At 59.5% G+C, this 57,107-nt stretch carries 52 protein-coding genes (2 of these 52 only partly in view); 28 read left to right on the forward strand and 24 right to left on the reverse strand.

Annotated elements, in window-relative coordinates; translation table 11 throughout:
* From bioF to KI617_RS06755, 5 genes are all read right to left on the reverse strand, one after another.
* Positions 1-102, reverse strand: partial view of an 8-amino-7-oxononanoate synthase gene (gene bioF, locus KI617_RS06735; RefSeq protein ID WP_226451241.1) — the 5' end (the start) only. The gene continues 1,065 nt to the left of window position 1, outside the view; 102 of the gene's 1,167 nt are visible here — the first part of the coding sequence; it begins with the start codon at positions 100-102; the stop codon falls past the left edge of the window.
* 3 nt (positions 103-105) lie between these two features.
* Positions 106-510, reverse strand: coding sequence for a type II toxin-antitoxin system VapC family toxin (locus KI617_RS06740; RefSeq protein WP_226451242.1), 405 nt, complete (start codon positions 508-510; stop codon positions 106-108).
* Complete coding sequence (locus tag KI617_RS06745) at positions 510-773, reverse strand: hypothetical protein (RefSeq protein ID WP_226451243.1); 264 nt, start codon at positions 771-773, stop codon at positions 510-512. Before KI617_RS06745 ends, KI617_RS06740 begins: the two co-directional genes overlap by 1 nt.
* A 64-nt stretch (positions 774-837) precedes the next feature.
* A complete protein-coding gene (bioA, locus tag KI617_RS06750; RefSeq protein ID WP_226451244.1) occupies positions 838-2,178 on the reverse strand; it encodes an adenosylmethionine--8-amino-7-oxononanoate transaminase in 1,341 nt (446 codons plus the stop codon).
* Positions 2,179-2,286: 108 nt separating this feature from the next.
* A complete protein-coding gene (locus KI617_RS06755) occupies positions 2,287-3,459 on the reverse strand; it encodes a DUF2863 family protein (RefSeq protein WP_226451245.1) in 1,173 nt (390 codons plus the stop codon).
* An 87-nt stretch (positions 3,460-3,546) separates the two neighbouring features.
* Between KI617_RS06755 and yaaA the strand changes: the two genes are divergently transcribed.
* Positions 3,547-4,320, forward strand: coding sequence for a peroxide stress protein YaaA (yaaA, locus tag KI617_RS06760; protein WP_226451246.1), 774 nt, complete (start codon positions 3,547-3,549; stop codon positions 4,318-4,320).
* 27 nt (positions 4,321-4,347) lie between these two features.
* A complete protein-coding gene (locus tag KI617_RS06765; protein WP_226451247.1) occupies positions 4,348-5,142 on the forward strand; it encodes a rhodanese-like domain-containing protein in 795 nt (264 codons plus the stop codon).
* Here KI617_RS06765 and KI617_RS06770 read toward each other — a convergent pair.
* The 5 genes from KI617_RS06770 to KI617_RS06790 all read right to left on the reverse strand — a co-directional run bounded on the left by KI617_RS06770 (position 5,131) and on the right by KI617_RS06790 (position 14,145).
* A complete protein-coding gene (locus KI617_RS06770; RefSeq protein WP_226451248.1) occupies positions 5,131-7,764 on the reverse strand; it encodes a hybrid sensor histidine kinase/response regulator in 2,634 nt (877 codons plus the stop codon). The two genes, KI617_RS06765 and KI617_RS06770, sit on opposite strands and share 12 nt — an antisense overlap.
* A 218-nt stretch (positions 7,765-7,982) precedes the next feature.
* Positions 7,983-11,141 (reverse strand): hydrogenase maturation protease, encoded by a 3,159-nt coding sequence (locus KI617_RS06775; RefSeq protein WP_226451249.1) that lies wholly within the window; start codon positions 11,139-11,141, stop codon positions 7,983-7,985.
* Positions 11,134-12,651 carry a nickel-dependent hydrogenase large subunit gene (locus KI617_RS06780; protein WP_226451250.1) on the reverse strand — a complete coding sequence of 506 codons (1,518 nt, stop codon included), beginning with the start codon at positions 12,649-12,651 and terminating at the stop codon, positions 11,134-11,136. The genes KI617_RS06775 and KI617_RS06780 overlap by 8 nt, the downstream gene beginning before the upstream one ends.
* A complete protein-coding gene (locus tag KI617_RS06785) occupies positions 12,648-13,586 on the reverse strand; it encodes an NADH-quinone oxidoreductase subunit B family protein (protein WP_226451251.1) in 939 nt (312 codons plus the stop codon). Before KI617_RS06785 ends, KI617_RS06780 begins: the two co-directional genes overlap by 4 nt.
* 130 nt (positions 13,587-13,716) lie before the next feature.
* Positions 13,717-14,145 carry a putative toxin-antitoxin system toxin component, PIN family gene (locus KI617_RS06790; protein ID WP_226451252.1) on the reverse strand — a complete coding sequence of 143 codons (429 nt, stop codon included), beginning with the start codon at positions 14,143-14,145 and terminating at the stop codon, positions 13,717-13,719.
* Between the two features lie 50 nt (positions 14,146-14,195).
* On the opposite strand from KI617_RS06790, the gene KI617_RS06795 reads away from it, so the two are divergent.
* Genes KI617_RS06795 through KI617_RS06805 form a run of 3 tightly spaced genes read left to right on the forward strand, consistent with a single transcriptional unit; the run spans position 14,196 to position 16,182 of the window.
* The gene (locus KI617_RS06795; protein WP_226451253.1) at positions 14,196-15,155 is read left to right on the forward strand and encodes a tRNA dihydrouridine synthase; all 960 of its coding nucleotides are present in this window, start codon (positions 14,196-14,198) and stop codon (positions 15,153-15,155) included.
* Positions 15,152-15,832, forward strand: a complete 681-nt coding sequence (gene trmB, locus KI617_RS06800; RefSeq protein WP_226451254.1) for a tRNA (guanine(46)-N(7))-methyltransferase TrmB — start codon at positions 15,152-15,154, stop codon at positions 15,830-15,832. The genes KI617_RS06795 and trmB overlap by 4 nt, the downstream gene beginning before the upstream one ends.
* Positions 15,829-16,182: a YkgJ family cysteine cluster protein gene (locus KI617_RS06805; RefSeq protein WP_226451255.1), complete on the forward strand. Its 354-nt coding sequence runs from the start codon at positions 15,829-15,831 to the stop codon at positions 16,180-16,182. Before trmB ends, KI617_RS06805 begins: the two co-directional genes overlap by 4 nt.
* Here KI617_RS06805 and KI617_RS06810 read toward each other — a convergent pair.
* A complete protein-coding gene (locus tag KI617_RS06810) occupies positions 16,179-17,804 on the reverse strand; it encodes a methyl-accepting chemotaxis protein (RefSeq protein ID WP_226451256.1) in 1,626 nt (541 codons plus the stop codon). The two genes, KI617_RS06805 and KI617_RS06810, sit on opposite strands and share 4 nt — an antisense overlap.
* 442 nt (positions 17,805-18,246) lie before the next feature.
* Between KI617_RS06810 and acnB the strand changes: the two genes are divergently transcribed.
* The 3 genes from acnB to KI617_RS06825 all read left to right on the forward strand — a co-directional run bounded on the left by acnB (position 18,247) and on the right by KI617_RS06825 (position 23,380).
* Positions 18,247-20,835, forward strand: a complete 2,589-nt coding sequence (acnB, locus tag KI617_RS06815; protein ID WP_226451257.1) for a bifunctional aconitate hydratase 2/2-methylisocitrate dehydratase — start codon at positions 18,247-18,249, stop codon at positions 20,833-20,835.
* 194 nt (positions 20,836-21,029) lie between these two features.
* Positions 21,030-22,133, forward strand: a complete 1,104-nt coding sequence (locus tag KI617_RS06820; RefSeq protein ID WP_226451258.1) for an ABC transporter substrate-binding protein — start codon at positions 21,030-21,032, stop codon at positions 22,131-22,133.
* A 14-nt stretch (positions 22,134-22,147) separates the two neighbouring features.
* Entirely contained in the window at positions 22,148-23,380 is a 1,233-nt protein-coding gene (locus tag KI617_RS06825; RefSeq protein WP_226451259.1) for a sensor domain-containing diguanylate cyclase, read from the forward strand.
* A gap of 87 nt (positions 23,381-23,467) precedes the next feature.
* Here the strand turns inward: KI617_RS06825 and KI617_RS06830 are convergent, their stop codons facing one another.
* Positions 23,468-23,920, reverse strand: a complete 453-nt coding sequence (locus tag KI617_RS06830; RefSeq protein WP_226451260.1) for a YaiI/YqxD family protein — start codon at positions 23,918-23,920, stop codon at positions 23,468-23,470.
* A gap of 1 nt (position 23,921) precedes the next feature.
* Positions 23,922-24,905, reverse strand: a complete 984-nt coding sequence (locus KI617_RS06835) for an MBL fold metallo-hydrolase (RefSeq protein ID WP_226451261.1) — start codon at positions 24,903-24,905, stop codon at positions 23,922-23,924.
* Positions 24,906-25,120: 215 nt separating this feature from the next.
* On the opposite strand from KI617_RS06835, the gene KI617_RS06840 reads away from it, so the two are divergent.
* On the forward strand, positions 25,121-26,407 hold the full coding sequence (locus KI617_RS06840) for a right-handed parallel beta-helix repeat-containing protein (RefSeq protein WP_226451262.1): 1,287 nt from the start codon (positions 25,121-25,123) through the stop codon (positions 26,405-26,407).
* Positions 26,408-26,423: 16 nt separating this feature from the next.
* Here KI617_RS06840 and asd read toward each other — a convergent pair whose 3' ends face one another.
* Genes asd through KI617_RS06855 form a run of 3 tightly spaced genes read right to left on the reverse strand, consistent with a single transcriptional unit; the run spans position 26,424 to position 29,527 of the window.
* Positions 26,424-27,275 (reverse strand): archaetidylserine decarboxylase, encoded by an 852-nt coding sequence (gene asd / locus KI617_RS06845; RefSeq protein ID WP_226451263.1) that lies wholly within the window; start codon positions 27,273-27,275, stop codon positions 26,424-26,426.
* A 29-nt stretch (positions 27,276-27,304) separates the two neighbouring features.
* Positions 27,305-28,324, reverse strand: coding sequence for a 23S rRNA (adenine(1618)-N(6))-methyltransferase RlmF (rlmF, locus tag KI617_RS06850; RefSeq protein WP_226451264.1), 1,020 nt, complete (start codon positions 28,322-28,324; stop codon positions 27,305-27,307).
* 42 nt (positions 28,325-28,366) lie between these two features.
* Entirely contained in the window at positions 28,367-29,527 is a 1,161-nt protein-coding gene (locus KI617_RS06855) for an NnrS family protein (RefSeq protein WP_226451265.1), read from the reverse strand.
* 168 nt (positions 29,528-29,695) lie between these two features.
* On the opposite strand from KI617_RS06855, the gene KI617_RS06860 reads away from it, so the two are divergent.
* The 4 genes from KI617_RS06860 to KI617_RS06875 all read left to right on the forward strand — a co-directional run bounded on the left by KI617_RS06860 (position 29,696) and on the right by KI617_RS06875 (position 33,268).
* Entirely contained in the window at positions 29,696-30,952 is a 1,257-nt protein-coding gene (locus KI617_RS06860) for a nitronate monooxygenase (protein ID WP_226451852.1), read from the forward strand.
* A complete protein-coding gene (locus tag KI617_RS06865; protein ID WP_226451266.1) occupies positions 30,849-32,225 on the forward strand; it encodes a hypothetical protein in 1,377 nt (458 codons plus the stop codon). Before KI617_RS06860 ends, KI617_RS06865 begins: the two co-directional genes overlap by 104 nt.
* A gap of 37 nt (positions 32,226-32,262) precedes the next feature.
* A complete protein-coding gene (locus KI617_RS06870) occupies positions 32,263-32,667 on the forward strand; it encodes a hypothetical protein (RefSeq protein WP_226451267.1) in 405 nt (134 codons plus the stop codon).
* A gap of 160 nt (positions 32,668-32,827) precedes the next feature.
* Positions 32,828-33,268 carry a CBS domain-containing protein gene (locus KI617_RS06875; protein WP_226451268.1) on the forward strand — a complete coding sequence of 147 codons (441 nt, stop codon included), beginning with the start codon at positions 32,828-32,830 and terminating at the stop codon, positions 33,266-33,268.
* Here KI617_RS06875 and KI617_RS06880 read toward each other — a convergent pair.
* The 3 genes from KI617_RS06880 to KI617_RS06890 form a co-directional block, all read right to left on the reverse strand.
* Entirely contained in the window at positions 33,265-33,993 is a 729-nt protein-coding gene (locus KI617_RS06880) for a tRNA pseudouridine(65) synthase TruC (RefSeq protein ID WP_226451269.1), read from the reverse strand. The genes KI617_RS06875 and KI617_RS06880 overlap by 4 nt on opposite strands.
* Positions 33,986-34,969, reverse strand: a complete 984-nt coding sequence (locus KI617_RS06885) for an HpcH/HpaI aldolase/citrate lyase family protein (RefSeq protein ID WP_226451270.1) — start codon at positions 34,967-34,969, stop codon at positions 33,986-33,988. Before KI617_RS06885 ends, KI617_RS06880 begins: the two co-directional genes overlap by 8 nt.
* A gap of 112 nt (positions 34,970-35,081) precedes the next feature.
* The gene (locus tag KI617_RS06890; protein ID WP_226451271.1) at positions 35,082-36,068 is read right to left on the reverse strand and encodes a malate dehydrogenase; all 987 of its coding nucleotides are present in this window, start codon (positions 36,066-36,068) and stop codon (positions 35,082-35,084) included.
* Between the two features lie 200 nt (positions 36,069-36,268).
* On the opposite strand from KI617_RS06890, the gene KI617_RS06895 reads away from it, so the two are divergent.
* The 14 genes from KI617_RS06895 to KI617_RS06960 all read left to right on the forward strand — a co-directional run bounded on the left by KI617_RS06895 (position 36,269) and on the right by KI617_RS06960 (position 50,443).
* Positions 36,269-37,024: a GntR family transcriptional regulator gene (locus KI617_RS06895; RefSeq protein ID WP_226451272.1), complete on the forward strand. Its 756-nt coding sequence runs from the start codon at positions 36,269-36,271 to the stop codon at positions 37,022-37,024.
* A 134-nt stretch (positions 37,025-37,158) separates the two neighbouring features.
* Entirely contained in the window at positions 37,159-37,548 is a 390-nt protein-coding gene (gene sdhC / locus KI617_RS06900; protein ID WP_226451273.1) for a succinate dehydrogenase, cytochrome b556 subunit, read from the forward strand.
* Positions 37,545-37,892: a succinate dehydrogenase, hydrophobic membrane anchor protein gene (gene sdhD, locus KI617_RS06905; protein ID WP_226451274.1), complete on the forward strand. Its 348-nt coding sequence runs from the start codon at positions 37,545-37,547 to the stop codon at positions 37,890-37,892. The genes sdhC and sdhD overlap by 4 nt, the downstream gene beginning before the upstream one ends.
* Positions 37,893-37,894: 2 nt before the next feature.
* Positions 37,895-39,679, forward strand: a complete 1,785-nt coding sequence (gene sdhA / locus KI617_RS06910) for a succinate dehydrogenase flavoprotein subunit (protein WP_226451275.1) — start codon at positions 37,895-37,897, stop codon at positions 39,677-39,679.
* A 12-nt stretch (positions 39,680-39,691) separates the two neighbouring features.
* The gene (locus KI617_RS06915) at positions 39,692-40,402 is read left to right on the forward strand and encodes a succinate dehydrogenase iron-sulfur subunit (protein WP_066882612.1); all 711 of its coding nucleotides are present in this window, start codon (positions 39,692-39,694) and stop codon (positions 40,400-40,402) included.
* Positions 40,402-40,647 carry an FAD assembly factor SdhE gene (locus KI617_RS06920; protein ID WP_226451276.1) on the forward strand — a complete coding sequence of 82 codons (246 nt, stop codon included), beginning with the start codon at positions 40,402-40,404 and terminating at the stop codon, positions 40,645-40,647. Before KI617_RS06915 ends, KI617_RS06920 begins: the two co-directional genes overlap by 1 nt.
* A gap of 84 nt (positions 40,648-40,731) precedes the next feature.
* Positions 40,732-42,030, forward strand: a complete 1,299-nt coding sequence (gene gltA, locus KI617_RS06925; RefSeq protein ID WP_226451277.1) for a citrate synthase — start codon at positions 40,732-40,734, stop codon at positions 42,028-42,030.
* A 99-nt stretch (positions 42,031-42,129) separates the two neighbouring features.
* On the forward strand, positions 42,130-44,973 hold the full coding sequence (locus KI617_RS06930) for a 2-oxoglutarate dehydrogenase E1 component (RefSeq protein WP_404826797.1): 2,844 nt from the start codon (positions 42,130-42,132) through the stop codon (positions 44,971-44,973).
* Between the two features lie 24 nt (positions 44,974-44,997).
* Entirely contained in the window at positions 44,998-46,224 is a 1,227-nt protein-coding gene (gene odhB, locus KI617_RS06935) for a 2-oxoglutarate dehydrogenase complex dihydrolipoyllysine-residue succinyltransferase (protein ID WP_226451279.1), read from the forward strand.
* Positions 46,225-46,299: 75 nt separating this feature from the next.
* Complete coding sequence (gene lpdA / locus KI617_RS06940; protein WP_226451280.1) at positions 46,300-47,724, forward strand: dihydrolipoyl dehydrogenase; 1,425 nt, start codon at positions 46,300-46,302, stop codon at positions 47,722-47,724.
* Positions 47,725-47,817: 93 nt separating this feature from the next.
* On the forward strand, positions 47,818-48,936 hold the full coding sequence (gene zapE / locus KI617_RS06945; RefSeq protein ID WP_226451281.1) for a cell division protein ZapE: 1,119 nt from the start codon (positions 47,818-47,820) through the stop codon (positions 48,934-48,936).
* A gap of 17 nt (positions 48,937-48,953) precedes the next feature.
* A complete protein-coding gene (locus KI617_RS06950; protein ID WP_226451282.1) occupies positions 48,954-49,355 on the forward strand; it encodes a GNAT family N-acetyltransferase in 402 nt (133 codons plus the stop codon).
* Positions 49,356-49,394: 39 nt separating this feature from the next.
* Entirely contained in the window at positions 49,395-50,201 is an 807-nt protein-coding gene (locus KI617_RS06955) for a hypothetical protein (protein WP_226451283.1), read from the forward strand.
* Positions 50,198-50,443, forward strand: coding sequence for a hypothetical protein (locus tag KI617_RS06960; protein ID WP_226451284.1), 246 nt, complete (start codon positions 50,198-50,200; stop codon positions 50,441-50,443). Before KI617_RS06955 ends, KI617_RS06960 begins: the two co-directional genes overlap by 4 nt.
* Before the next feature lie 8 nt (positions 50,444-50,451).
* Here the strand turns inward: KI617_RS06960 and KI617_RS06965 are convergent, their stop codons facing one another.
* The 5 genes from KI617_RS06965 to lysS all read right to left on the reverse strand — a co-directional run bounded on the left by KI617_RS06965 (position 50,452) and on the right by lysS (position 56,884).
* Positions 50,452-51,384: a chitosanase gene (locus tag KI617_RS06965; protein ID WP_226451285.1), complete on the reverse strand. Its 933-nt coding sequence runs from the start codon at positions 51,382-51,384 to the stop codon at positions 50,452-50,454.
* Positions 51,385-51,530: 146 nt separating this feature from the next.
* Positions 51,531-52,802 (reverse strand): O-acetylhomoserine aminocarboxypropyltransferase/cysteine synthase family protein, encoded by a 1,272-nt coding sequence (locus KI617_RS06970; RefSeq protein WP_226451286.1) that lies wholly within the window; start codon positions 52,800-52,802, stop codon positions 51,531-51,533.
* 115 nt (positions 52,803-52,917) lie between these two features.
* The gene (gene mnmC / locus KI617_RS06975; protein ID WP_226451287.1) at positions 52,918-54,852 is read right to left on the reverse strand and encodes a bifunctional tRNA (5-methylaminomethyl-2-thiouridine)(34)-methyltransferase MnmD/FAD-dependent 5-carboxymethylaminomethyl-2-thiouridine(34) oxidoreductase MnmC; all 1,935 of its coding nucleotides are present in this window, start codon (positions 54,850-54,852) and stop codon (positions 52,918-52,920) included.
* Entirely contained in the window at positions 54,852-55,349 is a 498-nt protein-coding gene (locus KI617_RS06980; protein WP_226451288.1) for a hypothetical protein, read from the reverse strand. Before KI617_RS06980 ends, mnmC begins: the two co-directional genes overlap by 1 nt.
* A gap of 29 nt (positions 55,350-55,378) precedes the next feature.
* Positions 55,379-56,884, reverse strand: a complete 1,506-nt coding sequence (gene lysS / locus KI617_RS06985; protein WP_226451289.1) for a lysine--tRNA ligase — start codon at positions 56,882-56,884, stop codon at positions 55,379-55,381.
* A gap of 164 nt (positions 56,885-57,048) precedes the next feature.
* Here lysS and KI617_RS06990 point away from each other — a divergent pair, with 164 nt between their 5' ends.
* A protein-coding gene (locus tag KI617_RS06990) for a response regulator (RefSeq protein ID WP_226451290.1) crosses the window boundary here: on the forward strand, positions 57,049-57,107 show its beginning. 2,227 nt of this gene lie beyond the right edge of the window; 59 of the gene's 2,286 nt are visible here — the first part of the coding sequence; its start codon is at positions 57,049-57,051; its stop codon lies off the right edge, out of view.

The following is a 57,107-nucleotide window of genomic DNA, read 5'->3' on the forward strand; positions in this document are numbered from 1 at the left end:
GGCCATCCGGCCGCAAGGTGTATCCAGCACGCGGCGGCGGCGGGTCAGGCCGGCGGCGGCGATGTCGGCGAGTTCGGCAGTCAGGCGGGTTTCAATGCTCATCGGTCAAACCAGGGTGAAATGTTTGCGCCCGGGGAGGCGGTAGGTTTCAAAATCGGCGCGATCCAGCGTCCAGACTTTGGCGCAGCCGGTTTTGAGGGCGGCGACGACGAGAGAAGCATCGGCCAGATCCATCGGTCGGTCGGCGTAACGTTCGATCCAGTCGATGGCCGAAACCAACTCGTCACGGCCCAGCGGCATCAGTTCAAGTCCGCCGCGTTCGATCCAGTGATAGAGCGGCAAGGTGGCATTGATTGAATCTGCCAAGTGGGCAAACTCGGTGAGCACGGCCCAGGTGGTGAGCAGGCGGCCCCGATAGTTTTTGAGGTATTCCGAGCAGCTGCTGTGAAATTTGTCGCGTTTATTGGCGATGGCCACCAAGGGGCCGGTGTCGACGAGCAAAATTTCCATTATTCGGGCTGGCGTCCGTGTTTTTTGGCGATGGCGGCGCGGACGGTGTTACGGCTGTTTTCGGCCGAATCTTCATCCAGCGCGAGGACACCGACGAACCCCGCTTCGCAAGCTAGTTCATAGGGGGTTTTGAGCGGAGCCTCTGCGGTAAAGCGCTTCTCCAAAAGCTCTATGATTACCTCGGACTTGCTGCGACGGGTTTCCACGCAATAGCGGGCCAGTGCCTGCTCGAGACGCCGGGGAATGCGAACGGTAGTCGTCATGGCATGGCTCCGGGATGGGGTGTATTAACGGTAATACAAAGCCGGGGATTGTGCAAGTTGCCGCTTAAAGTGCTGCCGCTAGTGCGCCATTGATGGCGCGGGCCAGGTGGTCGATTTCCTCGTCGCCGATGATGTAAGGCGGCATCAGGTAGACGGTGTTGCCGATCGGGCGGATCAGCGCCTCACGATCCAGTGCGGCGCGGTAGAACTTGCGGGAGAAGTGCGGGTCGTCGGTGGCCACGTCGAAGGCGGCGATCATGCCGCGCTGGCGCAGGTGTCTGACTTGCGGGTGGTTGGCCAAGGGGGCAAGGGCGGCGCTGATTTTGGCTGATTTCTGGCGGTTGGCGGCCAGAACATCATCGGATTCGAAGATGTCGAGCGTCGCCAGTGCGGCACGGCAGGCCAGTGGGTTGCCGGTGTAGCTGTGCGAGTGCAGGAAGGCGCGGGCGACGGAGTCGTCGAGGAAGGCGTTGTAGATCGTGTCGCTGGACAGGACGATGGACAGCGGCAGGTAGCCGCCGGAGATGCCTTTCGACAGGCACATCAGGTCGGGGCGAATGCCGGCCTGCTCGTGGGCGAAGAAGGTGCCGGTGCGGCCACAGCCGACGGCGATTTCGTCGCAGATCAGGTGAACTTCGTAGCGGTCGCACAGTTGGCGGGCGAGGCGCAGGTATTCCGGGTCGTACATCGCCATGCCGGCGGCGCCTTGGACCAGGGGTTCGACGATCAGGGCGGCGATGTGTTCGCCGTGCTTTTCGAGGTGAGCCTCAAGTCCGGCCGCCGCGCGGCGGGCTACGTCGGCCGGTGATTCGCCGGTTTCGGCCAGGCGGAAATCGGGCGAGGGAATGACTGTTGCAGCGCGCACCAGCGGCGCGTAGGCATCCTTGAAAATGGCAACGTCGGTGACGGCCAGCGCGCCGACTGTTTCACCGTGGTAGCTGCCTTGCAGGCAAAGGAATCGAGCCTTGCCGGGCCGGCCGACATTGCGCCAGTAGTGGAAGCTCATTTTCAGCGCAATCTCGGTGGCCGAGGCGCCGTCCGAGGCGTAGAAGGCGTGGCCGAGGGCGCCGCCGGTCAAGGCCGATAAACGCTCGGAAAGCTCGACCACCGGCTGGTGCGTGAAACCGGCCAGCATGACGTGTTCGAGGGTTTCGAGTTGGTCTTTCAGTGCCGCGTTGATGCGCGGATTGGCGTGGCCGAACAGGTTGGTCCACCATGAGCTGATGCCGTCGAGGTAGCGCTTGCCGTCGAAATCGTAGAGCCAGGCGCCCTTGCCGCTGGCAATGGGAATCAGCGGCAGATGGCCGGGCGAGGCCGTCTGGGCATGGTGCTGCATCTGCGTGCACGGGTGCCAGACGGCGGCCTGGCTGCGGGCCAGCCAGTCGGCGTTGGAGGATTGGGTCATGGTTTCAATTCGTCATGCCCGCGACGGCAGGAATCCAGTCGTCCGGAATCCCTGGATTCCCGCCTGCGCGGGAATGACGGAGCCGTGGGAATGACGGGGTTGGAGCCATCAATGCAGGACTTGCGAGTTGGCGGTGGGCTGTTCCGGCATTTCGGCGTGCACCAGTTCGGCTTCGCGGTTGGGGAAGAGCGGGGCGCCACAGTCGTCGCAGAATTCCATCGGGAAATGATGGTCGAGGAAGAGCACTTCCTTGACACCGGTTTCGCGCAGCACGGCTTCGATCTCGCCGGCCGCATCGGTGGCTTCGTCTTCGGCGCCGAGCAGCGGCCAGACGATGCCGTGGTAGATCTCGTCGCCGGTCGTCGGGCCGAGGCTGACGCGGTATTCCTCCATCCGGCGGTCGTAGCAGGGGCCGACGACAGCGCGGATGTCGGCTGGCATCAGGCCGAGCATGGTCTGCAGGAAGGCGACCGAGGCCTTCAGCGAATAGGGGCGGGACAGGCGGTCGGCATTGCGGCAGGCGGCGTGGTAGGAGTCTGCGAGCAGCGGTTGCCAGGCGCAGCCGGTGAGCAGCGGTTCGAGGTTCGGGCTGCCTTGCTTGATCCAATCCTTGAGCGAGGCTTCGCGGTTGCCATCTGCCTCGTTCCAGCGGAATAGCGGCTTGCCGTGAGGCACGGCGATGGCGCCGACGATGTAGCGGACATCGGACAGGAAACGGTTGGTTTCGGCCATGCCGGCCGTGTCGACGGCCAGATGGTTGCCGGCCAGCGCGGCTTCGCCCAGTTCGCGGGTCAGTTGCCAGGTGTCGCAGAAGCTGCGCGGCAACTGGTCGGGGCTGAACAGGAAATCGGCGATTGCCAGTCGGGCATCGCCGCCGAAAACATGGGCGCCGAGTTGCACGGCCAGCGCCTGCAGCGTGCTCTTGGGCAGCGGGCAGGCGGGGATGGAAAAGCGCGACCAGGCCAGCACCGGCGCGGCGAAGAGCTGGATGTCGAAGGTTTGGCCCAGGGCCTCCAGGCGATTGGTTTCAGCCCGCGATTCGACCATGTCGGCCAGTTCGTCATGGCCGCGCGGGTTGGCCTCGAACAGGCGGTCGAGGGCGGTATTGATGTCATCTTCGGCACCATTTTTCAACAGGCTGTCGACGACTTCGGCCAGTTGCGCTTCCCAGTAGGCGTCTTCCAGCTTGCCGCCGGATTCGGAAAGGCCGGCGGCCAGACGTTGCAGTTCGGCTGCGTCGCGGGAAAGACGGTCGCGTGAGCCAAAGCGGGTGCGTTTCATCGGTGTTCCAGAAAATTCAAAGATGAGATTTTACCAGCCGCTAAAATGGCGCACAGCACAAACCTCAGTTTCCCAAGAGTCACGACCATGCTTATTTTTCTCTCCCCCGCCAAATCGCTGGATTTCAAGACAGCACCGCATGTCGCCACCTTCACGCAGCCGGCGTATCTGAAGCAGTCGGAAACGCTGATCAAGCAATTGCGCAAGCTGTCGCCGGGCGACATCGCCAATTTGATGGACTTGTCCGATCCCTTGGCCTTGCTCAATTTCAACCGCTATGCCGACTGGTCGCTACCGTTTACGCCGGAAAACGCCAAGCAGGCCGTGCTCGCCTTCGACGGCGACGTGTACGACGGGCTGGCCGCGAAAACGCTATCGGCCGAAGACCTCGATTTCGCCCAGCAGCACGTCCGCATCCTCTCCGGGCTCTACGGCATCCTCAAACCGCTCGATCTGATGCAGCCTTACCGCCTTGAAATGGGCACCAAGTTTGCCAACAAGGCGGGCAAGGATCTCTATGCCTTCTGGGGCGAGCGTCTGCTTGATGCAATCAATGCCGAGTTGGCCGAGATGTCCCGACCGGTCGTGATCAACCTCGCTTCCGAGGAGTATTTCAAGGCTGCGGTCGGGCGCAAGATCAATGGCGAGGTGATTCAGCCGGTGTTCGAGGACTGGAAGAACGGCAAATACAAGATCATCAGCTTCTACGCCAAGCGGGCGCGGGGCTTGATGGCTCGCTACGTGGTGGACAACCGGCTGACCGAGCCGGATGGCTTGAAGGAATTCGACTACGATGGCTATGCTTTCGTGCCGGACGTTTCCGATGACAAAAGCTGGGTCTTCCGGCGCCGGGAAAACTGAGTCAGGGTGATCATTCAAGGGGCGAACATGAAGCTTTATCCAAATCTGCTTTGCATGGGTCTGCTTGCAGCTCTGGCGGCGGCACCTGGCGAGATCATCGTTGGCGCAGCCTGTGCCGACGAGGCTACGACCCTCGACGTCAAGGACGGCTGGTTCGAGCAGTTGGTCGATACTGATTTCGTGGCCCAATATGCCGTGCTGCCCAAGCCGGATGGCGTCCAGATCATCGATGCCCGTGCGACAGCGCGTCGCTTCGCTCCGGGGCACATCCCGACCGCGATGAATTTGCCGGAAAGGGAATTCGACAAGCTGGTCGATCGCTTGCCCGGGGATAAGGGAATCTTGCTGATTTTTTATTGCGACGGCGTCGAGTGCATGCTGAGTCACAACGCAGCCTTCAAGGCCGAAGAGCGCGGCTACACCAACATCAAGGTCTATGCTGCCGGCTATCCGGGCTGGATCAAGAGCGGCCACATGGGTAGCGTATCGATTCCATTCCTGAAAAAACAACTCGACGAAGGCCTGCCGTTGACGCTGATCGATTCGCGTCCGAAAGAGCGCCAATACGACAAGGGCCATATTCCGGGCGCCATCAGTCTGCCGGATGCAGATTTCGAGAAGATGCGCGATCGCTTGCCGGCCGACAAGGACAGACCTTTGTATTTCTACTGCGAGGGTTCGGCTTCCAGCTTGAGTTTCGATTCGGCCGAAAAGGCCGTCAAGCTCGGCTACAAGCAGGTCAAGCTTGTCTCGGACGGCTACCCGGGCTGGGTCAAACTTTATGGACCCGGGCCGGGCGTGGTAGCCGGGTCAAACCGATGATCCAGACCTCGGCTGAGTAGGGGGCAATGGTCCCGTATTTCCGGTTGATGTTTTTCCAGGCGCCAGCCATTTCAGCAGGGTCGAAAAGAACATGTGTGGCTCGACGGGCTTGCTCATGAAGTCGTTCATGCCGGCAAGCTGGCATTGGGCGCGGTCTTCGGAGAAGGCGTTGGCGGTCATGGCGATGATCGGGACTGCCGAATAGGCGGGTAGCGCACGAATCAGGCGGGTGGCCTGCAGGCCGTCCATGACCGGCATTTGCATATCCATCAGGATGAGGTCGAATGCTCCGCTTTCGGCCATTTCAAGCGCTTCCTTGCCATCATTGGCTACTTTGACGTCGAGTCCCGCCTCTTCAAGAAATTCCCGGGCAATGGCCTGATTGATCGGCTCGTCCTCGACGAGCAGGATTTTTGCGCCAGCGTGTTCCCAGCGCAGGATTTGCTCCGGGCCTGCCTTTTTCCGGTTGGCCGGGGTGGGGGACAAGGCGAAATGCGCCGATAGCGCGTTCTTGAGAATCGAGTGATTGATCGGTTTGACCAGCACATCGGCAAATCCGGCAGCGCGCGCCGAAATGGCGATGCCGGTATCGCCGGAGGCGGTTACAAGCAGGCAGATCGGCGGGTGTTTCAGTGGCAGCTTCTGGATCTTGGCCAGGGTATCCATGCCGCCCTGGCCCGGCATCAGCAGGTCGAGCAGCAAAATGGAAAACGGGTCATTCTCGGCGTCGGCTTTCTCGATGGCGGCAATTGCCGCCGGTCCCGATACCACGGCTTCCGGCGACAGGCCTAGTTGGCGGAGTAGGTGGCAATGCACCATCTGCGTGATTTGCAGGTCGTCTGCCACCAGGGCGCGCAGTCCGGCCAATTCGGTCGATAGCGGGCTAGGCTCCTGATGGGCCTTGCCCAGGCGGGCAGTCAGCCAGAAGGTGCTGCCTTTGCCCGGTGTGCTGCTGGCTCCTGCTTCACCACCCATCAAGGTGGCGATATGTCTCGAAATTGCCAAGCCCAGACCAGTGCCACTAAAGCCCCGCGTGCTTGATGTGTCGACCTGCTCGAAGGCGGAGAACAGGCGACCGAGGTGCTCGGGGGGGATGCCGATACCGGAATCCTCGACTTCAAAGCGGACAAGCACATCCGTGGCAGTCTCTTCGGCGATTTTGCCGCGCAGTACGATCGAACCTCTTTCGGTAAATTTGACGGCATTGCCGAGGTAATTCAACAACGCCTGACCCAGCCGGGTTACGTCACCATTCAGCAGTGGCGGCAGGTCGCCGGCATCGACGACGAGTTCGATGCCTTTGGCCTGGGCGCGGAGTACCACGATGTTGCAAATGCGCTGCAGCATTTCCTCCGGCGAGAAATTTTCGTTTTCCAGTTCCACCTTGCCGGCTTCAATCTTGGAAAGGTCGAGAATGTCGTTGATTACCGATAGCAGATGATCGGCAGCACCGGCAATGCGGGCCAGTTTTTCACCCTGGGCCGGTGTCACCTTGTCGCGCCTGAGAATGTGGGTCAGGCCGATGATGGCATTCATCGGCGTTCGTATTTCGTGGCTCATGTTGGCCAGGAAATTACTTTTCGCCTGACTGGCGGCTTCGGAACGATCGGCTTGTTCAGCCAACCGGCCGTTCAACTTCTCGATTTCCCAGGATCGCCGCTCGGCAAGGCGGATCAGCACGATGAGTGCGACGCCGAAGGCCAGCCAGCTGATGCCATAGATCCAGGCCTTGCGCTCCCAGTCCTTGAGAAAATCTTTCGGGGCAACGCCCAGCGAGATGACCAGAGGCAAGGTCTCCAGCCGGCGATAGCCATACAGCCGTTCCATTCCGTCGGCACGGGAGACCGCCTGGTATGAACCGATGCTTTCCCCTTTGTCGAATCCGGCCTTGATCTCCGTCAGGTCGAAAGGCTTGCCGAGCAGTGCATCCAGGATGGGGTAGCGTGCAACCAGGCGAAAATCGTTGGAAAACATGGCAATCGAACCGTTTTCGCCGATGTCGATCGATTTGAAGGCGTTCTGGAAATAGTCGGCGCGCATCGCCGTCTGGACGATGCCGGCAAAGCGGCCATCCGGGTGGTTGATGCGACGGCTCAGCGTGAATAGCCATTTACCCGTGAATCTGGACAGTATCGGCTCCGAAATGACTAGGCCTGCCGTTGGATTGGCTTTCTGTTTCAGGAAGTAGGCGCGGTCACCCACGTTCACTTCGGGCAGTGTCGCCGAATCGGCGGCGCTGAAAATGACTCGCCCCTTGGCATCAATGACGCGAAGGCTTTCATCCTGTGTTTCGGGAACAACCGCCTCGCGCCGCAGCAGATCCCGGTTGGCCTTCAAAACATCACGCCACGCCGCGCCGGTGACAATGGGCGTGTATTCATGGACCGCCTCGCGCAGCACGATGTCGATTTTTTCACCGCTTGCCGTGAACTGCCTTTCCAGCACGCCGGTCAGGTTCTCGGAGTCGCGTTGAACGCTGGCGTATTCGCGCTTGTACGAGTTGTACAGGTCGTATCCCAACAGCGCGGTCAGACTGGAAAACACCAGCATTGCAGCAAGCCAGACGGTGGAAACCGCGGCCGGTTTTCTGTTGCTTCGGTGCAATTCTGATTGCTTGGCCATGATGTAGCTGCTGCGTTGAAATAGTGTCAAAACGGGGGGCAGTGTCTGGCGACAAAAAGCGCTAAATGTGAGCTAAATGCCATTAGTGTATGCCGGTGACTGACGATAACATACCATCCGCATTATGCTGATTACTTGTTCAGGGATTGTTATTGATTTGTCTGTCACCCGGTTTGGGGTGCAGCAAGCCGGCGACTCAAGGGCCGACTGGCGCGCTGTCAGCCCAGCGCCTGCAAGACCTGGCGGATTTTGGCCAGTTCGCTGAGCAATAGCTCGACCTCGGCTGAAACGTCGGTGGCCGTTGGGTCTTTAAGTTTCATTTCGAGGTTCAAGGCACGTTCGCCAAGCCCGTCAATACCAAGACTGAGGGCGATGCCCTTGACCGAGTGCGCCAGGCGAATGGCTTCCGGGCGATTGCCGTCGTCCAGGGCCGCCCGAAGCTCGGCCGACAGGGCGGCACCATGGGTATCGCGGAACTTGATGAGCATCCGGCAGTAAAAATCGGCCTTGTTGCGAACTCGCATCAGCCCGCCGGCGACATCGATGCCGGGCAGTTCCGGCAATTTGGTGGTTTCGGGGCGTGGTGCCGGCGTGGCCGCGTTGGGGGGCGGCGGCAATGGTGCGGGCCGCTCCGGCATGGGCGGTACGGCGCCCAGTGAAAGCTGGTCGGCGATGACGCGGAGCAGCTTTTCGAGATTGACCGGCTTCGTGACGTAAGCGTTCATGCCGGCGGCGAGGCATTGCTCGCGATCGTGATCGAGCGCACCGGCGGTCAGGGCAATGATCGGCAGCGTGGCGTATTGCGGCTGGGCGCGAAGCTGGCGGGTCGCGGTGAAGCCGTCCATGATCGGCATCTGGCAGTCCATCAGAACCAGGTCGGGCTTTTTCTGGTGGATCGCGACGATCGCCTCTCGGCCATTGCTGGCGAGGCGGATATTGAGGCCGGCGGTGGCGAATAGTTCGCGCATCAGGTCTCGATTGAGCTCGATATCGTCGACCACCAGAATATCGGTGTTGCTGAGCAGCGCGATGCCGGAGAGATCAAGGGCCGGTGCCGCCAAAGCCTGCATGGCAATTTCCGGCAGGTTTAGTGGACGGGCGATGGCGGCGTAAAGGTGGCGCACGCTGGATGGCTTGAGCAGCAGTGCATCGGCTGGCTGGTCGCGGAGGATGCTGGCGTCTGACGTTTTCTGGGCGCTCATCAGAATCAGCGGCGGTGCCTGCGTGCCCAACATGCTGCGGATGGCCTTGACGGTTTCCAAGCCATCCATGCCAACGGGCAGGTGCCAGTCGACCAGTACCGCGAGGTAGTGGGTGCCCGGTCGAGTCAGTGCGGTCAGTGCAGACTCGCCCGATGGGCAGGTTTCGGTTTGCAGGCCGAGTTGGCGGCACTGGGTGGCCAGAGTCCTGGCCGCGACCGGGTTGTCGTCGACGATGAGCAGGGTGCGTCCGGCATGTGGGGCCAGATGGCTGCGCAGCTGGTCCAGCAGCAAGGGCGCATCGGGGGCGTTGTCGAGACGGACCGTGAAGTGGAAGGTGCTGCCTTTGCCGGCCTCGCTCTCCAGCCAGATGCGGCCGTCCATCAGTTCGACCAAGCGCTTGGAAATCACCAGCCCCAGGCCGGATCCGCCAAAGCGCCGGGTGGTGGAGGTATCCGCCTGGCTGAAGGCAGAAAAGAGCATGTCCTGCTGGGCCTGCGAAATGCCGATGCCCTCGTCGGTGACCGAGAAGTGCAGCAAGCTGCCGCTGCGCTCGGTGCTTTCGAGCGAGCAGCCAAGAAGGATGCTGCCCTTGTCCGAGAACTTGATGGCGTTGCCGAGCAGATTGATGATTATCTGCTTGAGGCGCAGCGGGTCGCCGACGAAACTGCGGGTGGCCTCGGCGGCAATATCGACGCAGAGTTCCAGGTTTTTTTCTTCGATCCGGCCGATCAAAAGGTCGCTGATTTCTTCCAGTAGGACTGGCAGCTCGAAGCTTAGTTTTTCGATACTGAGCTTGCCGGCCTCGATACGCGAGAAGTCGAGAATGTCATTGATGATGCCGAGCAGATGGTCGGCCGCCAGCCGGATCTTGCTCAGATACTGATTTTGCTGAGGGTTGAGCGGCGTCAGCAGGCAGATGTCGGAAAGCCCGAGAATGGCGTTGAGCGGGGTGCGCACTTCGTGCGACATGTTGGACAGGAAATCGCTCTTGGCGCGACTGGCGTCTTCTGCCTGCTCCTTGGCTAGGCGCAGGTCGCGGGTCTGTTCTTCGACCATCGCGGCGAGGTTGTCGCGGTGATTGCGCAGCTCTTCGGCCGTTTCGTGCAACTGACGTTCGTTGTTGCGCAAGGCTTTTTCGCGCGCCTTGAGCACCGAGATGTTGGTCGAAATGACAATGGCGCCTTCCAGTTTGCCGGCTTGGCTATGGATCAGGCTGGCGTGGACCAGGTAGGGCACGCTGCCTTCGGTGTCATGGTCCGATGTCGCATCGGCGCGTCGGAAGTTGAGCTCGGCGACGAAGTGTCCGCCCGCGGCGCGGATGGCATTGAGCAGTAGCGGCGGTTTTGCGCCGGCCGGCAACAAGGCGCGCAGGGCGTTCTGGCTGGCGAGCAGGAGGCAATCTTCAAAATATCCTTTGACCAGGGATTCCGGGGTGTAGCCGAGTTCGATTTCAAGCAGTCGGTTAACCCGGGTGACTCGTCCGTCCGGCCCGAGCATGACGATGATTTCGGCCATCGTGTCGATGGCACGATCAACCGTGCCTTGCAGTCGGGCGAGTTCCTGAGAGCGGTAGCGCAGTTCGTCCTTCTGGTTTTCCTGCTCGCTGATCAGCTGGTCGAGTGCCTCGGTGCATTTGGTCAGTTCTGCTTCCAGCGCCTGGTTGGCCTGCCGCAACATGTCCAGTTCGTTAACCAGTTCATCGGGATCATGTCCGGCCATCGCGGCACAACAGTTCTGGATGAGCTCGATAGCCTCGCTCACTGCGGCGGCAACTTCCAGCGAGAGCCCCGGGGAAAAGCTTTTAACCGCGCCGATTTCGACCGCGATGATCTTGATGAGCGGCGGTTTGGTGATCATCTCGCGCACGGCTGCCAACAGATAACCCACCCCGGCACCATGTCCGCCGCTGCCCGCATTTTCAACCGGCACCTGATGTGGGCTGAGTTCGTGCAGCGTGCCTGGGCGCTCTCCGGCCATCGCGTCGATGATGATGAGATTGGTGCAGTCTTCGAACAGGTGCAAGGCATCGAGGCCGCGGGTGCCGCAGTCGACGACCTCTACGCCAGGCGGCAGCGCCTTCCGCCGCAATGCCAGGCCGACGGTCGGGCCGAAGCCGTCGTCGCCGTGCAAGGGGTTGCCGAAGCAGAGGATGCGCAGCCGCTTTTGTTCAGACATTGAAATGCGTTTTTTTCTGGCTGCCGATGAAATGGACGGTGCACACCAGGCACGGGTCATGGGAGCGGACGATATGGCCGATCTCGACCGGGTTTTCCGGGTCGGGTACCTTCAGGCCGATGATGCTGCTTTCCCAGTGGCCATGCTGGCCGCTGCTGTCGCGTGGTGAGGCATTCCAGGCGGTGGGGGTGACGATCTGATACCTTTCGATGACACCGTTCCGGATTCTCACCCAATGGCCCAGCGCACCGCGTGCCGCTTCGACCATGCCGTAGCTTTCGCCATCCGGCCAGACATCGATCCCGGGATCGATAAAATGCGGCTCGTTGATCAGGGGCTTCAGCGATTTGAGCGTCCCGTCCATCGAGTTCAGCAGCCAGCCGGCTCGGCGCAGGCGGGCGAACTGGCGTAGCCAGGTATTGTCGCCTTCACTGGCCAGCAGGTCGGTAATCAGCGGGTCGCCGGCGATGCGCAACTCGGCCAGCGGGCCAGTCTGCACCACCTTGTCACCGTAGCGCGGGGCCTTGGCCCAGGTGTAGCGGTCGGTGCCCGGCTGGTGATCGGGGATGGTTTCGCCTTGCCACGGATGCTTGCCGCCGGGGTAGTCGAGGAACCAGCTGTGGCGCACATGCTCGTTGATCTGCAGGTGGTCGAGAGGCTCGATCTGCCGGGTGTCGGCATTGAAGAAGCCGGCCGGCAATTCGCTGCCGCTGCCATCGGGCCGGTGATTGACGCCGTAGCTGAGCAGGTGGCCAGTGCCGCGGCCCAGCTGGTGCAGGCCGATGTCGCGGGCAAAGCGGGTAAACAGGCCGGACGCACTGCGTTCGCGGGCCGGGCTGGCGGCCAGCCAGCGGAAGAGGGCGGCGCCGCTGTCGAGAGCCAGCCATTCATCGAGATCGCCACCGATCACCGTTTGCTCGAACCACTCGCGCACCGTCGCCAGCGTATCGCGGGAATCGAGCAGCCGACGGTTGTTGGCCGGCTGGGTGATGCCGCCCGGCAACATGTAGGTCGAATGGGGCCATTGCCCGCCAAAAATGGCGACGATGCCAACCAGTTCGCGCGTGCTTTTCAGGCAACCGCGCACCACACTGCCCTTGAGTGGCGCAAAGGCCTCACTCAGTTCGCCAGCCAGCGGATGGCTGCCATAGATCGGGTTGCAGAAGTCCGGCGTAAAAAACAGGAAGGTCTGACGCAGATCGCTTTGCAGCGTTTCCGCCATCAGGCACAGGTTGCGCACATGCACGGCATGGGCCGGCGGGGTAATGCCGGCGATCTGTTCCAGTGCCAGGGTGGCGGCGTAGAGATGGGCGGTGCCGCAGATGCCGCAGATCCGTGGTGTGATGACCAGCGAATCGCGTGGCGCACGGCCGATCATGATCTGCTCGAAGCCGCGATACAGGGTGCCGATGCACCGGGCATCGACGACGATGCCGTCTTCGAGATCAAGCTGGAATTCGAGATCGCCCTCGACGCGGTTGAGGTCGATGTCGACAGTAACGCGGCTCATGGTTCCATCTCACGCTTGACGACCCGCTCCGGCGCGGCAGCGCGGGCCAGATTCTTGTAGGCCATGTATTTGGCGCGGGCGACCCCGAGGGGCAGGAATTTGGGAACGACCCCGATCTTGGGCGTGACGAACAAATCGCGGTCGGATGGAAAATCGGGCGAGGTACAACCGAAGCAGGGGACGCCGGCGCGGGTCTTGCTGCTACGGCCGTTCCACAGTTCGGTATTGCACGGCGCTTCGGTCTGCGGGCCACGGCAGCCGAGGCTGAAGAACATGCAGGCGCGGCCGCCGAGGACGTCATCCTCGATGTCGTATTCGTGGTACTCGTTGCGCGTACAGCCCTGGTGCACGAGGCTGGCGAAGAAGGCAGATGGGCGATTGAGCGCATCCAGTTTCAGCGGCTCGTTCTCGGCCAGCATGGCGAGCACCTTGGTGATGGTGTTCGGGTGGGCCGGGCAGCCCGCAACGTTGATCACCGGCAGGCCGCTGCGCGAACGCCAGTCTGGCCCAAGCAGCCCGCCCGGTTCGTCTTTCATGAATTGCAGGCCGGTGCAATCTGTCGGGTTCGGGCCGGCGGCATGAACGCCACCAAAGGCAGCACAGGTGCCCATCGCCACGACGTGCGTGGCCAGTGGGGCGAGTTGCCGGACGATGTCGATTTTGGCCTGGCCCTTCCAGGTGTCGTAGAGGCCGCTGCCGTTCGGGCCGATCATCAAACTGCCTTCGATACACAGGATGTCGAGCTTTTCCCGGCCGCTGGTAACGGCCTCAAGGACATCACCGAATCGTCGTTCGGCCGTCAGCGACGGGTGCCAGAGAAAATTGATGCCATATTGCTGGGTCAGGTTTTCGACGCTGGGTCGGTCGGCGCACAGCAAGGCCATCGTATCGCCGCTGCAGGCGCCGGTTTGCATCCAGACGATATTGGCCATCATCTCTCCTGAGCCCTGCAAGTGCTGAGGGGCTGTGTCCTGAAAATGGGCGCTTACATTTATTAGCAAGCGTTGTTATTGTTGTTAATTTTAGCAAATAAAGTTTTGGTGCAACAGTGCTTTTTTCTCCTGGCTATTCCATCTCACCGGCAATCAACTTTGCCGCAACCGCCGGAAGAACAATCTGGAAAGCCAGTGTAGTCCGGCCACGCAACTTTAGTAGTGCTTTGTCCTTGCTGACAAGGACATGGGCCTTGCAGCGGGCGGAAAGTTCGAGAAATTTCTGATCGTCGCGATCCTTGCAGCGGGGCAGGGGCGGGGCTTCGCCTTCGGGAACGATTTGGACTAGGCTGCTGTAGTGGGCATAGCGCTCACGGATCATTTCCGGCGTCTGCTTGAGCTGCGGATAGGTCAGCACCCGTTGCAGTTCATCGAGCGTTCGCAGATCGGCAAAGCACTCGATTTGTCCGGCCTCCAGTGCAGCCATGATCGGCACGGCATCGGTATTGCCCCAGTGGAAGAGATCAAGGACGACGTTGGTATCGAGAACGAAGCGCAGCATGAGGCGGATTATAATGCGCGCCTCTCCAGCACAGCCTCGAAAGCAACACGATGTCCCGCATTCTTCTTGCCCCGATGGAAGGGCTCGCCGACGATTTGTTGCGCGGCGTGCTAACCGACATCGGCGGTTACGACTGGGGCATTTGCGAGTTTGTCCGGGTTTCCAACACGCTTCTGCCAACCAAGACCTACGAGCGGATTTGTCCGGAACTGCTGAATGGTGGCAAGACCCGAACGGGCACGCCGATGCGCGTGCAACTGCTCGGTTCCGACCCGCATTTCATGGCTGAAAACGCTCGCCGGCTGGTGACGCTCAATCCGGCTGGTATCGACATCAATTTTGGTTGTCCGGCACCCACCGTGTTTCGTCATCGTGGTGGTTCGGCCCTGCTCGGTGAGCCGGAACTGTTGAATGAAATTACCAGTGCAGTGCGTGCCGTGGTGCCGGCCCACATTCCTTTCACCGCCAAGATGCGTCTTGGCATCGACGACACCAGCCGGGCCATCGATTGCGCCCAGGCGCTGCAAGCCGCCGGCATCAATGAACTGATCGTGCATGGCCGGACGAAAACGGACGGCTACCGTCCGCCGGCACGCTGGGAGTGGATCGACAAGGTTCGCGACGCCATCCACATTCCGCTGATTGCCAATGGTGAGGTGTGGACCCTTGAGGATTTCCGCAATTGTCAGCAGGCAACCGGCTGCGCCGACATCATGGTTGGCCGCGGTGCCGTGGCCGACCCGCTGTTGGCCCGGCGGGTGCGCGGCGAGGCTACCGGCGGTTGGCAGGAAATACTTCCCTCCGTGGCCACCTACTGGCTGGGCGTGCGCAAGAAAGTGGTACCGGTGCATGCCGGCGGCCGGCTCAAGCAGTGGCTGGCGATGATGCGGCGAAATTACCCCGAGGCCGAGGTGCTATACCAGCGTTTGCGGCCGATAAAGGGGGCGGCCGACATTGATGCGGCAATGATCGAAGAGGGCCTCGTGACCCAAGAGCAACTGGCGGCATGATGGACAGCCTGAACGAAGGAAACTCCCGCTTCATTTCCAGCGCCCAGGACGGTCCGCACCGCGATCTGGAAGCGCTCGTGCTGAAGCATATGGCGCATCCGTTTCAGAAACCGATCGCCGATTACAACCGCGACGCCTTGGCCGTGGCGCAGGCTGCCCGCGAGGCCTGGAATCCGCAGGCGCCACTGATTCTCGATGCCGGCTGCGGTGTCGGCTGGAGCACGCAGCGCATCGCCGAAACCTATCCCGATCATTTCGTGCTGGGTGTCGATCAATCGCTAGATCGCATCAGCCGCGGCAAGCCACTGCCCATGCCAGCCAATGCTCTGCTGCTGCGGGCCGATCTGGTTGATTTCTGGCGACTGCTGGCGGAAAGCGGGGTTCGTCTGGCCCGGCATTACAACCTCTACCCGAACCCGTGGCCAAAGATCGGCCATCTCGCCCGGCGCTGGCATGGCCATGCCGTATTCCCGGTCTGGCGCGAACTGGGCGGCGAACTGGAATGCCGCAGCAACTGGCGCATTTACATCGAGGAAATGGCCCTGGCGCTGAGCCTGCTTGCCGCTCAGCCGGTGGCTGCGGAATCGTATGCCACCGATGATCCGATGACACCCTTTGAAAAAAAATATCTCGCCTCCAGCCATGAGCTCTGGCGTTGCCGGATCAATCTGGGATGAGCGTGTGCCAGACCTGCGGCGCCTGCTGCGCCAGCTTTCGTGTCGACTTTCACCCGGTCGAACTGGCGGGTGGCCGCTTTGCCTGGGGGCAGGGCGTTCCCGTTGAAATGACGGTGCCGGTCACGCCAACCATCGTTCGTCTGTGTGGTACCGATGCCGCATCGCCGCGTTGCATCGCCCTCAACGGTGAAGTCGGGAAAAACGTCGGATGTGGGATCTATTATTCCCGGCCATCGCCATGCCGGGAATTCGATACCGAACATGCGGCGTGTACCAAGGCGCGTCAGCGTTTCGGTTTGCCGCCCCTGCCGGGTCAGCTGCCGGCAGAGGCGGGTACCTACAAGCCTTAGACGCGGAAGCGGCGGACGCTTTCCTTAAGGCCGTGCGACAGGCTGACCAGCATGTTCGAGCGCCTGCTTGATTCGGTAGATGCCCCATGTGTCTGGTCAATGCCCTGAGCGATCAACTCGATGCGTTGGGCGATGTCGGTGCTGGCCGCCGTTTGTTCGCGCAGCGCTTCGGCGATCAGCTCGACGGCCTTGCCAACGCGAATCGATGAGTCGTCCATCGTGCTCACCGCGTCACGCAGATCCTGGGTTCGGTTGGCGCTTTCGAGTGCGCCTTCCTTGGCCTTGTTCATCATGGCAAAGGCGGTATCGGTCGACTGCCGGACGCCACTGACGATACTGGAAATCTGTTCGGTCGATTTGGTAGTCAATTCCGCCAGCTTGCGGACCTCGTCGGCGACGACGGCAAAGCCGCGGCCCTGCTCGCCGGCGCGGGCAGCTTCGATAGCGGCATTGAGGGCGAGGAGATTGGTCTGGTCGGCAATCTCGCGGATGGTCTGCACGATACCGGTGATGTTGGTGACCTTGCCGGAGAGTTCCTCCATCGTCGTCGCCGCATCGGACATGCCGGAGGCAACCTGCTGAATGAGTGTTGTCGCCTGACCTACAACCGCCAGGCTTTCGTGCGCCTGCTTTTCAGAACGTTCGGAAAGGTCGCCGGCCTCGTTGGCGTTCTGTGACATGGCACTGATGCTGACGGTCAGCTCCTCAACCGCGGCAGCGATCGCCGACGTGGCGGCGCTTTGTTCCTCGGCTGTCTGTGCAAGGCGGGTCGCGTCAGCGCTCATGGCTTCGCTCTCGGTGACCACTGTGTCTGCGTTCGAGACCGTTTGCGAAATGAGTTGATGAATCTGCGCCTGCATGCTGCGCATGGCGGCCAGAATGCTGTTCTGGTCGCCCGGTTGAACATTCGGTACCTCGCTCAGGTCGCCCTCTGCGAAACGCTGCAGCATTGCCGCCGCATAACTTGGTTCGCCACCCACCTGGCGGAAAATGCCACGTCCGACCAGTGCCGTCATCAAGGCAACCAGCAAGAGACTGGCTACGCTGAGAACAATGGCGAAGGTGCGTGATTTGTTCAGTCCGTCGAGAAGTTCGGTCCGATCCCTGGTTGCAGCCTCTTCAGAGGTTTTGACCAAGTCAAGCAGGTTTTCGCGGACGGCGCGCCAGGCTGGCGTTTCCTTGCTGACCAGCAGGGCCTGAGCCTCTTCACGGTTGCCGGCCTTGATCAGATCGATGATCTGGGCTTGCAATGGTAGCCAGGTTTCGATCTCACTCTTCATTTTGTCGGCCTTGCCCGATGCGCCGGTGGCGGTGGAAATTAGCTGGATCAGCTTGCCGGATTCGGACTTGAATAGCTCATCGGCCTTGGCAAAGTTGTCGTAACCCTTCTTGTTGCTCGGGTCGAGCAGGACGTTGCGCAGAGCCTGGCCTTTTTGCAGGCCGTTGGCGTAGGCGGTGACCGCTGAATGCCGCACGGCGATCCGGTTATCGACAAAATCGTGCAGCAGCTTTTCGCTGCTGAACGCAAACCAGATGGATGAAAGCGCCAGAATTCCAACGCTCAAGGCACTGACGATACCGAGCAACCAGAGTCGCCCTTTGAGTGACAGTTTATTAAACACAAGATTCTCCGTGGTACGTGCTTGATTTTATGGGGCTTGACGCGCTGATCTTACAGGAAAATAGCTAGTGTTATTCACAATATCGCCATTTTTAAGCAATAAAAATGCCAGAAATGAATTATGTGACATCGATTTTTGAGCTTATTGCCGTTTGTTTGCTTGTTCCCATTACGGTCGCGTAAGTCTGTTGAGAATCTTCGGATAACGCATGGAAGTTATTGCCGGGAAATGTGCTTTTCTGTGTTGCCTAAGTTTTGTGCAACTGTCGGTTTTTGCTTTGTGCTTTGCAGCAACAGCTCTAGTCATTCAGGTGATATAACATATAAAATATATAAGACCCGCAAGTCACGGTGGCGAGCCGGTGTTTTTCGAACCAACAAGCCGTCGCCGTTGTCGTAAAATATTCGTTTCCCAGAGCAACCCTTTACGAAAGGAAGTCGCCGTGCTTGAAGCCTATCGCGCCCACGTAGCAGAGCGTGCAGCCCTCGGTATCCCGCCGCTGCCCCTGTCCAAGCAACAGACCACCGAACTGGTGGCCCTGCTGAAAAATCCCCCCGCTGGCGAAGAAGCCGCTCTGGTCGAGCTGATCACTTACCGCGTTCCGGCCGGCGTCGATGATGCCGCCAAGGTCAAGGCCGAATTCCTGGCCAAGGTTGCCAAGGGCGAAGAAGCCTGCGCCCTGATTTCCAAGGAAAAAGCCACCGAACTGCTCGGCACCATGCTCGGCGGTTACAACGTTAAGCCGCTGATCGATCTGCTCGGCTGCGCCACCTGCGGTAGCGTTGCCGCCGAAGGCCTGAAGAAGACCCTGCTGGTTTTCGACTTCTTCCACGATGTCGCCGAACTGGCCAAGGCTGGCAATCCCAACGCCAAGTCCGTGATGCAATCCTGGGCCGACGGCGAGTGGTTCACCTCGCGTCCGGAAGTCCCGGCCTCGCAAAAGCTGACCGTCTTCAAGGTTACTGGCGAAACCAACACCGACGACCTGTCGCCGGCACCGGATGCCTGGTCGCGTCCTGACATCCCGCTGCACGCCCTGGCCATGCTGAAGAACCCGCGTCCGGGTATCGAAGCCGACGAGCCGGGCACCCGTGGTCCGCTCAAGCAACTGGAAAAGCTGGCTGCCAAGGGCAACCTGATCGCCTACGTCGGTGACGTGGTTGGTACCGGTTCTTCCCGCAAGTCCGCCACCAACTCTGTGCTGTGGTTCACCGGTGAAGATATTCCGTTCGTCCCGAACAAGCGTTTCGGTGGCGTCTGCCTCGGTTCCAAGATCGCTCCGATCTTCTTCAACACGATGGAAGATGCTGGCGCCCTGCCGATCGAACTCGATTGCGGCCAGATGGACATGGGCGACGAGATCGAACTGCGTGTCGATGCCGCCACCGCCAAGGTCACCGCATTGAAGAACGGCACCGTCATCGCTGAATCGCAGCTGAAGACCGCCGTGATCATGGACGAAGTCCGTGCCGGCGGCCGTATCCCCCTGATCATCGGTCGCGGCCTGACCACCAAGGCCCGTGAATTCCTCGGCCTGCCGCAATCCACGCTGTTCCGCCTGCCGCAAAACCCGGCCGACGACGGCAAGGGCTACTCGCTGGCCCAGAAGATGGTCGGCAAGGCCTGCGGCGTGACCGGCATCCTGCCCGGCACCTACTGTGAGCCGAAGATGACCACCGTCGGTTCGCAAGACACCACCGGCCCGATGACGCGCGACGAACTGAAAGACCTGGCCTGCCTCGGCTTCTCCGCCGATCTGGTCATGCAGTCCTTCTGCCACACCGCCGCCTATCCGAAGCTGGTTGACGTCAAGATGCACCGCGAACTGCCGTCCTTCATCAGCACCCGCGGTGGCGTTGCGCTGCGTCCGGGCGACGGCGTCATCCATTCCTGGCTGAACCGCCTGCTGCTGCCGGATACCGTTGGTACCGGCGGCGACTCGCACACCCGTTTCCCGATCGGCATCTCCTTCCCGGCCGGTTCCGGCCTGGTCGCCTTCGCCGCCGCCACCGGCGTCATGCCGCTGGACATGCCGGAATCGGTGCTGGTCCGCTTCAAGGGCGAAATGCAGCCGGGCATCACGCTGCGTGACCTGGTCAACGCCATTCCGCTGTACGCCATCAAGGCTGGCCTGCTGACCGTCGAGAAGAAGGGCAAGAAGAACGTCTTCTCCGGCCGCATCCTCGAAATCGAAGGTCTGCCGAACCTCAAGGTCGAACAGGCTTTCGAACTGTCCGATGCTGCTGCCGAGCGTTCCGCTGCCGCCTGTGCCGTCGCCCTGAACAAGGAACCGATGGTCGAGTACATGCGTTCGAACATCACCCTGATGAAGTGGATGATCGCCGAAGGCTACCAGGATGCCCGCACCCTGAAGCGCCGCATCAACGCCATGGAAGACTGGATCGCCAACGGCACGTTGCTCAAGGCTGACGCCAACGCCCAGTACGCCGCTGTCATCGAAATTGATCTGGCCGAAGTCACCGAGCCGATCCTGGCCTGCCCGAACGATCCGGACGACGTCAAGATCCTGTCCGAAGTCGCCGGCGCCAAGATCGACGAAGTCTTCATCGGTTCCTGCATGACCAACATCGGCCACTTCCGTGCCGCCGGCAAGGTCCTCGAAGGCAAGTCGGACATCCCGACCCGCCTGTGGATTGCCCCGCCGACCAAGATGGATGCGCTGATTCTGACCGAAGAAGGCTACTACGGCGTCCTCGGCAAGTCCGGTGCGCGCATGGAAATGCCGGGCTGCTCGCTGTGCATGGGCAATCAGGCACAGATCCGCAAGGGCTCGACGGCGATCTCCACCTCCACCCGCAACTTCCCGAACCGCCTCGGCATCGACACCCAGGTCTACCTCGGTTCCGCCGAACTGGCCGCCATGTGCGCCCTGGCCGGCCGCATCGTGACGGTTCCGGAGTACATGGAGCAGATCAAGCTGGTCAACGCCAAGGCGGCCGAAGTCTACCGCTACATGAACTTCGACCAGATTCCTGAGTTTGTGGAACAGGCGGCTACGGTCGAGATGTAATTCGCGAACATCGGCGCTTCTAGAGCTTCGATGTCAGCAAGAACCCTCGTCGGGAAACCGGCGAGGGTTTTTATTTCGTGCTTGTCGTACTCTGCCTTTTGCAGGCATTTTGTGGCGCCAACTTAGGCGGTGTTTTCTGTTGCGTAGCCCCCCATCTGCGCTAGACTTCCTGCCCCGCCGTCCATGTGAGTCTGATGAAACGTCTTGCCGGTGTCCTTGTCCTGCTGTTGCTGGTTCTCCCGAATCTGGTTTGGGCCATGTCGGTGGCTTTCATCAATCCGGGAAAACCGGATGAGACGTACTGGCTGACAGTCACCAAAGCAATGGAAGCGGCAGCGCAAGACCTCGATATACGCTTCGAAGTCTATTACGCTGAGCGGCAGCATCCCAAGGTGTTCGAGTTTGCCCGCCAGATCGTTGCCCGTCCCGTTGCGGACCGACCGGATTACGTGGTGATCACCAATGATTATGCGACCGGGCCGGAGTTGTTGCGGCTGTTCGACGCTGCCGGGATCAAGACTTTTCTGGCCTTCAGCGGCATTTCCGAGGCAGTCGAGCGAGCGGTGACCGGTCGGCCACGGGAACATTTCAAGGGGTGGCTGGGCTCTCTCGAACCGCGGGCTCAGGACGCGGGTTATCTCACCGCCAAGGCACTGATCGAGCAGGGGCGCCGGGCTCAAGCTCAGGCGCCTGATGGCCGCTTGCACCTGTTGGCGATCAGCGGAGATCGATCGACGCCGACCTCGAATCGGCGGGGCGAGGGAATGCGCCGGGCGGTGGCCGAGGCCGGTGATGTCGTGCTCGACCAGGAGATTTTCTCCGGCTGGAACATGGCCAAGGCGGCCGAACAGAGTGAATGGCTGTTTCAGCGCTATCCGCTGGCCAGGCTGGTTTGGGCGGGAAATGACCAGATGGCTTTTGGCGCCATGCAGATATGGGAGAAACGCGGCGGCAAGCCGGGTAAGGATGCCTGGTTCAGTGCAGTGAATGCGTCTCCCGAAGCGATGGCTACCCTCAAGTCCGGCCGCCTGGCGGCGCTGGCTGGCGGACATTTCATTTGCGGGGCCTGGTCGCTGGTCATGCTTTATGACTACGATCATGGCCGGGACTTTGCAGAGGCCGAGGGTGTCGAGCTGAATCAGTCTATGTTCGCGCTGTTTACCCAGAAAGATGCGGATCGTTTTGTGGCGCGTTTTGGTCAGTTGCGCTTTGATCAGGTGAATTTTCGCCGCTTCAGCAAGGTGCTGAATCCGAAGTTGAAACGTTACGATTTCAATTTCCGGCAGCTGCTGGATTAAGGGCAAGGATTCGTGTGAGCCCGTCCCTGTTTCGACCGATCGCCACGACCCTGATCCGCACGGTATTTTTGTGGGCAACCTTGTGCGCCCTGGCCATTGGGTCTATCCAGGCGGCTTACTCCTACATTCATGTACAGGATCGCTTCGAGTTGGCCGTTCGGGAGATCGGCCAGACCAATGTGCCGCTGTTATCGGTCAGCATCTGGGACATTGAGCCTGAAGCGATTCGAAGGCAGCTCGAAGTGATCGCTGCCCGGCCGGAGATAGGCTACGTCAGTCTGACGGTGACCACGGGGCAGGTTTTTTCGGCCGGAGACAAAGGACTGGCGAAGAATCAGCCCCGGCGCTTTGATATTCCGCCGCCAGCCCGGCCGGTTGGCGTAATCGGCAATCTGGAGATATTCGAGAACCCCGCTGCGTTTTACCGAGAGCTTATTTACACGCTCGGTGTCGCTTCGCTAGGTTATGGGGTGCTGACGCTGCTGATCTGCATACTGATTGCCTACCTGCTGAAGCGCGATCTTGAACGTCCATTGCGCCAGGTCGCGCAGTTCGCCAGCGAACTGACCCCAAATCGTCTGACGATTCCGCTGGAATTGGCGCGTTCGCCTGGACATGGTCGGGATGAGATTGATCTGGTTGTCGAAGGTTTTTCCGTGCTGCAGTCCGGGATCAACAGCCACATCGCGAACCTGGACGAACAGGTCGCCCAGCGAACCGCCGAACTGGAAGCGGCACTGGCGTCCATCCATCGATTGTCGACGATTGACCCCTTGACCGGTTGCTTCAACCGTCGCCTCTTCAACGAGAGAATTCAGCAGGAACTTGATCGGGCGGTCCGCTATCAGCGCTCTCTGGCGGTGATTTTCTGCGATATCGATCACTTCAAACAGATTAATGACACTTGCGGGCATCTGCTCGGCGATCAGGTTCTTCAGGAAACTGCCGAGTGCTTCCGTCGGGAATTGCGAGGACATATCGACTGGGTGGCGCGCTACGGTGGCGAGGAGTTCGTCATCGTTCTTCCGGAAACCTCGCTGCCTGCCGCAGTTGCGACTGCCGAGCGCCTGCGTCTGGCCCTCTCTCCAAGCATGGTGATGCTGGTTCCGACCTTGACGGTGACGGCGAGCTTCGGTGTAACGCAGCACGTACCTGGCGAAACCGTCCAGGAACTGCTTCAGCGGGCCGACAAGCTGCTCTATGCGGCCAAGGCGGCCGGGCGAAATCAGACCTTGCCGAAGCTATGAATTGGTGCTTCCTCAGTGCCAAGGCCGATACTTTTTGAATTTCAATGAGCCCAATGATCATCGGGCGAACCGAAAATTTCCGGGGTTTCAGGCAACCGGGATTTTGGCCAGAAAGCTATCCAGTTGGTTAGCAAAGGCCTGTCGGTCGGCCTGACTGAAGGCATTGGGGCCGCCAGTTTGAACGCCGGCACTACGCAGATCTTCCATGAAGTTGCGCATGGTCAGGCGTTCCTGAATGTTGGCGGTGGTGTACATCTCGCCGCGTGGATTCAGGGCGTGGGCGCCGCGTGCTATGACCAGCGAGGCGAGCGGGATGTCGGCGGTGACGACGAGATCGCCGGCCGTTAGCTGATCGACGATGTGGGCATCGGCGACATCGAAGCCGCTCGGCACCTGGATGGCGCGGATGAACTTCGACGGCGGTGTGCGCAGCATCTGGTTAGCAACCAGGATGGTCTGGATCTGCCGACGCTCGGCGGCGCGAAAGATGATTTCCTTGATGACGCCAGGGCAGGCGTCGGCATCGACCCAGATTTGCATGCTATTTGGCCAGCGGTGCAAATTCGGCCGGCACCCAGGCGTAGCCCTTCGGCTCCTTGCGGACGTGGCCGATGCCCGGGAAGGGCAGGTGCATCCCGGCGACCATCAGCTTTTCGCGAGCAGCCTGGTGAAAGACACGTTTGCGGGCGATGACGGCTTGTTTCGGGTCGTTGTCGTATTCAAAGGCGACTTCCGGACGAGCGAATTGGACCGCATGGTTGTGCACCAGATCGCCGAGGATCAGCAGGCGCTGGTCACCGCTCTGGAACAGGTAGCTGGCATGGCCGGGGGTGTGGCCGTGCGTGTCGACGCTGGAAATGCCCGCCAGCAGTTCACGGTCGCTGTCGAAGGTCTTCCACTTGCCGCTGGCAAGGTAGGGGGCGGCGGCGTCGCGTGACATCTTGAAGAAGGGCTGGAAGTCCTTCGGCGCCTTGGCGGCGATTTCCTCGCTCAGCCAGAAATCATTGTCAGCCTTGGCGGACCAGATTTCGGCATTGGCGAAAACAGCCTTGCCTTCCGGTGTGACCAGGCCATTGACGTGGTCGCCGTGAAGGTGGGTGATGAGCACGGTGTCGACCTGTTCCGGTGCATAGCCGGCGGCTTTCAGGTTATCGACAATATTGCCCAGGCCAGGCCCGAACAGCTTGGCGGCACCGGCATCGACCAGTACCAGCTTGCTGCCGGTGTTGATCAGATAGGCGTTGACGGCGGTTTGAACCTTCGGCCCCTTGAGGAACTCACGGGCCAGCAGGCGCTGGATGTCGCGCTGCTGGATGTTTTTCAGCAATTTCTCGTCAAGATCAATGGCGCCGTCGTAGAGCGCGGTGACTTCAAAACTGCCGAGCATCATGCGGTAGTAGCCGGGAACTTGCGTTTTTTGCTGCGGAGCTTCGGCGCAGGCAAAACTCGAGGCTATTGCCAGTGCGGCGGCAAGGAGGAGGCGGCGGAAAAATCCATCAACACGTGATGAAACGGGGCTGGGCATGGGTGATCTCCTGGCAGGGGCGAAAGGGCGATGCATAAGGATGGCGAGCCGGAGGAGCAGGTCTTCGCCAGTTTTTCCGGAAGGCGAATATTGCCACGGACAGTTCAGTTGACAAACGCATCACTGCTGCCGTTTCATGGGCAGGCACCGGTTTCAGCAATTTGCCGTTCCGGTGAGTAGGGGCCGCTTTGGCGCCTGTCAGCCTGGAGATGCCAATGACCCCCAACCATTTTTTCGGCCGTATTCGTATGCTGGGCATTGCCTCTGTGCTGCTTGTGCAGGCCGCTTGGGTGTGTGCTCAGCTTCCTGACAAACTGCCGCCTAGCCCCGACTACCTTGGTGAAATACGCCGTACGCCGGATGGCAAATTGAGGGCGGTTGCCGAAGAGAAAAGGTTCGTGCGTTCGGCTGAAGCGGTAGCGACGATGATTGTCGGTCCCGGTGAAAAACTGACCACAATTACCGAGGCGGCCCGGCTCGCCAAGGATGGTGAGGTGATCGAGATACGGTCAGGCGATTACCGAGGTCAGCCGGTTGTCTGGACACAGAATAATCTGCTGATTCGTGGGGTCGGTGAGCGTCCGGTCATGCTGGCGGATGGCCTGAGCGCCGAGGGCAAGGCAATCTGGGTTGTGCGTGGCGGCAAGGTGGCAATCGAGAATATTGAATTTCGCGGTGCCCGGGTGGCCAGCCTGAACGGGGCGGGCATCCGCTTCGAGAAAGGGAGTCTGAGCATCCGATCCTGCGCCTTTTTCGACAATGAAATGGGCATCCTGACGGCCAATTTTCCAGAACTGAGTCTGGAGGTCATCGATAGTGAGTTCGGCGATGCGCCGCGCCACAAGGGGGATCTGCACCATCTGCTGTACGTCGGGGGGATTGGCAAGTTCGTGCTGCGTGGCAGCCGGTTTCGTAATGGCTACCTCGGACACCTGGTCAAATCACGGGCCCGCGAAAACCATATTCTTTACAACATGCTGGTCGATGGCGCTGGTGGCAAGGCCTCCTACGAACTGGAGTTTCCGAATGGTGGCCTTGCCTACGTGATCGGCAATACCATCGGCCAGAGTGCCGGCACCGATAATCCGAGCATCGTCGCCTATGGCGCCGAGGGGCCGCGCTGGTCTGATAATGCTTTGTATGTGGCCCACAATACGCTGATCAACGATGCGCCGGCCGGCAATTTCGTCAATGTACGCATCGACAAAATCGGGGGCGATCTCGAGGTCTGGCTGCTCAACAATCTGATGGTCGGCATTGGTGATCTGTTCAAGCCGGCACAGGGGCGGTTTGATGGCAACCGCTTGATGGCAAGGGGAGATTTGATCGAATCCAATGGCGTTCCCCTGCGACTGACCAATCTGTCACCGCTGCGTGGCGCGGTCCGACCGCCTGGCCAGGCAAGGGGTACTGAACTGCTGCCCGATGCAGAATTCCGTTTTCCGGTGGGCAGTCGCTCGATGCGACCAAGCAGCGCGTTGGCGCCGGGCGCTTTTCAGTAAGTACCGAAGGGCGGCTTCAGGCGGCCTTGTTGCCCATCAATTCACCCATCCGGATGGCGCGGGTCGGTGTCCATTCAGGGTTGAAGGCGAGGCTGTCTTTCGGGAAAAGCATGACGACTGTGGAGCCAAGCAGGAAGCGGCCCATTTCATCGCCTTTTTTCAGGCTGGGCGCGTTGTCACCATCGTAGCGCCATTCGCGGAGCACACCGGGGCGGGGTGGGTTGATCATGCCGTGCCAGACGGTGGCCATGCTGCCGACAATGGTGGCACCGACCAGCGTCAGTACGAAGGGACCGAACTCGGATTCGAAAACACAGACCACGCGCTCGTTGCGCGCAAACAGACCGGGAACGCCGCGCGCCGTGGTCGGATTGACCGAGAACAGCGCGCCGGGCACGTAGATCATGCGGGTCAGCCTGCCGTCGCAGGGCATGTGGATACGGTGGTAGTCGCGCGGGCTGAGGTAAAGCGTGGCGAAGCTGCCGCTCTCGAACTGCTCGGCCAGCTGGCGATCACCGCCGACCAGCGCCGTAGTCGAATAACTGTGCCCCTTGGCCTGGAATATCTGGTCGCGTTCGATAGCACCAAACTGGCTGATCGCACCGTCGACCGGGCAGATGAAATCGGCGTCGGCCTGCGAGCGGGCGCCGTCCTTCAATGGGCGGGTAAAGAACTCGTTGAAGCTCTTGTAGCTGGCGATCTCCGGATTGGCCGCTTCCGCCATATTCACGTTGTAGCGACCAACAAACCAGCGAATGACGCTGGTCGTCAGGCTGCCGGCTTCAGCCGAGGCCAGCTTGCCGGCCAGTGCGGTCAGCGCCTGTTTCGGAATCAGATATTGGGGCAGGACGGCGAGGCGGTCGGACACGGGCGAATTTCCAGGCAGAAAACCGGCAATTATACGGGGTCGACTGTCGGCGTTGCTTCGGACGCCAACGGAGCAGTCTGCTCGGCGAAGGCTGGAACGGCGTAGGAGGGCGCGGCAGTCCACCGTTCACGGCGCCACTTTTCGCGTTCGCCGTTGCCGCAGAAGGTCCAGGCGACCAGGCGACTTTGCTTCTGGCCCTGCGCCATCGGAATGATGCGCGACTCGACGACCTTGGCTTTTTTCAGCGCCGCTTCAATGTGCGGCAGGTTGTCGCCCTGCGAGAGCAGGCTGGTGAACCACATGACGCGCTTCGGGATGTTGCAGCTTTGCTCGATCATCAGTTTGACGAAGGCGCGTTCACCGCCGTTGCACCACAGTTCGCTACCGCCGCCGCCGAAGTTGAGGCGTGGCTCGGCGGCGCCGCGTTTGGCGCCCGGTTTGTTGAGGTTGTTCCATTTGCGCTGGCTGACTGCGTGAACGTCATCCGGCGAGTTATGGAAAGGCGGATTGCAGATCGACAGGTCAAAAACCTCGCCGGAGCGCAGCAGGCCGGTGAAAATGTTCTCCCAGACGGTCTGGTGACGCAGTTCGATGTCGCCGGCGAGTTCGGGGTTCTTGCCGATGATCGTGGCGGCATTGGCCAGCGCCGCTTCGTCGATATCGACGCCGAGGAAGGACCAGCCGTATTCGGCGTGGCCGATCAGCGGATAGACGAGATTGGCGCCGGTGCCGATGTCGAGCACGCGTACGCCGGGGCCGCTCGGGATGTTTTTCTTGTTGCAGGTAGCCAGCAGGTCGGCGACGCTGTGAATGTAATCGGCCCGGCCGGGAATCGGCGGGCACAGGTAGCCGGCCGGAATGTCCCAGCCTTTGACGCCGTAGTGGTGCATCAGGATCGCCCGGTTGAGCATCTTGACGGCAGTCGGATTGGCGAAGTCGATGCTGGCCGTGCCAGCCTGCGTCGTCTTGATGTGCTTGGATAGCGCAGCAGAAGTGGCTGCCAGGGCAGCGAAATCGTAGCCTTCGGCATTCTTGTTGCGGGGGTGCATGGCTTACTCGGACAGACGGCGGGGGGCGAAGTATCCCACGAATCAATGTTCCCTGCCGTCGATGCGCGGCTGCAGCAGCATCGGGACAGTGCGCCAGGCCAGGAGGCCGAATGCGACCAGCCAGCAGGTGGCTGAGAGGTAAATCCAGACCAGATAGCCGGCCGGCGCAATCTGCGGCGCAGCAATCCGTACGATCAACGCGCCAAGCATGATGTACAGGATGGCGCGATCGTGCCCTTCAAAGACCACCTTGCGCCCGGTGTGGCCCTTTGATATCCGGATGATCATGGCTGGAATGACGCAACCCATGGCACCGAAGGTGAAGAGATGGACGGATACCGAGCCGACCCAGACAAAACTCATCACATGGCCGAGCGCTTCGATCAAGAGTTGGCCAACGATGGCCAGATAGCCGACGTACATGATGCCGACATCGATGCGCCTGAAGGCCAGTTGCGGCTTCCAGTAGAAAAAGCGGATGGCGAGCAGCGTGGCGAGCAGTAGCGAAATTGCTGCGGTCAGCGCACGGGGAAGCACAAACTCGATGACGAGCAGCAGGCCGAGCAACTTGATCGCCATGTCCAGCACCGGGTGGCGCAGAATCTGGGCCTGAAAGGCGGCCTTCATGAACCCGGTCAGCGTTCGTTCCAGCATGACCAGAAAGGCCAGCCGGAAAAGCGCGATGGCCATGCTGTAGCCGGCCGTGAAGTCGCCGCCCGCCAGCATCAGGTATTTGGCGACAAGGAAGGCGGGTAACAGGACCATGAAGAAAGCGTTGTCGCGGTAGCTGTCTTGGTTGCGATGACGGATCAATGTCCACAGCAACATGGCGATGATGCTGCCCAGAAAAAGGTTGTTAACCAGCAGAAAAAGCGGCATCGACCAGGTGCCGCCAAAGCTCATGCCGATTCGTTCAATGATCCAGGCCGCGGCCAGCCACATTAACGCCAGGCCGTGATAACCGCGAATATTGACCCAGTTCTTGGTCGAGGTCAGCAGGAAGCCGCCGAGTACCGCCCAGCCGAAGCCGAAGAACATTTCGTGGGCGTGCCACTGTACCGAGGTGAATGGCGATTCCGGCGCCGGCAGGTGGCCGCTGAATATCAGCGCCCAGAGCACGGGCAGCAACATGCCGGCCAGGCAGGCCAGGGTAAAGAATGGACGGAAGCCGACCAGCCAGAGAGGATGATTTGAAACGTGCATGGCGAACCTGTTGCCGGGGTGGGGTATCTAAGTCGCAAGTTTAACGATACTCGGTGCCGACAAAATTGATTTATCCCCGGCTCGTCAAGCATCGGTCTTAACATTGGCGTAAAATTCTCACCTTGGCCGGGCGAGAGGGGATGCCGGCCGGTTTCCATAAGGATAATGATGAAGCGTGTGGATGATTTCCGCTTGCGGCTTGGCAAGCATGAACTGGTACCGATCATGGTCGGTGGCATGGGCGTCGATATATCGAGTGCCGATCTGGCTGTCGAGGTGGCGCGTCTGGGCGGTGTCGGCCATATTTCCGACGCAATGATCAAGACTGTCTCGGATCGCCGCTACAAGACCAAGTTCGTCAAGGAAAAGCTCGCGCTCTACAAATACAACGTCGAGAGCGAAGACAAATCACCGGTCCAGTTCGATCTCGGCAAGCTGGCAGAAGCTACCCGATTGCACGTCGAAGGATCCATGTCGCGCAAGAAGGGCGACGGCATGATCTTCATCAACTGCATGGAAAAGCTGACCATGAACGCGCCGAAAGAGACGCTCAAGGTTCGCATGACCGCGGCGATGGACGCCGGTATCGAAGGGATCACGCTGGCTGCCGGCCTGCACCTGGGGTCATTTGCGCTGATCGAGGATCACCCGCGTTTCCGTGATGTGCAGTTGGGCATCATTGTTTCCTCGGTGCGCGCCCTGCAACTTTTCCTGAAAAAGAATTTCCGTACCGGGCGCCTGCCTGATTACATCGTGGTCGAAGGTCCGCTGGCTGGCGGGCACCTCGGTTTTGGCATGGACTGGGCGCAGTATGATCTGGCGACTATCGTCGCTGAAGTCATCCAGTACCTGAAAAACGAAAATCTGGATATTCCGGTCATTCCGGCTGGCGGCATCTTCACCGGTTCCGATGCGAGCGCTTTCCTTGAGGCTGGCGCAGCAGCTGTCCAGGTGGCAACCCGGTTTACCGTCGCGGAAGAGTGCGGCCTGCCGACTGCCGTCAAGCAGGAATACTTCAAGGCCAGCGAAGACGACATCGAGGTCAACCAGATCTCACCGACCGGCTATCCGATGCGAATGATCAAGGGCAGCCCAGGCATCGGTTCCGGCATTCGCCCGAACTGCGAAGCCTATGGCTACCTGCTCGACGCCAACGGCAAGTGTTCCTATGTGACGGCCTACAATCGCGAAGTTGTCGCGCATCCCGAAGCGCGCAAGGTAACGGTCATGGACAAGACCTGTCTGTGCACTCATATGCGCAACTTCGATATCTGGACCTGCGGGCACTTGACCTATCGCCTGAAGGACACCACGCGTCGCCTTGAAGATGGCAGCTATCAGGTGCTGTCGGCCGAGCATATTTTCAAGGACTATCAGTTCAGTACGGAACAGAAAATCGCCTTGCCTGAACTGCAAGCTGGCTGAACCAGAAACGCACGAAGCTACTCGTGCGTTTTTGGTTAACGCTGCACATCTGCTGACTATCTCGCTCAAAAAAGACATGCTCGTCGCCAAAGTCTTGCGCCTGACAAACGCGCTACGTTTGTTCGGATTCCTGACGGTCGGCTGTGCCCTCGCACAGCTTGCTGTTGCGTCGGCTTGGGCTGATCCGGAGCAGGCCTTCAGCTTGCAGGGATTTGGTACGCTGGGGGTGGCCAGAACGACGACCAATGATCTGGAATTTGTTCGCGACTTGTCGCAACCGAGCGGTATCAAGAAGGCTTGGGACGGGCGGGTAGATAGCGTACTGGGCCTTCAGGGCGCCTGGCATATCAACAAACAGCTTGAGGCGGTAGTTCAGTCCACAATCCGTTATCGCTATGACAAGACGTACAACCCGGAGATCGCCTGGGCCTACGTCAAGTACGATCCGACGCCAAATCTGAGTTTGCGCGCCGGGCGCCTCGGGACTGAGTTCTTCATGATGGCTGATTCCCGCTGGGTGGGATATTCCTTCCTGACCGTGCGGCCACCCGGTGATTACTTCTGGTATTTGCCCTTTTACAGTATTCACGGGGCAGACGTTGCATATACACGGCCTGTTGATGACGACTTGCTGCGCCTCAAGGTCTTCTACGGCAATTCCAACGGCCAAATTCCATTGGCTGACCGGCAATGGGAAATCAAGGGGTCGCCGATGCTCGGGGCCTTTGTTGAGTACCAGATTTCGTCGTGGCTGATCCGCGCCAGCTACGCCAATATCACTTTCAAGAATGATTTGCCGATTGGCGGTTTGGTGCCTGCTGCATCGGCTGAATACCTCTCGATGAAAGACAAGCGTACTGACTACTACTCTTTGGGCGTGGTCTATGACCAAGGGCCGTTGCAGCTTCAGTTGATGCTGAATTACATTGAGCAGGGTAATAACGCTCTCGAAAATTCAAATGGTGGCTATGTGCTGGCTGGTTACAGAATTCGCGAGGTTACGCCTTATCTTGGCTATTCCTGGGTGCGATCAGCCCGGCGCCCAAGCGCGGATCCCTATGTCAGTCATGTGATGGCCGATTCCCATTCGGATCAAAAGACAAGCATCGTTGGCATGCGCTGGGATGTGGCACGCAATGTGGCGATCAAGGCGCAGTGGGATGGTGTGCGTGGAGATCCGACATCGATTTTTCCGTACCGCAATGATCCGTCGAATGGTCGCTGGTCCGGCAAGATGGATATTTATTCCCTGACGGTGGATTTCGTCTTCTAAGCAGATGCCAGTTCGTCGCCTCCTTCTCCTGTGTCTGATGTCCTGGCTGCTGATCCAGCCGGCGGCAGAGGTTCATGCCGAGCTTGTCGTCGTCGTCAATGCTCGCTGTGGCGTTGCGGCAATGACGCGCAACGAGGTGGTCAATCTCTTTTTTGGGCGTACCAGGCAGTTTTTTAACGGTATCGAGGCGCAGCCCGTTGATATGTCGGACTCCCATCCGGATCGGGCACGTTTCTACAATGCGTTGCTCGGCAAGGATCTCTCCGAAATCAACGCCTACTGGTCGAGACAGGTGTTCTCTGGACGAATGCAGCCGCCGACCAAGGTTGGGTCGCCAGAGGAGGTTTTGAAATGGGTGGTGTCTCATCCTGGCGGTATCGGCTTTGTTGAACTGTCCAAGGCCGATGCCCGGGTTCGTGTCGTTTACGAACTGACCCCCTGAGAATTTTTGAGTTTCCATTGAACGTTGAGCTGATCGGCATTGTCATCATCTTCATAGCCATTGCGATAATCGTCATAAAGGCAGGGTAATCTCCGTCCTTGTGACGGTTTCCAAGCTGGTGGGAAGCGCGTTACATGTTCATATAACGAAGGAGACAAAAATGCCCAGAAGAATGATCAGAAATCTGCTCGATGGTCGTGCGCTGGTTACGGCCAGCGAGACAATGAGCGTACGTTCAGCCTGTCGCCTGATGACGGAAAAGAAAATCGGTGCCTTGCTGGTCGTCGAGAATGGCCGGATTGCCGGGATATTTACCGAGCGCGATGCCCTGAACAAGATTCTTTCAGCCGCCCTTGATCCTGATGCGACGACTCTGGATCAGGTGATGGTCCGGGATCCGCAGACGATAGGTGCTGACAAGCCCCTTTCCTACGCGCTCTACATGATGGCCGAGGGCGGCTTCCGCCATGTGCCGGTGGTCGATCCCAGCGGGGCACCGCTTGGCATGGTGTCCGCCCGGGATGCGCTGGGTCAGGACATGGTCGACCTTGAGCGCGAAATGAAACATCTTGAAGAGCTTGAGGCGTCGATCGGCTACTAGCCGCCAGGCCAGCCAAAGCGCGCCAGTGTGGCGGCGAACTCGCCGGACACTGGCGTTTTTACATCCAGTCGCTGCCCGCTGACAGGGTGGTTGAACGACATCCCGACGCAGGCCAGCAGCAATCGGTGACTACCGAGTTGCTCAGCAAAGTAACGGTTGTGACGCCCCTTGCCATAGGTGGCATCGCCAATGATCGGGTGGGCAAGATGCTTTAAATGGCGTCTGATCTGGTGACGGCGTCCGGTTACCGGCTCCAGTTCCAGAAGGGCGTAACGGCTGCTCGGGTAACAGTCGATTTCGACTGGTAGCTCGATCTCGGCCAGTTTCCGGAAATGGGTCAGTGCCGGCTGTGCCTCGGTACTGCACTGCTCCCCCTTGAATTCGTAAGGGTCGCGCTGGCGAGTGAGTGGATGGTCGATGCTGCCAGATGCTGGCGGGTGGCCACGGACAACTGCCCAGTAACGTTTGTCCACTGTGCCTTGTTCGAATTGCCGCCCAAGCTGGCTGGCCATGGCTGGGCTCAGCCCGAAAAGCAATACGCCGGAGGTGCCGCGGTCTAGTCGGTGCGCTGGCCAGACGCGCTGGCCGATCTGATCACGCAGGATCTGGATGGCGAAGCGCGTTTCGTGGCGGTCGATTTCGGAACGATGCACAAGCAAGCCGGAAGGCTTGTCGATGACGACGATGTGCTCGTCGCGAAAGAGAATGGGCAGTTCTTCAGGCAAAGAAGCGCTGCTGGGCTGTAGCCGGGATGCCCATGCCTGTTATGTGAGCACGATCGAGAAGTTCCCAGTAGTAGCGGTAGGAGGCTCGATCGTGCAGTTTGCCTTCATGCTGAATCGGGCCCCAGTCCTTGTCCTGAGCGGCGATCAGGATCTCGGCGGCCGCCTGCACTTCGGAGAAGTCTGGGCGCATGGCTTCGACGATGGGCAAGATCTGATTCGGATGAATGCTCCACATACGCAGGAAGCCAAACTCATTTCGCGCACGCAGCGCATCATTGCGGATGTACTCGATGTTTTTCAGTTCGGTCGTCACGTTATGTGCCGGAACAATGCCGTTAGCCAGTGCGGCGGCGCTGATTTCACACTTGGCACGGGCGACCAGCGGGTGATCAAATTGCCCGGGACTTCTCATCGCGTTGCCGGGGATGGCGCCGTGATGCCCTGAAACAAAGTCCATCAAGCCAAAATCCAGGCTTTCGACACCGGGCTGGGCGGCGATTTCCCAGACTTCACGCAGCGCACCATGGGTTTCGATCAGCACATGAACGGGAATCCGGTGGTCGATACCAAACTTTCGCTCGATTTCGCGGAGTGTTTCGATTTGCACCAGAACATCGCCGGCGCTACAGGGCTTGGGGAGCGTGATGAAGGGCAGTCGATTTCCAGCCCGGCTGACCAGGATTTCCATATCCTGCTGCCAATGGGGGTGAGTGACGTCATGGACACGCGCGCCAACCCGGTTGAACAGGTTGTCCTCGCTCATGATCACGGCGGCCGCCATTTCTGCGTGCTCGCGTTCAGCTCCCGCATGAGCACCATCTTCGCAGTCGCAGGTGATATCAAAGATTGGGCCAAGCTCCTTTTGCAACTGAAGCGCCTTGCGCATCAGTTTTTCCGAACCTGCGTAATGGTCGACCGCAGGCAGGACAGGGAAGGGCTTTTCGCCGGCAAAAAGAACTGCTTTCGGATGGCGCATTTTGGTTGTCGGGATCAGGTTATTAGGGGGGCTAAAAATAAAAAAGGCCGCAGTATTTTACCGCGGCCCCTGTGCTTGCTAGAAGCTAACAACTAGCAGCTAACAGCTTGCCTTACAGCATATCCTTGACGGCTTCTGCTTCGTCGGTCAGTTCCTTGAGCGTGAAGTTCATCTTCTCGCGGCTGTACTCGTCGATTTCCAGACCCTGGATGATCTTGAACGAACCGCCCTTGCACTCGCACGGGAAGCCATAGACGATGCCGGCTGGGATGCCGTAGGAACCATCAGAAGGAACACCCATGGTGACCCATTCGTCGGAACCGAGCACCCAGTCACGGATGTGATCGATGGCAGCGTTGGCGGCGGAAGCAGCCGAAGACAGGCCGCGGGCTTCGATGATGGCGGCGCCGCGCTTGCCGACGGTCGGCAGGAAGGTGTCGTTGTTCCAGGCGTGATCGTTGATCAGTGCCTTGACGCTGTCACCGTTGGAGGTGGTGCTGCGGTAATCGGCATACATCGTCGGGGAGTGGTTGCCCCAGACGACCAGCTTCTTCAGGGAAGCAACCGGGCGGCCGATCTTGTTGGCCAACTGCGACAGGGCGCGGTTGTGGTCCAGGCGCAGCATGCCGTGGTAGTTGTTCGGGTTGGTGCGGCCAACCTTCTTGGCGGCAGCGGCAGCGATGAAGGCGTTGGTGTTGCACGGGTTGCCGACGACCAGAACCTTGACGTTCTCGTTGGCGTTTTCAGCAATGGCCTTGCCCTGAACGGTGAAGATGGCGCCGTTGGCGGTCAACAGGTCAGCGCGTTCCATACCTTTGGTGCGCGGACGGGCGCCAACCAGCAAGCAGACGTCGGCATCCTTGAAGGCAACATTCGGGTCATCAGTGGCAACCATGCCGGCGAGCAGCGGGAAGGCGCAGTCTTCCAGCTCCATCATCACGCCCTTCACGGCTTGCTGAGCTTGCGGCAGATCGAGCAACTGAAGGATGACCGGCTGATCTTTGCCGAGCATTTCGCCGGAGGCGATGCGGAACAGCAGGCTATAACCGATCTGGCCGGCGGCGCCGGTAATAGCTACGCGCATGGGGGCTTTGGACATGTATCGCTCCTGTAATGAAACTGCGTGATTGAATTGTTTGAGTTTGCTCGGGTGCCGGCCTTGAATTTATCCCTTGCGTCAGCCGGCGCGAGAGACTCGTGATGTTAGAAGTTCGGCGTTTATGTGTCAATTCATCATATGTCTTATATAAGACAACTTTTCGTGGACGGTCTGCCTGAAATGTGCTGAAATTTGGCCCTATGACCCGTGACGTCTCCCGTTCTGCTCCTCGTTTGTCATCGCCTACCTTCAGTCCGCTCTATCGTCAGATAAAGGATTTTTTGATCCGCAGTCTGGAGCAGGGTGAGTGGGGGCCGGGCGACTCCATTCCCAGCGAGGGAGAGTTGGCGGCACGTTTCAATGTCAGTCAGGGAACGGTGCGCAAGGCGATTGATGAAATGGCTGCCGAGAACCTGCTGGTTCGGCGTCAAGGCAAGGGTACCTTTGTTGCCACGCACAGTGATCCGCGCTCGTTCTATCGCTTTCTGCGCTTGGTGCCGGATGATGGCAAGGCGACGCACGCGGTCAGCGACCCATTTTTTTGTGAAACCATCTCTGCAACGCCCGAGGTGGCCGCTGCACTGGGTTTGCAGGCTGGTGACAGTGTGCTGCACGTCAAGCGTTTGCTGCGTTTTAACGGTGAGCCAGTAGTTTTTGATCAGATTTATCTGGTTGCCGATCTGTTCAATGGCTTGGTGCTTGAGGGGTTGCGTGGTGGTGAGCGCTCCTTGTACAGCCTTTTCGAGGGTGATTTCGGCGTACGAATGATCCACGCGGAAGAGCGTTTGCGGGCGGTTGCCGCTGATGTCCATAGTGCCGAGTTGCTTGGGGTGCAAAAAGGTGAGCCGCTCCTGCTTGTTGAGCGAACGGCTTATACCTATGGAAATAAACCGGTGGAGTGGCGTCGCGGTTTGTATTGCACGCGCCGGCACTATTACCGAAATGATTTGGGTTGAGAGGCCCATGCTTTCGGATTAGGTCGGAAAGCGCCCGGCGTGGCGTGTTCTGGCTGATTTTGAATGTATAATTACAGTTCTTTTCAAACCACGTACAAGCGGATAACCGCATCTTCACGCGAGGGATGACGTTCATGGCAGAAATGACCATCAAGAAACGTCCAAAAAATTTGGACTTGACTACAATTAGGTTGCCGTTGCCTGGCAAGGTTTCAATTCTGCATCGCGTCAGCGGTGTGGGTTTGTTCCTTTGTCTTCCGCTTCTGCTATGGCTGTTTGGTGCAAGCTTGGCCTCGCCCGAGGGCTTTTCCGGTGTCAAGGCGATTGCCGGTATGTTTTTGGTGAAAGTGATTCTGGCGGGCTTGGTCTGGGCGTTCATGCATCATTTCTGCGCCGGTATCCGCTTCCTGCTGCTCGACCTGCATGTTGGCATCGAAAAAGAGGCTGCTAACAAGTCCGCTGGAGTGGTGTTGGCTGTCAGCCTGCCGCTGACCGCGATCCTGGTTTGGGGGGTTCTTCTGTGATCAACCGTATTGTTGTGGGTGCCCATTACGGCCTGAAGGACTGGATTGCCCAGCGTGCTACCGCGGTCATCATGGCTGTTTACTCCGTGCTGATTGCTGCTGTGTTGTTGGTTGTTCGTCCGGCTACCTTTGAGGCTTGGCAGGGTGTTTTTGCCAATGGCGTCATCAAGTTCCTGACTTTCCTCTTCTTCGTCAGTTTGTTCTACCACGCCTGGATCGGCGTGCGTGACATCTGGATGGATTACGTGAAGCCGACGGGTATCCGTTTGACTCTGCACGTCCTGACCATTTGCGCTCTGGTGGGCTACACCGCCTGGGCTGCTGCGATTCTCTGGAGGCTGTAAGCGTGAGTATTCCTGTTCTCAAGTTTGATGCGGTGATCGTTGGTGCTGGCGGTGCCGGTCTGCGTTCCGCAATCCAATTGTCCGAAGCCGGCCTGAAGACTGCCGTGTTGTCCAAGGTTTTTCCGACCCGTTCGCATACCGTTGCGGCGCAGGGTGGTGTTGCTGCTTCCCTTGGTAATTCCGAGGAAGATCACTGGACGTGGCACATGTACGATACCGTCAAGGGTTCCGACTGGCTCGGCGACCAGGACGCGATCGAATTCATGTGCAAGAAGGCCAACGAAGTGGTCGTTGAACTCGAACACTACGGCATGCCTTTCGACCGTACCGACGACGGCAAGATCTATCAGCGTCCGTTCGGCGGCCACATGTCCAACTTTGGCGAAAAGCCGGTGCGCCGCTCCTGCGCTGCCGCTGACCGTACCGGTCACGCCATGCTGCACGCCATGTATCAGCGCAACGTCAAGGCCAATACCCAGTTCTTCGTTGAATGGATGGCACTTGACCTGATTCGTGACGAAGAAGGCCATGTCCTCGGCGTTACTGCGATGGAAATGGAAACCGGTCAGATCGTGATCTTCCACGCTCGCGCCACCATTTTTGCAACCGGCGGTGCCGGCCGCATCTTCTACTCTTCGACCAACGCGTTTATTAACACCGGTGACGGCCTAGGCATGGCGGCTCGTGCCGGTATCCCGCTCGAAGACATGGAGTTCTGGCAGTTCCACCCGACCGGTGTTGCCGGTGCTGGCGTGCTGATTACCGAAGGTGTGCGCGGCGAAGGCGGCATCCTGCGGAACAGCAGCAAGGAGCGCTTCATGGAGCGCTATGCTCCGAACGCCAAGGATTTGGCTTCGCGTGACGTGGTTTCCCGCGCCATGGCTACCGAAATCAAGGAAGGCCGCGGCTGTGGCGTGAACAAGGACTACGTCCTGCTCGACATCACCCACCTCGACCCCGCTACCATCATGAAGCGTCTGCCGGGTATCCACGAAATCGGCCTGCAGTTTGCTGGTGTCGATTGCCTGAAGGAGCCGCTGCCGGTTGTCCCGACCTGCCACTACCAGATGGGCGGTATTCCAACCCATTACTCCGGCCGTGTCGTGATGCCGCAGGGCGGCGACATGAACGCCGTCGTGCCCGGTTTCTACGCTGGCGGCGAGTGTGCATGTGCTTCTGTCCATGGTGCTAACCGTCTCGGTACCAACTCGCTGCTCGACCTGCTGGTGTTCGGCAAGTCGGCTGGCGATTCCGCCGTTGAAGACCTTAGGGCTGGCCGCGCTCACCGCGATCTGCCGAAGGACGTCGCCGACAAGACCCTGGCCCGCATCAGCGCGCTAGACAACCGCAAGGGCGGCGCCAACGTGCACGAAACCCGCCTGGCCATGCAGCGCACCATGCAGGATCACGCCGGCGTGTTCCGCTTCGGCGATATGCTGAAGCAGGGTGTCGAGAAGATTCTCGAAGTCGAAAAGGCCGCTCGCCAACTCGAAATCAAGGACAAGTCGATGGCCTGGAATACGGCCCGCACCGAAGCACTCGAAATGGAAAACCTGATCGAAGTCGCCAAGGCCACGATGATCTCCGCCGAGGCTCGCAAGGAATCGCGCGGCGCCCACGTCCGCGACGATGCGCCGGATACCGCCGAGTTCCCGAACGGCCGCAACGACAAGGAGTGGCTGAAGCACACGCTGTTCTCGCCGGTTGATAACTCGATCAGCTACAAGCCGGTCAACATGCAACCCCTGACCGTCGAGGCCGTAGCCCTCAAGACGCGCTCGTACTAATTGGAGTCCAGAATGAGCAAACGCATGGTTCAATTCAGTATCTATCGCTACGATCCGGACAAGGATGACGCGCCGTACATGCAGGACATCTCGGTCGAACTCGAACCGACTGACCGCAAGCTGCTGGACGCCTTGACCAAACTTAAGGCCAAGGACGACGCGATCTCCTATCGTCGTTCCTGCCGTGAAGGCGTCTGCGGTTCCGATGCCATGAACATCAACGGCAAGAACGGCCTGGCCTGCCTGACCGATATCGACAGCCTTAAGCAGCCGATCGTGCTGCGTCCGCTGCCCGGCCTGCCGGTCATCCGCGACCTGATCGTCGATATGACTCAGTTCTTCAAGCAGTACCACTCGATCAAGCCGTACCTGATCAATAACGATCCGGCCCCGGAGCGTGAGCGCCTGCAGTCGCCAGAAGACCGCGAGGAACTGAACGGCCTCTACGAGTGCATCCTCTGTGCCTGCTGCTCGACCTCCTGCCCGTCGTTCTGGTGGAACCCGGACAAGTTCGTCGGTCCGGCCGGATTGCTGGCTGCTTACCGCTTCATCGCCGACACCCGCGACCAAGCGACCAACGAGCGTCTCGACAACCTCGAAGACCCGTACCGCCTGTTCCGCTGCCACACCATCATGAACTGTGTTGACGTTTGCCCGAAGGGTCTGAATCCGACCAAGGCCATCGGCAAGATCAAGGACATGATGGTTCGTCGCGCCGTCTGATGGAAAGAGCGGACTACGAGCGCCTGCGCTGGCGTTGTATTCGTCGCGCTCTTCTCGAGCTTGACATCACCCTGACCCGTTTTTTGGATGGTGGTGAATTTGAGAAGTTGGATGGCGATCAGCAACAGGCGTTCGTGGAGCTTGCTGACATGGAGGATTACGATCTGTGGGATTTGCTGACAGGCAAGGCAGAGATTGATGATCCTCGCTTGGCGCACATGGTGGCGCTGATTCGTAAGAGTTGAGTAAGGTTTGCATTCTATCTTGGGAATGTTGACCGCTTTTTTTGGCATTGCAGTGATAACCAACACCTGTAAAGGGAAGACTCCATGACGACTGAACGCAAGGTAATTTTGACAATCGATGGACAGGCTCCCGTCGATTTCCAGATCATGACTCCGACGCACGGCAACGATTGCGTTGATATTCGTACCCTTGGTGCCAAGACCGGATTGTTTACATACGATTCCGGCTTCCTTTCCACCGCTAGCTGCAAGTCCAAGATCACATTTATCGATGGCGATGTTGGGCAACTTCTGTATCGCGGCTATCCGATCGAGCAACTGGCCGAGAACTGCAACTTCCTCGAAGTCACCTATTTGTTGAAGAACGGCGAACTGCCGAACGCCAAACAGAAGTCTGATTTTGAGGGCACCATCAAGAAGCACACGATGGTCCATGAGCAACTGGCCAAGTTCTTCTCCGGTTTCCGTCGTGATGCACACCCGATGGCAGTCATGACCGGCGTGGTTGGCGCGCTTTCTGCCTTCTACCATGATGCGATGGATTTTTCCGACGCCGAACATCGCAACATCAGCTTCAACCGTCTGGTTGCCAAGATGCCGACCATCGTCGCCATGGCATACAAGTACAACACGGGCATGCCCTTCATGTTCCCGGACAATGAGCTGGATTACACTGCCAACTTCATGCGCATGATGTTCGGCAATCCATGCGAAAAGTATGTCCCGAATCCAGTTCTGGTCAACGCGCTCGATACCATCTTTACCTTGCATGCCGACCACGAGCAAAATGCTTCGACCTCGACGGTTCGTCTGGCTGGCTCTTCCGGCGCCAATCCGTTTGCCTGTATCGCTGCTGGTATTGCCTGTCTGTGGGGCCCGGCGCACGGTGGTGCCAACGAAGCCTGTCTGCAGATGCTCGAGCAGATCGGTGATGTCTCCAAGGTTGGTGAGTACATCAACCGCGCCAAGGACAAGAACGATTCCTTCAAGCTGATGGGCTTTGGTCACCGCGTTTATAAGAACTTTGATCCGCGCGCCAAACTGATGCGCAAGGTTTGTTTTGACGTTCTGTCTGAACTTGGTCTGGAAAACGACCGCCTGTTCAAGCTGGCCATGGAACTGGAAAAGATCGCCCTGGAAGATCCGTATTTCGTTGAGAAGAAGCTCTACCCGAACGTCGACTTCTACTCCGGTATCGTTCAGAAGGCGATCGGCATTCCGACCGAAATGTTCACCTGCATCTTCGCGCTGGCCCGCACGGTTGGCTGGATGACGCAGTGGGAAGAAATGATCACTGATCCGGAATACAAGATCGGTCGTCCGCGTCAGCTGTACATGGGTGCAGCAAAGCGCGACGTAGTGCCGCTTGCCCAGCGCGGCTAAGGAAAAAATTGGGCGGCCGTGTGGCCGCCCTTTTTTTACCCGTGGAGATTTGTGGCTTTGCAAAATGCAGCTACAGAGGAAAATAACACCCTAGAGGGGATGCCTATGACTACGATGAATCAATTGTTCGACAGCACGATGTTCTTTGGCGGCAATGCGCCGTTCGTTGAAGAGCTGTACGAAAATTACCTGAATGATCCGACTTCCGTGCCGGCTGAGTGGCGCGATTATTTTGACCGTCTCGCCCAAATGCCAGGTGCAGTTGCACGCGATGTCGCGCATGCGCCCGTCGTGGCTGCCTTTGCCGAACTAGGCAAGGATGGTGGTTTCCGCCCGGCACCAATAGCCACCGGTGGCGACAACAAAAAGCAGTCGGCGGTTGGCCAACTGGTTACGGCCTATCGTTCGATGGGCACGCGCTGGGCTGAGCTTGATCCGCTCAAGCGTTTACCGCGACCGAAGATTGACGAACTGGAGCCGTCTTTCTACGGCTTCACCGATGGTGACCTGAACCAGACCTTTAGCGTCGGTTCGTTGAAGGGACTGCCGGAATCGGCAACCCTCGGCGACATTCTGCAAACCCTGAAGCAGACCTACTGTGGCACTGTTGGCGTCGAGTACATGTACATGTCCGACTACAATGAAAAGCGCTGGTTGCAGGAGCGTCTGGAAACCATTCGTTCGCGTCCGACCTATAGTGCGGAGCAGAAAAAGCGTCTGCTAGAACGACTGACTGCCGCAGAAACCCTGGAGCGTTACCTGCATACCAAGTATGTTGGTCAGAAGCGTTTCTCGCTGGAAGGCGGCGAATCGCTCATCGTTTCCATGGATGAAGCCATTCGTGCTGGCGGCAAACTCGGCATCGACGAAGTGGTTATCGGTATGGCCCACCGTGGCCGTCTGAACGTGCTGGTTAACACGCTGGGCAAAGCGCCGTCCATGCTGTTCGCCGAATTCGAAGGCAAGAAGAAGAGCGATTTGTCCGCGGGTGACGTCAAGTACCACATGGGCTTCTCATCCGACGTGTCCACCCCGGGTGGAGCCTGTCACCTGACCTTGGCCTTCAATCCGTCACACCTTGAAATTGTTAACCCGGTCGTCGAGGGTTCGGTTTACGCCCGTCAGGTTCGTCGTGGCGAAGAGGGCAAGTCCAAGGTTCTGCCGGTGGTTGTGCATGGCGACTCCGCCGTTGCCGGCCAGGGTGTGAACCAGGAAATGCTCAATTTTGCTCAAACTCGTGGCTATGGTACGGGCGGCACGCTGCATATCGTGGTGAACAACCAGATTGGCTTTACGACCAGCGACCCGCGCGATTACCGCTCTGGCCATTACTGTACCGACATCTTCAAGATGGCCGATGCACCGATCTTCCACGTCAATGGCGATGATCCGGAAGCCGTGGCGCTGGTCACCCAGCTGGCTATCGAATTCCGTCAGGAATTCAAGAAGGATGTCGTGATCGACATCATCTGTTTCCGCAAGCTCGGCCACAACGAGCAGGACGAGCCGATGGTCACCCAGCCGCTGATGTACAAGATCATCAGCAAGCATCCGGGTACCCGCAAGGTTTATGGCGACAAGCTGATTGCCGAAGGTGTCTTGCCGGCTGACGGTCCGGATCAGATGATCAAGGAATACCGTGAGCATCTGGATAAGGGCGAACTGCTGTACAACCCGGTTCTTGCTGGCTACAAGCACCCGAATACCATCGACTGGACCCCGTTCCTGACCAAGAACTACATCGAAACCTGTGATACCACGGTGCCGATGAAGGAACTGAAGCGTCTGTCCAAGCGCCTGACCAGCTTCCCCGAAGGCTATACGCTGCATTCCCGCGTCAAGAAAATTGCGGAAGATCGTGCTGCGATGGGCGAGGGCAAGCTGCCGGTTGACTGGGGTATGGCCGAGAATCTGGCTTACGCCTCCTTGCTGGTTTCCGGCTACGGTGTTCGCATCTCCGGTGAAGACGTTGGTCGCGGTACCTTCTTCCACCGCCATGCCGCCTTCCATGACCAGAACCGCACCAGCTGGGATGAAGGTACTTACTATCCGCTAAAGAACCTTCAGGAAAAGCAGGCTGGCTTCCAGTGCTACGATTCCGTGCTGTCCGAAGAGGCCGTGCTGGCTTTCGACTACGGCTATGCATCGGCCAATCCGTATGAGTTGGTTCTCTGGGAAGGTCAGTTTGGCGACTTCGCCAACGGCGCCCAAGTGGTTATCGACCAGTTCATCGCCTCCGGTGAAGCCAAGTGGGGTCGTGCCTGCGGTCTGGTCATGCTGTTGCCGCATGGCTACGAAGGTCAAGGCCCTGAGCACTCTTCCGCCCGTCTTGAGCGCTACATGCAGGCTTGTGCCGAGATGAACATGGAAGTTTGTGTGCCGACTACCGCGGCTCAAGTCTTCCACATGCTGCGCCGTCAGGGCGTTCGCATGCAGCGCAAGCCGCTGATCGTGATGACGCCGAAGTCGTTGCTGCGCCACAAGGATGCAGCTTCCTCGATGGAAGAACTGGCCAATGGCGAGTTCAAGCGTGTCATTGGCGAAATCGACGATATCGATGCCAAGAAGGTCAAGCGTGTGGTCCTTTGCTCCGGCAAGGTCTACTACGACCTGCTGGCGGCTCGTCGTGAAAAGAAGATCACTGATATCGCTCTGGTTCGTATCGAGCAGTTGTATCCCTTCCCGAAGGAATCACTGCACGCCGAACTGTCCAAGTATCCGAAGGCAACCGAAATTGTCTGGTGTCAGGAAGAGCCGCGCAATCAGGGCGCCTGGTACTGGTTTGCTTCCCGTCACCATCTGGACAGCGAACTGGGCGTCAAGCAGAAACTGCTGCTGGTTTCCCGTCCGGCTTCCTCCTCGCCGGCCGTCGGTTACCTGGCCAAGCACAATGAGCAACAAAAGGCACTGGTCGAGTCCGCATTGGGCAAGATCGAGTACTAATAACTAAAGCAGAGTGGAGTCATTATGAGCATTATTGAAGTCCAAGTTCCCCAGCTTTCCGAGTCCGTCGCCGAAGGCACGCTCGCTTCCTGGAAAAAGAAAATTGGCGAAGCCGTTGCTCGCGACGAAATCCTGATCGACATCGAAACTGACAAGGTCGTTCTTGAGGTTCCGTCCCCGGCTGCTGGCGTTCTGGTCGAGATCATCAAGGCTGACGGCGAAACCGTTGTCTCCGGTGAACTGATCGCCCGTATCGATACCGAAGCCAAGGCAGGCGCTACTGCGCCGGCTGCTGAGGCACCGAAGGCCGCTGCACCTGCTGCCGCTCCGGCCGCCGCTGCTGCTGCGCCGGCAGGTACGGCCAGCCCGTCCGCCCGCAAGATTCTCGACGAAAAGGGCGTTGCTGCCGCTGACGTCGCTGGTTCCGGTCGTGGTGGTCGTGTGACCAAGGAAGATGCTGTCGCCGCCGCCCCGAAGTCGGGTCCGGTTGCTGCACCGGCTGCCGCCAAGGCTGCCCTGCCGACCCCGCCGGTCAGCGTTTCCCTCGGTGATCGTACCGAACAGCGCGTGCCGATGACCCGTCTGCGCGCCCGGATCGCTGAGCGCCTGCTGCAGTCCCAGCAAACCAACGCCATTCTGACCACGTTCAACGAAGTGAACATGGGCCCGATGATGGCGCTGCGCAAGCAGTACGGCGAGAAGTTCGAGAAGGCCCACGGCGTGCGCCTCGGCTTCATGGGCTTCTTCGTCAAGGCTGCTTGTGCCGCTCTGCAGAAGTTCCCGGTCCTGAACGCTTCGGTTGATGGCAACGACATCATCTATCACGGCTATATCGATATCGGTATCGCTGTGGGTTCGCCGCGTGGCCTGGTCGTGCCGATCATCCGCAACGCTGACCAGTTGAGCATCGCTGAAATCGAGAAGAAGATTGCCGAATTTGGTGCCAAGGCCAAGGATGGCAAGCTGACTATCGAAGAACTGACCGGTGGCACCTTCTCCATTTCCAATGGCGGCATCTTCGGTTCCATGATGTCCACCCCGATCATCAACCCGCCGCAGTCTGCGATCCTCGGCATCCATGCCACCAAGGACCGGGCGATGGTTGAAAACGGTCAGGTCGTTGTGCGTCCGATGAACTATCTGGCCATGTCCTATGACCACCGTATCATCGACGGCCGCGAAGCCGTCCTCGGTCTGGTGACCATGAAGGAAGCGCTGGAAGATCCGTCCCGCCTGCTGCTCGGCGTCTAATCGACGTTTGCCGGCGCCAGTGTCCCGAAAAGGGCGCTGGCGCTTTTGCACATCTGAAATCTGAAAGGTTTACACATGTCCCAGCAATTTGACGTGCTTGTTATCGGCGGCGGCCCTGGCGGCTACATCGCAGCCATTCGTGCTTCGCAACTTGGGTTTACGGCTGCTTGCGCCGAATCCAATCCGTATGCTGACCCGAAAGGTGAGCCGCGTCTCGGTGGTACCTGCCTGAATGTCGGCTGTATTCCGTCCAAGGCGCTGCTCCATACCTCGCACCTGTTCGAGGAAGCCAATCACAGCTTCGAAGCCCAGGGCATCAAGGTCGGCAAGGCCACCATCGACGTCCCGACCATGAAGGGTCGCAAGGATGGCGTGGTCAATCAACTGACTTCCGGCATCAAGATGCTGCTGAAGAAGAACAAGGTTACCTTCCTGGCCGGTCATGGTTCCTTCGTTGGCAAGGAAGGCGATTTCTGGAAGGTCAAGGTTGGTGCTGAAGAAGTGTTGGCCAAGCAGGTCATCGTCGCCACCGGCTCCAAGGCCCGTCACCTGCCGAATCTGCCGGTCGATCAGAAGATCGTCATGGACAATGAAGGTGCGCTGAACCAGGAATCCGTGCCGAAGAAGCTGGCCATCATCGGTGCCGGTGTTATCGGTCTGGAAATGGGCTCGGTCTGGCGTCGTGTCGGTGCCGAAGTCACCATCCTCGAAGCCATGCCGGACTTCCTGGCAGCGGCTGATGTTGATGTCGCCAAGGAAGCCCAGAAGCTGTTTACCAAGCAGGGTCTGAATATCCAGATGGGTGTCAAGATTGGCGACATCAAGGCGACCAAGAAGTCGGTTTCCGTCGCCTACACCGACAAGGATGGCAAGGACCAGAAGCTGGATGCTGATCGCCTGATCGTCTCCATCGGTCGTGTGCCGAATACCGACGGCCTGAACGGTGATGCCGTTGGCCTGAAGCTGGACGCTCGTGGTTTCGTTGAAGTTGACGGTCACTGCAAGACCAACCTGCCGGGTGTCTGGGCCATCGGCGACGTCGTTCGTGGTCCGATGCTGGCCCACAAGGCGCATGAAGAAGGCGTCATGGTTGCCGAGCTGATGGCTGGTCAGGCCGGTCACTGCAATTTCGACACCATTCCGTGGGTCATCTACACCTCGCCGGAAATCGCCTGGGTCGGCAAGACCGAGCAGCAGCTCAAGGCCGAAGGCGTGGCTTACAAGGCTGGCAAGGTGCCGTTCCTGGCCAACGGCCGGGCACTGGGCATGGGCGATCCGTCGGGCTTTGTCAAGATGCTGGCTTGCAAGGATACCGACCGTATCCTCGGCGTCCACATCATTGGTGCCAATGCCTCCGAAATCATTGCCGAAGCCGTTGTGGCCATGGAATTCGGTGGTGCTTCCGAAGATTTGGCGCGTATTTGCCACGCCCACCCGACCCTGTCGGAGACCGTGCACGAAGCGGCGCTGGCTTGTGACAAGCGCACGCTGAACTTCTAATCAGTAAGTCAGCTGCTCCAGGGCGGGTTGCGGAAACGCACCCGCCTTTGTTTTTTGGCAGAATACGTTTCTCCCCAATCCAGATTCACCAACATGCCGCATAAAAAATTGAATGTCGCCGCGCAGGGCATGCTCGATGCCTATAACGCCCTGCTTGATACCCGCGGTTACATGGCCGATGCTGCGCAGATGGCTGCAGCAACCGCATTGCAGAGCCTCTATACCAATCTGCTCTCCTTCAAGGTGCATCGCAGCAGCACTTTCAAGCGACTGCTGTCGCCGCCCAAGCCGCCGAAGGGCGTTTATTTCTGGGGCGGCGTGGGGCGCGGCAAGAGCTTCCTGATGGACTGCTTTTACGATTCAGTCCCTTATCGACGCAAGCGACGCATCCACTTTCATGCCTTCATGCAGCAGATTCATCGTGATCTGGAAAAATACAAGGGCGAACCTGATCCCATGCTGAGATTGGCTGAGGCCATCGCCAAGGAAGTTCGGCTATTGTGTTTCGACGAGTTCCACGTTTCAGATATTGCCGATGCAATGATTCTCGGCCGCCTGATGGACGGATTGGTGGCACAGGGCGTCATTCTGGTCATGACCTCCAACTATCCGCCGGACATGCTTTATCCGAACGGCCTGCATCGCGAAAGCTTCCTGCCGACCATTGCCTTGCTCAAGAAACATCTCGACGTTTTTGAGGTCGATGCTGGTGTCGACTATCGCTTGCGGGCGTTGGAGCAGGTCGAGATTTATCACTATCCATCCGATGCCGCGGCCGAAAAGAAGATGCTCGATTATTTCAGGATGGTGGCCGGTGAAGAGGGTAAAAAGGGCGGTCATATCGAGGTGCTCGGGCGGAACATCGATACAGTACGGCGCGGCCATGGCGTGATCTGGTTCGATTTTCGGACGCTTTGTGGCGGCCCGCGCTCGCAGAATGATTATCTGGAGATTGCCCGCGCCTATCACACGGTACTGCTTTCGCATGTTCCCAAGATGACCCTGCATCAGGCTTCCGAGGCGCGCCGCTTTACCTGGCTGGTCGACGTTTTCTACGACCACAGGGTCAAGCTGATTGCGACTGCCGATTGTGCCGCCGATGATCTGTACACCGAGGGTACCCAAGCCAGCGAATTCAAGCGTACGGTCAGTCGTCTGACGGAGATGAATTCGAAGGAATACCTCGCGCTGCCGCATCTTCCATCCGAGTGATCACCGATAAGCGAGCGATGAGCATTCAATATCTGGACGATGCCGAAATTACCGTCGAGGCAGCGATCGATCTCTACAAGCGATCCACGCTTGGCGAGAGAAGGCCGGTAGATCGTCCGGATATCTTCGAAGCGATGTTGAAACATGCCAATCTGAAGCTCTCAGCCTGGCATGACGGGCGCTTGGTCGGGATTGCCCGCTCCTTGACCGATTTTTCCTATGTGGCCTATCTTTCCGATCTTGCCGTCGATTTCGACTACCAAAGGCAGGGGATTGGCGCACGCCTCATTCGTGAAACCCAAAGTCGTTTGCGGCCGGAGTGCATGATCGTTCTCCTGGCTGCTCCGAAGGCAAATGATTACTACCCGAAGCTCGGCTTTGAGAATAACCCTCGCGGATGGATACTGCGGGGAGGCTGAAACTCTCCGAATACCGTCCGGATACTCTTGGGAGACGCCATGAAAATTGTCCTGAAATTGCTGTGCACCATCGTGATGGCCTTCTGGGCGCTGGCGGCAGGCGCACAGCAGATGGAAATCATCGAGCTGCGCAGCAAGAATGTCGAGGAGGTGTTGCCGGCCCTGCTGCCTCTGGTTGAGCCGGGCGGTACGTTGACTGGCATGAACAACCAGTTGTTTCTGAAGGCCTCGCCGCGTAATCGGGCGGAAATCAAGCGGGCGTTGGCGAGCATTGATACACCAACGCGCCGGCTGATTATCCGGATTTCGCAGAATCGTCAGGCGGAGGATTCTGCACGGGGTGGCGAGGCAAGTGGGCAGGTCGTGCTGGGCGGGACGCGCCGCAGCAATGTTGAGGTTCGGGTCTGGGATACGAAGAGCGTGCGCGGTGAAAGTGCCTCGCAAATGGTGCAAACCGTCGAGGGCGGCCGGGCTTTCATTCAGGTTGGTCGTTCGCTGGCAGTCCCGATGCGTCAGATGATCGTCGGGCCGGGTGGGGCCATGGTCAATGAAGGCGTTGTCTATCGCGATATCGGCAGTGGTTTCTTCGCCACGCCACGGGTTAACGGCCAGCGTGTCACGCTGGAAATTTCACAGCAGGCCGAGAGCTTCGATCCGGCCTATGGTCGAGGTGCAGTCAGTTCCCAGCGTCTGGCAACGACGGTTTCCGGTACCCTGGGTGAATGGATCGAACTGGGCGGCAGCGGCAGGCAAGCCGCCGGTCAGCAAGGCGGTGCGTTCAGCGTAGGTACTAGCGATGCCCGCGACAACCGCTCTATCTGGTTAAAAATTGAGGAAGCAGAATGATTAGAAAACCGCGTCATATCGGGCACAAAATTGCCCTTGTCTGTGCCGGGCTATGTGCCCTGATGATGTTGCCCGCTGTCGGATTTTTCATCTGGTTCTGGTTCACTCGCGGGCTGGGTGATACCTGGACCCCCAGCCTGGCGGCTGTTGTCGCCTTCTTCGGCTGTTGTGCTGGTGTGCTTTACGCCACCAGTGTGCCGCAGCCAGTCCTGCCGCTGGAAAAGGAGCCGGCAAACTCCTGAAACAAGGCCTAGTCGACGAGTTCGCTGATCAGTTTTGGTGCGGCGATCCCGTTGGCGGGCAGGCCAACGCTGGCTTGATAGCGTTTGAGCAAGTTGGCACTGGTCTGGCCGAAGATGCCATCTGCCTTGATGGCGACGCCTTGGGCTGAAAGCCCGAGTTGCAGCAGCCGCACGTCCAGACCGCGGGCCAGTGGGGTTTGCAGGGCGATGCTGCGCGTTCCTGGTTGCGGACCGTCGTAGCAGCCCGGGGGCGTTGCACGTAGCGTGGCCTGTGAGATTTCCTCGCCACGAACTACCAGCGGCAAAGCCAAGCCCCAATAGCCTTGTTCGATCAGGCGCAAAAACGCGTCCATGCGATAGGTGGTGCCATGCAGATCGCTGCGTCGATGATTGGCCAGCCATGAACGCCGAATCTCAAGATAGGCCTTGATCCAGGCGCGCTCACCAATTGTCGCGAGCGGGCCGGATTGCTGGTTGGTCAACTCCCGCAAGGCTTTCCATGAGCCATGCACCCAGCTGTCGTAGACCACGGCGACACCCAGCGCCGATTTGATGCCGAAGTTGTCGGCGGCTTTGGCCGCCGGTTGCCAATAAACTTCGTCGAAAAAGACATCCTGCGTTTCCCGCATGACCGGATCGTCGGCGGTGGCGCGCAGGAGATTGTGCAGGTAAAGGTCATCGTCGAGCGACAGGTCGCCGGCTTCAAAACGCGGCAGCCAGGCCGATAGCTTGTCGCCAAAGCGGGCGCCATCGTTGCCGCAATAGCGCTGCAGCAAGTCCAGCAGGTTCCCTGAGCAGAGCGTGGTTTGCGAGCGGCCGAAGGTAAGGTGGCCGGTGTCTCCGGGAATAACCGTGACGTTGCCGTAATGCCCGAGTACCGCCCCGGTTTCGAACAGATTGACGATGGATTGGGCGGTTTGTTTCTGGGTTGGGGTTAGCATTTTTCGGCTCCTTCTGTGGGGTGGCAGCAAGGCGAAAGACTGCGGAATGTGCCGTTCAGCATAGCACGCTGACATGTTGAGCTGACTGTTGAAAAGTGGCAATAAAAAACCCGGCACACGGCCGGGTTCCGAGGGAGCGAAAACGCTCAGGCGGCGTTCAGCGCCTGATCGAGGTCGGCGATCAGGTCGTCGACATGCTCAATACCGACTGACAGGCGGATCATGTCTTCGGAAACGCCGGCCTTGGCCAGTTCTTCCGGCGACAACTGGCGGTGCGTCGTCGAGGCCGGGTGGCAGGCCAGGGTCTTGCAGTCGCCGATGTTGACCAGACGGGTGACCAGCTTCAGGGCATCCTGGAACTTGCCGCCACCTTCGCGGCCACCCTTGACGCCGAAGTTCAGGATGCCGGAAGCGCGACCGCCCATGTACTTCTGGACCAGCGCGTGGTCCTTGTGGTCAGGCAGGCCGGCGTAGTTAACCCAGCTGCACTTCGGATGGTTCTGCAGGAACTGGGCGATCTTCAGGGAGTTTTCACAGATACGGTCCATGCGCAGGGCCAGCGTTTCGATGCCTTGCAGGATCAGGAAGGCGTTGAACGGGCTGATCGCGGCGCCCATGTTGCGCAGCGGCACGACGCGGGCGCGGCCGATGTAGGCGGCGGGGCCGAGGGCTTCGGTGTAGACGACGCCGTGGTAGGAGACGTCCGGCTCGTTGAGGCGCTTGAACTTGGCCTTGTGCTCGGCCCACGGGAATTTGCCGCTATCGACGATGATGCCGCCGATGGAGTTGCCGTGGCCGCCGAGGTACTTGGTCAGCGCATGGACGACGATGTCGGCGCCGTGCTCGAACGGACGGCACAGGTAGGGCGAGGGCACGGTGTTGTCGACGATGACCGGTACGCCGTGCTTGTGGGCGACTTCGGCCAGCTTTTCGAAATCGACGACATTGCCCAGCGGGTTGCCGACGGATTCGCAGAAGACGGCCTTGGTCTTGCCGTCGATCAGCTTTTCGAAAGCCTGCGGGTCGCGGTAGTCGGCGAAGCGGACTTCGATGCCGTATTGCGGCAGGGTATGGGCGAACAGGTTGTAGGTGCCGCCGTACAGCGTGCTGGAAGTGACGATGTTGTCGCCGGCTTCGGTGATGGTCTGGATCGCGGCGGTAATGGCCGCCATGCCGGAGGCCAGGCACAGCGCGGCAATGCCGCCTTCCATTTCGGCGACGCGCTTTTCCAGCACGTCCTGCGTCGGGTTCATGATGCGGGTGTAGATGTTGCCGGCGACCTTCAGGTCGAACAGGTCGGCGCCGTGCTGGGTGCTGTCGAAGGCGTAAGAGGTCGTCTGGTAAATCGGCACGGCCACGGCCTTGGTGGTCGGGTCAGGCGAGTAGCCGCCGTGGACGGCAATGGTTTCGATCTTCATGCGTGTCTCTCTTTGAGTTGTTGTTGAAAAAGGAAAGTCTTGAAACAGGCCTTCTAGCTTAGCGCGCCCGGCGACGAGCGCCAATAAGGATGTCTTCTATCCATATGCCTGAACGTCATGCTGCCGGTTCGGTAGCCTCTTCGTCCGGTGGAAATTCCCCGCTCGGGCTGCGCGCAGCCTTGATCAGGAAGCGGCCGGGGTCTAGCGCATCGACGAGGTCACGCTCAAGCGGCAGCGGCTCACCTTCGAGCTGGCTGATCAGCAGATCGGCCATCAGCGCCGACCAGACGATGCCTCGGGCGCCAAAGCCCTGAACGCACCACAGGCCGGATTGGCGGGGAATATTGTGGAGGCGGGTGTTGGGGGTTGCGGTCATGGCGTCCGGCACGGCGCCGACAATGGGCATCCGGTCTGGCGACATCGGGCGGAAGCCGACGCGGCCGTGCAGGGTCGCCGGGTCGAGGCCGGCTGCGAAATCGGGCAGGGTCAGCCGGAGACGGGCCAGATTGTCGCGGTGGTCCGCCTCGCGTTCGGCAGGTTCATCGTCCTCGTAGGAAAGAGAAGCGCCGATCAGCTGGGTGCCGTCAATGGCGGGTATGGCGTAGCCGATCTGGAAGAGCACGGTATTCAGCGGCTTGCCACCGGTTGCGGGCAGATGGCTGACCTGGCCGCGGCCGGAACGTTGCGGCAGCCAGGCGAACTGTTCGAAACGCGGGGCAGCAGCGCCGCTGGCCATGACCAATACGGGCGCTTCGGCCAGCAGCTTGCCATTGGCTTCGAGGGCATGCCATTGATCGTTGGTGCGAACGATCCGGTCGACTGCGGCATTGAAGTGCGTCGTGATGCGCTCGGGAAAGGCGCTGAGAGCGGCCCGGCAGACCGAGGGCGGCTGCACCCAGCCACCGTTCGGGAACCACCAGCCCCCAATGCTTACTGGCTGGCCAAGCAGGCGACTTGCTGCGTCGGCCTCGACGAATCGCAGCAGTTCGGGTGGGAAGCCGAGTTGCTCGACGGCCCGCCGTTGTTGCGCTTCATGCTCGGGTTCGCGGGCGAGGTGCAGCACGCCACAGGGCGACCAGCGGGCTTCGGGCAGGGCGGCGAGCAGGGCACGGGTGGCCAGGAAACCAGCACGGGTGATGCGGGAAAGACGGTTGTCGTCGGCACTGGGCAAGGGGCGCAGCATGCCGGCCAGATTGCTGGAAGCGCCCTGGGCGGGAGCTTCGGCCTGCTCCAGTACCGTCACCTGCCAGCCAGCAGCAGCCAGCGCATAGGCTGTGGTGCTGCCGGCAATGCCGGCGCCGATGACGATGGCCCGGCGATCGGTCGGGGCGACGTGGCGATCCGGGCGACGGGAGCGGAAGCGGCCGACCAGCATCTGCCGCTTACCCACTGGGCCGGGGCGTTTGGCGACTTCGAATTCAGCGTCCTTCAATGCCTGGCGGACATGGCCGGCGACCGACCAGGTGGCGAGGGTTGCACCGGGCGCGGTCAGGCGGGCGAGCCCTTTGCAGAAATGCGGGGACCACAGCTCCGGATTCTTGGGCGGTGAAAAGCCGTCAAGGTAAAAGGCATCGACCGAGGCATCGATAGTGCGCAATTGCATTGCGGCGTCACCGAAGGTCAGGGTCAGGATGACCTGCCCGCCATCGAGATGCAGGCGGTGCATACCGGGCACCAACGGCGGCCATTTTTGCTGCAGTTCGGCCGCCAGCTCGGCGAATTCCGGCCAGGCCTGCTGGCAGGTGGCGAGGTCGGCCAGTGAGAACGGATGTTTCTCGAAGGAGATGAAGTGCAGCCGGCGGCAGCGTTGCGGATCATCACGCCAGGCCTGCCAGGTGGCCAGGAAATTCAGTCCGGTGCCGAAGCCGGTTTCGAGGATGACGAAACGGTCCTTGTCCTGCCAACGCTGCGGCAGTTCGTTGCCAGCCAGGAAGACATGCCTGGCCTGCGCCGGTCCGCCGAGGGCGGAGTGATAAACGTCGTCAAAGGCCGCCGAGTAGGGCGTGTCGTAGGCAACGAATTCGAGCCTGGCAGGCTGCAGTTTTTCCACTAGTGCAGGCGGGATGGGCGGCTGTTGCCGGGAGCGGGCGCTGGCTCGGTCGGCGCAGCGTAGTCCAGTGCCAGATTCCACTGTGCCTGTTCGGCGCCGGCCCGCAGCATGGCGCAGAGTGCCTGCAGCAGGTCGGGGGGCAGGCACAACTGGAAGCTGCGTTCCCGGCCTTCGCGGAAAGTCAGGCTGAAATTGCCATCGCTCAGGGTGTCGAACTTGATCTCGCTGGTCAGCAAGGGCGACGAGCCCAGCGGATAGGTGGCGTTGTCGTCGCTGAACGGCTGTTCGAAGCTGGGTTGCTCGGCAACCTCAATCTCGGCCATCGCCGGCGCTGGTGTGGTCACCTTGCCAAGCAGGGCAGCCAGATGTGGCCATAACTCACGCAGGAAACGCCGGGTCAGCCAGACGCGATATTCCTCGTCAGCCTGCGTCGCGACGCGCAGGACCAGGCGGTCCTGCAGGTGGTCGTTGGCGATCTGCAACTGACGGATTTGCATCTTCAGCAATCTTCAAGCGCAGCCACGCATTACTCGGGACGCATGGAGGGGAAGAGAATGACATCGCGAATGGCTGCAGCATCCGTCAGCAGCATGATCAGACGATCAATGCCGATCCCGCACCCACCGGTCGGTGGCAGGCCATACTCCAGCGCCCGAATGAAGTCAGCGTCGTAATACATCGCCTCTTCATCGCCGGCATCCTTCGCCTTCATCTGTTCCTGGAAGCGCGCTGCCTGGTCTTCGGCGTCATTCAACTCCGAGAAGCCATTGGCAATTTCACGCCCAACAATGAACAATTCAAAGCGCTCGGTAATCTCCGGATTTGTATCCGAGGCACGGGCCAGCGGCGACACTTCGACCGGGTAGTCGATGATGAAAGTCGGTTCCCAGCACTGGGCTTCGGCGCAAGCTTCGAACAGTTGCAGCTGAAGACTGCCGAGGCCGCCCGGCTTGAGCGGCTCGCCGAAGTGCTTGATCTTGGCCTTGAGGAATTCGGGATCGGCCAGCTCGGCATCACTGAATTCCGGATGCTGGCGCTGGATGGCCTGGTTGATGGTCAGGCGATGGAAAGGCTTGGACAGGTCGAGTTCACGGCCCTGATAGACGAAAACTTCCTTGCCCAGCGCCTCGCGGGCGGTGTGGCGGAGCAGGCCTTCGGTGAAGTCCATCAGCGTATGGTAGTTCGCGTACGCCTCGTAGAACTCCATCATCGTGAATTCCGGGTTGTGGCGCGGGCTCAAACCTTCGTTGCGGAAGTTGCGGTTGATTTCGAAAACCTTCTCGAAACCGCCAACCACAAGGCGCTTCAGGTACAACTCCGGGGCGATGCGCAGGAACTGCTGCATGTCGAGCGCGTTGTGATGCGTGACAAACGGCTTGGCCGAGGCGCCGCCGGGGATCGGGTGCATCATCGGCGTTTCGACTTCCATGAAGCCGTGGCCGGTCATGAAATTGCGGATCGACGAGACGATGGCCGAACGGGCGCGGAAGGTGAAGCGCGTTTCCTCGTTCATGATCAGATCGACGTAACGCTGGCGATACTTCATTTCCTGGTCGGCCAGGCCGTGGAACTTGTCGGGCAGGGGGCGCAGCGACTTGGTCAGCAGGCGGATTTCGCTGGCCTGGATTGACAGTTCGCCAGTCTTGGTCTTCATCAGGCTGCCGGTGACGCCGATGATGTCACCCAGGTCCCAGGTCTTGAAGTCGGCATAGACCTCTTCACCGACGCGGTCGCGGGTGATGTAAAGCTGGATGCGGCCGGACAGGTCCTGAATGGTGGCGAAGGATGCCTTGCCCATGACGCGCTTGAGCATCATGCGGCCGCCCAGCTTGACTTCAACCGGCAGACCTTCGAGTTCTTCCGCCGTCTTCTCGCCATAGCCTTCGAGGACCTTGGCCGCGGTGTTCTCGCGCTGGAAGTCGTTCGGGAAGGCTTTCCCGGTCTTGCGCCACTCGGCCAGTTTGGCGCGGCGCTCGGCGATGAGCTGGTTTTCGTCTTGCTGGACCGGGGCTTGCTGTTCGGGGTTGGACATGAAGAATCCTTGGATGCGATGAGTAAGCCGACTATGGCTTAGAATCCGTAATTTTCGCCGATTACACCCGGTTGGAACAAGGGCAAAGCGTCCAAAATCCGCCTGCTGTGTGCTCGGTGCCTCAGGCAAAGTTGCCTGCGCATGAACAGAGTCGTGGGGGGCCAATGAACATCCTCGTCGTCGATGCCACGCATCTTTACCGGGACATCCTGCAGCAGGCTTT

This window comes from Ferribacterium limneticum (assembly GCF_020510625.1).
Lineage (GTDB): Bacteria > Pseudomonadota > Gammaproteobacteria > Burkholderiales > Rhodocyclaceae > Azonexus > Azonexus limneticus_A.

Excerpts from the sequence above, each read along its gene's own strand:
- KI617_RS06740 (WP_226451242.1), bottom strand. The coding sequence starts at position 510 with ATGGAAATTTTGCTCGTCGACACCGGCCCCTTGGTGGCCATCGCCAAT.
- KI617_RS06745 (WP_226451243.1), bottom strand. The coding sequence starts at position 773 with ATGACGACTACCGTTCGCATTCCCCGGCGTCTCGAGCAGGCACTGGCC.
- bioA (WP_226451244.1), bottom strand. The coding sequence starts at position 2,178 with ATGACCCAATCCTCCAACGCCGACTGGCTGGCCCGCAGCCAGGCCGCC.
- KI617_RS06755 (WP_226451245.1), bottom strand. The coding sequence starts at position 3,459 with ATGAAACGCACCCGCTTTGGCTCACGCGACCGTCTTTCCCGCGACGCA.
- yaaA (WP_226451246.1), top strand. The coding sequence starts at position 3,547 with ATGCTTATTTTTCTCTCCCCCGCCAAATCGCTGGATTTCAAGACAGCA.
- KI617_RS06765 (WP_226451247.1), top strand. The coding sequence starts at position 4,348 with ATGAAGCTTTATCCAAATCTGCTTTGCATGGGTCTGCTTGCAGCTCTG.
- KI617_RS06770 (WP_226451248.1), bottom strand. The coding sequence starts at position 7,764 with ATGGCCAAGCAATCAGAATTGCACCGAAGCAACAGAAAACCGGCCGCG.
- KI617_RS06775 (WP_226451249.1), bottom strand. The coding sequence starts at position 11,141 with ATGTCTGAACAAAAGCGGCTGCGCATCCTCTGCTTCGGCAACCCCTTG.
- KI617_RS06780 (WP_226451250.1), bottom strand. The coding sequence starts at position 12,651 with ATGAGCCGCGTTACTGTCGACATCGACCTCAACCGCGTCGAGGGCGAT.
- KI617_RS06785 (WP_226451251.1), bottom strand. The coding sequence starts at position 13,586 with ATGATGGCCAATATCGTCTGGATGCAAACCGGCGCCTGCAGCGGCGAT.
- KI617_RS06790 (WP_226451252.1), bottom strand. The coding sequence starts at position 14,145 with ATGCTGCGCTTCGTTCTCGATACCAACGTCGTCCTTGATCTCTTCCAC.
- KI617_RS06795 (WP_226451253.1), top strand. The coding sequence starts at position 14,196 with ATGTCCCGCATTCTTCTTGCCCCGATGGAAGGGCTCGCCGACGATTTG.
- trmB (WP_226451254.1), top strand. The coding sequence starts at position 15,152 with ATGATGGACAGCCTGAACGAAGGAAACTCCCGCTTCATTTCCAGCGCC.
- KI617_RS06805 (WP_226451255.1), top strand. The coding sequence starts at position 15,829 with ATGAGCGTGTGCCAGACCTGCGGCGCCTGCTGCGCCAGCTTTCGTGTC.
- KI617_RS06820 (WP_226451258.1), top strand. The coding sequence starts at position 21,030 with ATGAAACGTCTTGCCGGTGTCCTTGTCCTGCTGTTGCTGGTTCTCCCG.
- KI617_RS06830 (WP_226451260.1), bottom strand. The coding sequence starts at position 23,920 with ATGCAAATCTGGGTCGATGCCGACGCCTGCCCTGGCGTCATCAAGGAA.
- KI617_RS06835 (WP_226451261.1), bottom strand. The coding sequence starts at position 24,905 with ATGCCCAGCCCCGTTTCATCACGTGTTGATGGATTTTTCCGCCGCCTC.
- KI617_RS06840 (WP_226451262.1), top strand. The coding sequence starts at position 25,121 with ATGACCCCCAACCATTTTTTCGGCCGTATTCGTATGCTGGGCATTGCC.
- rlmF (WP_226451264.1), bottom strand. The coding sequence starts at position 28,324 with ATGCACCCCCGCAACAAGAATGCCGAAGGCTACGATTTCGCTGCCCTG.
- KI617_RS06855 (WP_226451265.1), bottom strand. The coding sequence starts at position 29,527 with ATGCACGTTTCAAATCATCCTCTCTGGCTGGTCGGCTTCCGTCCATTC.
- KI617_RS06860 (WP_226451852.1), top strand. The coding sequence starts at position 29,696 with ATGAAGCGTGTGGATGATTTCCGCTTGCGGCTTGGCAAGCATGAACTG.
- KI617_RS06870 (WP_226451267.1), top strand. The coding sequence starts at position 32,263 with ATGTCCTGGCTGCTGATCCAGCCGGCGGCAGAGGTTCATGCCGAGCTT.
- KI617_RS06875 (WP_226451268.1), top strand. The coding sequence starts at position 32,828 with ATGCCCAGAAGAATGATCAGAAATCTGCTCGATGGTCGTGCGCTGGTT.
- KI617_RS06885 (WP_226451270.1), bottom strand. The coding sequence starts at position 34,969 with ATGCGCCATCCGAAAGCAGTTCTTTTTGCCGGCGAAAAGCCCTTCCCT.
- KI617_RS06890 (WP_226451271.1), bottom strand. The coding sequence starts at position 36,068 with ATGTCCAAAGCCCCCATGCGCGTAGCTATTACCGGCGCCGCCGGCCAG.
- KI617_RS06895 (WP_226451272.1), top strand. The coding sequence starts at position 36,269 with ATGACCCGTGACGTCTCCCGTTCTGCTCCTCGTTTGTCATCGCCTACC.
- sdhC (WP_226451273.1), top strand. The coding sequence starts at position 37,159 with ATGGCAGAAATGACCATCAAGAAACGTCCAAAAAATTTGGACTTGACT.
- KI617_RS06915 (WP_066882612.1), top strand. The coding sequence starts at position 39,692 with ATGAGCAAACGCATGGTTCAATTCAGTATCTATCGCTACGATCCGGAC.
- KI617_RS06920 (WP_226451276.1), top strand. The coding sequence starts at position 40,402 with ATGGAAAGAGCGGACTACGAGCGCCTGCGCTGGCGTTGTATTCGTCGC.
- gltA (WP_226451277.1), top strand. The coding sequence starts at position 40,732 with ATGACGACTGAACGCAAGGTAATTTTGACAATCGATGGACAGGCTCCC.
- KI617_RS06930 (WP_404826797.1), top strand. The coding sequence starts at position 42,130 with ATGCCTATGACTACGATGAATCAATTGTTCGACAGCACGATGTTCTTT.
- odhB (WP_226451279.1), top strand. The coding sequence starts at position 44,998 with ATGAGCATTATTGAAGTCCAAGTTCCCCAGCTTTCCGAGTCCGTCGCC.
- lpdA (WP_226451280.1), top strand. The coding sequence starts at position 46,300 with ATGTCCCAGCAATTTGACGTGCTTGTTATCGGCGGCGGCCCTGGCGGC.
- zapE (WP_226451281.1), top strand. The coding sequence starts at position 47,818 with ATGCCGCATAAAAAATTGAATGTCGCCGCGCAGGGCATGCTCGATGCC.
- KI617_RS06950 (WP_226451282.1), top strand. The coding sequence starts at position 48,954 with ATGAGCATTCAATATCTGGACGATGCCGAAATTACCGTCGAGGCAGCG.
- KI617_RS06955 (WP_226451283.1), top strand. The coding sequence starts at position 49,395 with ATGAAAATTGTCCTGAAATTGCTGTGCACCATCGTGATGGCCTTCTGG.
- KI617_RS06960 (WP_226451284.1), top strand. The coding sequence starts at position 50,198 with ATGATTAGAAAACCGCGTCATATCGGGCACAAAATTGCCCTTGTCTGT.
- KI617_RS06965 (WP_226451285.1), bottom strand. The coding sequence starts at position 51,384 with ATGCTAACCCCAACCCAGAAACAAACCGCCCAATCCATCGTCAATCTG.
- KI617_RS06970 (WP_226451286.1), bottom strand. The coding sequence starts at position 52,802 with ATGAAGATCGAAACCATTGCCGTCCACGGCGGCTACTCGCCTGACCCG.
- KI617_RS06980 (WP_226451288.1), bottom strand. The coding sequence starts at position 55,349 with ATGCAAATCCGTCAGTTGCAGATCGCCAACGACCACCTGCAGGACCGC.
- lysS (WP_226451289.1), bottom strand. The coding sequence starts at position 56,884 with ATGTCCAACCCCGAACAGCAAGCCCCGGTCCAGCAAGACGAAAACCAG.